Source organism: Nevskia sp., from assembly GCF_021732705.1.
GTDB lineage: Bacteria > Pseudomonadota > Gammaproteobacteria > Nevskiales > Nevskiaceae > Nevskia.
In genome coordinates this window covers 1-57,242 of record NZ_JAKFUM010000014.1, presented here as the reverse complement: position 1 = coordinate 57,242, position 57,242 = coordinate 1, and the positions used below count along the sequence as shown (strand labels likewise).

At 66.1% G+C, this 57,242-nt stretch carries 48 protein-coding genes; 29 read left to right on the top strand and 19 right to left on the bottom strand.

Translation table 11 applies throughout. The features are described 5' to 3' along the window. Nucleotides 1-74: 74 nt before the first annotated feature. Both sucD and QZ951_RS16270 read left to right on the top strand, forming a co-directional pair. Nucleotides 75-944 carry a succinate--CoA ligase subunit alpha gene (gene sucD / locus QZ951_RS16275; RefSeq protein ID WP_293002474.1) on the top strand — a complete coding sequence of 290 codons (870 nt, stop codon included), beginning with the start codon at nt 75-77 and terminating at the stop codon, nt 942-944. 93 nt (nt 945-1,037) lie between these two features. Then, nucleotides 1,038-2,678 (top strand): NAD+ synthase, encoded by a 1,641-nt coding sequence (locus QZ951_RS16270; RefSeq protein ID WP_293002472.1) that lies wholly within the window; start codon nt 1,038-1,040, stop codon nt 2,676-2,678. Between the two features lie 54 nt (nt 2,679-2,732). Here the strand turns inward: QZ951_RS16270 and QZ951_RS16265 are convergent, their stop codons facing one another. After that, entirely contained in the window at nt 2,733-4,274 is a 1,542-nt protein-coding gene (locus QZ951_RS16265) for an outer membrane protein assembly factor BamD (RefSeq protein WP_293002470.1), read from the bottom strand. Between the two features lie 84 nt (nt 4,275-4,358). Between QZ951_RS16265 and rluD the strand changes: the two genes are divergently transcribed. The 4 genes from rluD (at nt 4,359) to QZ951_RS16245 (ending at nt 9,745) form a co-directional block, all read left to right on the top strand. Next, nucleotides 4,359-5,309, top strand: coding sequence for a 23S rRNA pseudouridine(1911/1915/1917) synthase RluD (gene rluD / locus QZ951_RS16260; RefSeq protein ID WP_293002468.1), 951 nt, complete (start codon nt 4,359-4,361; stop codon nt 5,307-5,309). Between the two features lie 45 nt (nt 5,310-5,354). Next, nucleotides 5,355-6,089 carry a peptidoglycan editing factor PgeF gene (gene pgeF / locus QZ951_RS16255; protein WP_293002466.1) on the top strand — a complete coding sequence of 245 codons (735 nt, stop codon included), beginning with the start codon at nt 5,355-5,357 and terminating at the stop codon, nt 6,087-6,089. A gap of 147 nt (nt 6,090-6,236) precedes the next feature. Continuing rightward, nucleotides 6,237-7,268 carry a YCF48-related protein gene (locus tag QZ951_RS16250; protein ID WP_293002464.1) on the top strand — a complete coding sequence of 344 codons (1,032 nt, stop codon included), beginning with the start codon at nt 6,237-6,239 and terminating at the stop codon, nt 7,266-7,268. After that, entirely contained in the window at nt 7,268-9,745 is a 2,478-nt protein-coding gene (locus QZ951_RS16245; RefSeq protein ID WP_293002461.1) for an MMPL family transporter, read from the top strand. Before QZ951_RS16250 ends, QZ951_RS16245 begins: the two co-directional genes overlap by 1 nt. A gap of 27 nt (nt 9,746-9,772) precedes the next feature. Here the strand turns inward: QZ951_RS16245 and QZ951_RS16240 are convergent, their stop codons facing one another. Then, nucleotides 9,773-10,612 (bottom strand): symmetrical bis(5'-nucleosyl)-tetraphosphatase, encoded by an 840-nt coding sequence (locus QZ951_RS16240; protein WP_293002459.1) that lies wholly within the window; start codon nt 10,610-10,612, stop codon nt 9,773-9,775. 204 nt (nt 10,613-10,816) lie between these two features. Here QZ951_RS16240 and QZ951_RS16235 point away from each other — a divergent pair, with 204 nt between their 5' ends. The 11 genes from QZ951_RS16235 (at nt 10,817) to QZ951_RS16185 (ending at nt 20,386) form a co-directional block, all read left to right on the top strand. Next, complete coding sequence (locus tag QZ951_RS16235; RefSeq protein WP_293002457.1) at nt 10,817-10,996, top strand: Flp family type IVb pilin; 180 nt, start codon at nt 10,817-10,819, stop codon at nt 10,994-10,996. A gap of 23 nt (nt 10,997-11,019) precedes the next feature. Then, on the top strand, nt 11,020-11,481 hold the full coding sequence (locus QZ951_RS16230; protein ID WP_293002455.1) for a prepilin peptidase: 462 nt from the start codon (nt 11,020-11,022) through the stop codon (nt 11,479-11,481). Nucleotides 11,482-11,483: 2 nt separating this feature from the next. After that, the gene (locus tag QZ951_RS16225) at nt 11,484-11,945 is read left to right on the top strand and encodes a TadE family protein (RefSeq protein WP_293002453.1); all 462 of its coding nucleotides are present in this window, start codon (nt 11,484-11,486) and stop codon (nt 11,943-11,945) included. A 94-nt stretch (nt 11,946-12,039) separates the two neighbouring features. Further along, the gene (cpaB, locus tag QZ951_RS16220) at nt 12,040-13,065 is read left to right on the top strand and encodes a Flp pilus assembly protein CpaB (protein ID WP_293002451.1); all 1,026 of its coding nucleotides are present in this window, start codon (nt 12,040-12,042) and stop codon (nt 13,063-13,065) included. A gap of 95 nt (nt 13,066-13,160) precedes the next feature. Continuing rightward, nucleotides 13,161-14,528 carry a type II and III secretion system protein family protein gene (locus tag QZ951_RS16215; RefSeq protein WP_293002449.1) on the top strand — a complete coding sequence of 456 codons (1,368 nt, stop codon included), beginning with the start codon at nt 13,161-13,163 and terminating at the stop codon, nt 14,526-14,528. A gap of 37 nt (nt 14,529-14,565) precedes the next feature. Then, nucleotides 14,566-15,759, top strand: a complete 1,194-nt coding sequence (locus QZ951_RS16210; protein WP_293002447.1) for a hypothetical protein — start codon at nt 14,566-14,568, stop codon at nt 15,757-15,759. Between the two features lie 6 nt (nt 15,760-15,765). After that, nucleotides 15,766-16,983, top strand: a complete 1,218-nt coding sequence (locus QZ951_RS16205) for a CpaF family protein (RefSeq protein ID WP_293002445.1) — start codon at nt 15,766-15,768, stop codon at nt 16,981-16,983. Further along, nucleotides 16,980-17,906 (top strand): type II secretion system F family protein, encoded by a 927-nt coding sequence (locus tag QZ951_RS16200; protein WP_293002443.1) that lies wholly within the window; start codon nt 16,980-16,982, stop codon nt 17,904-17,906. Before QZ951_RS16205 ends, QZ951_RS16200 begins: the two co-directional genes overlap by 4 nt. After that, the gene (locus tag QZ951_RS16195) at nt 17,903-18,844 is read left to right on the top strand and encodes a type II secretion system F family protein (RefSeq protein WP_293002441.1); all 942 of its coding nucleotides are present in this window, start codon (nt 17,903-17,905) and stop codon (nt 18,842-18,844) included. Before QZ951_RS16200 ends, QZ951_RS16195 begins: the two co-directional genes overlap by 4 nt. After that, a complete protein-coding gene (locus QZ951_RS16190; protein WP_293002439.1) occupies nt 18,841-19,539 on the top strand; it encodes a tetratricopeptide repeat protein in 699 nt (232 codons plus the stop codon). Before QZ951_RS16195 ends, QZ951_RS16190 begins: the two co-directional genes overlap by 4 nt. A 67-nt stretch (nt 19,540-19,606) precedes the next feature. Beyond that, the gene (locus QZ951_RS16185) at nt 19,607-20,386 is read left to right on the top strand and encodes a DUF3613 domain-containing protein (protein WP_293002435.1); all 780 of its coding nucleotides are present in this window, start codon (nt 19,607-19,609) and stop codon (nt 20,384-20,386) included. Nucleotides 20,387-20,496: 110 nt separating this feature from the next. Here QZ951_RS16185 and QZ951_RS16180 read toward each other — a convergent pair whose 3' ends face one another. The 9 genes from QZ951_RS16180 to lptD form a co-directional block, all read right to left on the bottom strand. Further along, nucleotides 20,497-21,798 (bottom strand): ISL3 family transposase, encoded by a 1,302-nt coding sequence (locus QZ951_RS16180; RefSeq protein WP_293002433.1) that lies wholly within the window; start codon nt 21,796-21,798, stop codon nt 20,497-20,499. Beyond that, nucleotides 21,791-25,018, bottom strand: a complete 3,228-nt coding sequence (locus QZ951_RS16175) for a DEAD/DEAH box helicase family protein (protein ID WP_293002431.1) — start codon at nt 25,016-25,018, stop codon at nt 21,791-21,793. The genes QZ951_RS16180 and QZ951_RS16175 overlap by 8 nt, the downstream gene beginning before the upstream one ends. Next, nucleotides 25,015-26,346 carry a restriction endonuclease subunit S gene (locus QZ951_RS16170; RefSeq protein WP_293002429.1) on the bottom strand — a complete coding sequence of 444 codons (1,332 nt, stop codon included), beginning with the start codon at nt 26,344-26,346 and terminating at the stop codon, nt 25,015-25,017. Before QZ951_RS16170 ends, QZ951_RS16175 begins: the two co-directional genes overlap by 4 nt. A gap of 7 nt (nt 26,347-26,353) precedes the next feature. Then, the gene (locus tag QZ951_RS16165) at nt 26,354-28,069 is read right to left on the bottom strand and encodes a DUF262 domain-containing HNH endonuclease family protein (RefSeq protein WP_293002427.1); all 1,716 of its coding nucleotides are present in this window, start codon (nt 28,067-28,069) and stop codon (nt 26,354-26,356) included. A gap of 14 nt (nt 28,070-28,083) precedes the next feature. Further along, on the bottom strand, nt 28,084-30,105 hold the full coding sequence (locus QZ951_RS16160) for an N-6 DNA methylase (RefSeq protein ID WP_293002425.1): 2,022 nt from the start codon (nt 30,103-30,105) through the stop codon (nt 28,084-28,086). A gap of 210 nt (nt 30,106-30,315) precedes the next feature. Continuing rightward, nucleotides 30,316-31,104, bottom strand: a complete 789-nt coding sequence (gene rsmA / locus QZ951_RS16155; RefSeq protein ID WP_293002423.1) for a 16S rRNA (adenine(1518)-N(6)/adenine(1519)-N(6))-dimethyltransferase RsmA — start codon at nt 31,102-31,104, stop codon at nt 30,316-30,318. Then, nucleotides 31,101-32,093, bottom strand: coding sequence for a 4-hydroxythreonine-4-phosphate dehydrogenase PdxA (gene pdxA, locus QZ951_RS16150; protein WP_293002421.1), 993 nt, complete (start codon nt 32,091-32,093; stop codon nt 31,101-31,103). Before pdxA ends, rsmA begins: the two co-directional genes overlap by 4 nt. A 9-nt stretch (nt 32,094-32,102) precedes the next feature. Next, nucleotides 32,103-33,431, bottom strand: coding sequence for a peptidylprolyl isomerase (locus tag QZ951_RS16145; protein WP_293002419.1), 1,329 nt, complete (start codon nt 33,429-33,431; stop codon nt 32,103-32,105). A gap of 108 nt (nt 33,432-33,539) precedes the next feature. Further along, nucleotides 33,540-35,768 carry an LPS assembly protein LptD gene (lptD, locus tag QZ951_RS16140; protein ID WP_293002417.1) on the bottom strand — a complete coding sequence of 743 codons (2,229 nt, stop codon included), beginning with the start codon at nt 35,766-35,768 and terminating at the stop codon, nt 33,540-33,542. 172 nt (nt 35,769-35,940) lie between these two features. Between lptD and QZ951_RS16135 the strand changes: the two genes are divergently transcribed. From QZ951_RS16135 to QZ951_RS16120, 4 genes are all read left to right on the top strand, one after another. Continuing rightward, nucleotides 35,941-36,930 carry a phosphotransferase gene (locus QZ951_RS16135; protein ID WP_366943961.1) on the top strand — a complete coding sequence of 330 codons (990 nt, stop codon included), beginning with the start codon at nt 35,941-35,943 and terminating at the stop codon, nt 36,928-36,930. A 349-nt stretch (nt 36,931-37,279) separates the two neighbouring features. Further along, entirely contained in the window at nt 37,280-37,996 is a 717-nt protein-coding gene (gene murU, locus QZ951_RS16130; protein WP_293002413.1) for an N-acetylmuramate alpha-1-phosphate uridylyltransferase MurU, read from the top strand. Beyond that, nucleotides 37,993-38,415 carry an OsmC family protein gene (locus tag QZ951_RS16125; RefSeq protein WP_293002411.1) on the top strand — a complete coding sequence of 141 codons (423 nt, stop codon included), beginning with the start codon at nt 37,993-37,995 and terminating at the stop codon, nt 38,413-38,415. The genes murU and QZ951_RS16125 overlap by 4 nt, the downstream gene beginning before the upstream one ends. Nucleotides 38,416-38,419: 4 nt before the next feature. Further along, the gene (locus QZ951_RS16120) at nt 38,420-38,929 is read left to right on the top strand and encodes a hypothetical protein (protein WP_293002409.1); all 510 of its coding nucleotides are present in this window, start codon (nt 38,420-38,422) and stop codon (nt 38,927-38,929) included. 18 nt (nt 38,930-38,947) lie between these two features. Here QZ951_RS16120 and QZ951_RS16115 read toward each other — a convergent pair whose 3' ends face one another. Then, the gene (locus QZ951_RS16115) at nt 38,948-39,838 is read right to left on the bottom strand and encodes a LysR family transcriptional regulator (protein ID WP_293002407.1); all 891 of its coding nucleotides are present in this window, start codon (nt 39,836-39,838) and stop codon (nt 38,948-38,950) included. A gap of 138 nt (nt 39,839-39,976) precedes the next feature. Here QZ951_RS16115 and QZ951_RS16110 point away from each other — a divergent pair, with 138 nt between their 5' ends. Beyond that, complete coding sequence (locus QZ951_RS16110) at nt 39,977-40,399, top strand: hypothetical protein (protein WP_293002405.1); 423 nt, start codon at nt 39,977-39,979, stop codon at nt 40,397-40,399. A 7-nt stretch (nt 40,400-40,406) separates the two neighbouring features. Here the strand turns inward: QZ951_RS16110 and QZ951_RS16105 are convergent, their stop codons facing one another. The 3 genes from QZ951_RS16105 to QZ951_RS16095 form a co-directional block, all read right to left on the bottom strand. Beyond that, on the bottom strand, nt 40,407-42,275 hold the full coding sequence (locus tag QZ951_RS16105; protein WP_366943960.1) for a radical SAM protein: 1,869 nt from the start codon (nt 42,273-42,275) through the stop codon (nt 40,407-40,409). Between the two features lie 120 nt (nt 42,276-42,395). Next, nucleotides 42,396-42,842: a protein tyrosine phosphatase family protein gene (locus tag QZ951_RS16100; protein WP_293002401.1), complete on the bottom strand. Its 447-nt coding sequence runs from the start codon at nt 42,840-42,842 to the stop codon at nt 42,396-42,398. A gap of 108 nt (nt 42,843-42,950) precedes the next feature. Further along, nucleotides 42,951-43,643, bottom strand: a complete 693-nt coding sequence (locus tag QZ951_RS16095) for an outer membrane beta-barrel protein (protein ID WP_293002399.1) — start codon at nt 43,641-43,643, stop codon at nt 42,951-42,953. A gap of 202 nt (nt 43,644-43,845) precedes the next feature. Between QZ951_RS16095 and QZ951_RS16090 the strand changes: the two genes are divergently transcribed. After that, nucleotides 43,846-45,009, top strand: a complete 1,164-nt coding sequence (locus tag QZ951_RS16090) for an acyl-CoA dehydrogenase family protein (protein ID WP_293002397.1) — start codon at nt 43,846-43,848, stop codon at nt 45,007-45,009. A gap of 11 nt (nt 45,010-45,020) precedes the next feature. Here QZ951_RS16090 and glp read toward each other — a convergent pair whose 3' ends face one another. The 3 genes from glp to nadB are packed head-to-tail and all read right to left on the bottom strand — an operon-like array spanning nt 45,021 to nt 48,478. Next, nucleotides 45,021-46,271: a gephyrin-like molybdotransferase Glp gene (gene glp / locus QZ951_RS16085; protein ID WP_293002395.1), complete on the bottom strand. Its 1,251-nt coding sequence runs from the start codon at nt 46,269-46,271 to the stop codon at nt 45,021-45,023. Between the two features lie 9 nt (nt 46,272-46,280). Continuing rightward, complete coding sequence (gene mobA, locus QZ951_RS16080; protein WP_293002393.1) at nt 46,281-46,892, bottom strand: molybdenum cofactor guanylyltransferase MobA; 612 nt, start codon at nt 46,890-46,892, stop codon at nt 46,281-46,283. After that, nucleotides 46,889-48,478: an L-aspartate oxidase gene (gene nadB / locus QZ951_RS16075; protein WP_293002391.1), complete on the bottom strand. Its 1,590-nt coding sequence runs from the start codon at nt 48,476-48,478 to the stop codon at nt 46,889-46,891. Before nadB ends, mobA begins: the two co-directional genes overlap by 4 nt. A 126-nt stretch (nt 48,479-48,604) precedes the next feature. Here nadB and rpoE point away from each other — a divergent pair, with 126 nt between their 5' ends. The 6 genes from rpoE to QZ951_RS16045 all read left to right on the top strand — a co-directional run bounded on the left by rpoE (nt 48,605) and on the right by QZ951_RS16045 (nt 54,123). Beyond that, a complete protein-coding gene (rpoE, locus tag QZ951_RS16070; RefSeq protein ID WP_293002389.1) occupies nt 48,605-49,177 on the top strand; it encodes an RNA polymerase sigma factor RpoE in 573 nt (190 codons plus the stop codon). A 170-nt stretch (nt 49,178-49,347) separates the two neighbouring features. Then, nucleotides 49,348-49,998, top strand: coding sequence for a sigma-E factor negative regulatory protein (locus QZ951_RS16065; protein ID WP_293002386.1), 651 nt, complete (start codon nt 49,348-49,350; stop codon nt 49,996-49,998). Continuing rightward, nucleotides 49,998-51,149: a MucB/RseB C-terminal domain-containing protein gene (locus QZ951_RS16060; protein WP_293002384.1), complete on the top strand. Its 1,152-nt coding sequence runs from the start codon at nt 49,998-50,000 to the stop codon at nt 51,147-51,149. Before QZ951_RS16065 ends, QZ951_RS16060 begins: the two co-directional genes overlap by 1 nt. A gap of 192 nt (nt 51,150-51,341) precedes the next feature. Then, nucleotides 51,342-52,919 carry a Do family serine endopeptidase gene (locus QZ951_RS16055; protein WP_293002382.1) on the top strand — a complete coding sequence of 526 codons (1,578 nt, stop codon included), beginning with the start codon at nt 51,342-51,344 and terminating at the stop codon, nt 52,917-52,919. A gap of 17 nt (nt 52,920-52,936) precedes the next feature. Then, complete coding sequence (locus tag QZ951_RS16050) at nt 52,937-53,197, top strand: glutaredoxin family protein (protein WP_293002380.1); 261 nt, start codon at nt 52,937-52,939, stop codon at nt 53,195-53,197. Next, the gene (locus QZ951_RS16045; RefSeq protein WP_293002378.1) at nt 53,194-54,123 is read left to right on the top strand and encodes a bestrophin family protein; all 930 of its coding nucleotides are present in this window, start codon (nt 53,194-53,196) and stop codon (nt 54,121-54,123) included. The genes QZ951_RS16050 and QZ951_RS16045 overlap by 4 nt, the downstream gene beginning before the upstream one ends. A 7-nt stretch (nt 54,124-54,130) precedes the next feature. On the opposite strand, the gene QZ951_RS16040 is transcribed toward QZ951_RS16045, so the two are convergent. Continuing rightward, the coding region (locus QZ951_RS16040; RefSeq protein WP_293002376.1) for a P-loop NTPase fold protein at nt 54,131-57,242 on the bottom strand (3,112 nt) is incomplete at its 5' end.

Here is a 57,242-nt window from a genome sequence, read left to right as displayed (position 1 = left end):
CCGGCGCTGCCGGGCCCGGCCTGCACCACGCGCCAACGCTTGACTCCTTTCCACGAATTCCGCGAGCGACAAACATGAGCATCCTGATCAACAAAGCCACCCGCGTCATCTGCCAGGGCTTCACCGGCAAGCAGGGCACCTTCCACTCCGAACAGGCGATTGCCTACGGCACCCAGATGGTCGGCGGCGTGTCGCCGGGCAAGGGGGGTTCCAAACATCTCAACCTGCCGGTGTTCAACACCGCGCACGACGCCGTCTCCGCCACCGGCGCTGACGCGACGATGATCTACGTGCCGGCGCCGGGCGCCGCCGACGCCATCCTCGAAGCCGCCGATGCCGGCATCAAGGTCATCATTTGCATCACCGAAGGCATCCCGGTGAACGACATGGTCAAGGTCAAGGCGGCACTTGCCGGCCGCGACTGCGTGCTGATCGGTCCGAACTGCCCGGGCGTGATCACGCCGGGCGAGTGCAAGATCGGCATCATGCCGGGCCACATCCACAAGCCGGGTCGCATCGGCATCGTCTCCCGTTCGGGCACGCTGACCTACGAAACCGTGCACCAGACGACCCAGAACGGCCTCGGCCAGTCGACCTGCGTCGGCATCGGCGGCGACCCGGTGCGCGGCTTGGGCTTCATCGACGTGCTGAAGCGCTTCGAAGCCGATCCGGCGACCGACGGCATGATCATGGTCGGCGAAATCGGCGGCTCCTCGGAAGAAGAGGCGGCGGCCTACATCAAGCAGCACATCAAGAAGCCGGTCGTCGCGTACATCGCGGGCGTCACCGCGCCGGCCGGCAAGCGCATGGGCCATGCCGGCGCGATCATCGCCGGCGGCAAGGGCACGGCAGACGAGAAGTTCGCAGCGCTCGAAGCGGCCGGCGTGAAGACCGTCCGCTCGCCGGCCGATCTCGGCGCGGCGATGAAGTCGCTGCTGAAGTAATCCCGCAGCGGTGCGATGTCCGGGAAGGGCGCGATTCGTCGCGCCCTTTCTCGTTTATCGTGCCGGGCACGACGCTCGCTTTCTGGAATGCCGATGAACAAGCCGCTGACCCTCGCCGCCGCCCAACTCAACCTCTGGGTCGGCGACATCGAAGGCAATGTCGAGAAGATCATCGCCGCGGCGGTTCATGCCCGCGACGCGCTCGGTGCATCGCTGGTCGCGACACCGGAACTGGCCGTGATCGGCTATCCGCCGGACGACCTGCTGCTGCGCTCCGCGATTCCCGCGGCGATCGAAGCAGGCCTGGCGAAGATTGCGGAGGCGGCGCGCGGCATCGACATCGTCGTCGGCCATCCCGAATACGTTGCCGAAGGGACTGCGCGCGTGCTGTACAACGCCGCGTCGGTCTACCGCGACGGCGTGCTGATCGCCCGCGCCCGCAAGCAGCTGCTGCCGAACTACGGGGTGTTCGACGAGAAGCGCCACTTCCGCGCCGGCGCGCCCACCGCCACCGTGTTCGAACTTGCGGGCCGCTCGATCGGCCTGTGCATCTGCGAGGACATCTGGGGCGAAGGTCCGGCGCGTCTGGCGAAGGCCGCCGGTGCCGAGCTGCTGCTGAACATCAACGCCTCGCCTTACAACATCGGCAAGCCGGCCGAACGACTCGCCGTGCTGCGCCAGCGGGCATCGGAAACCGGACTGCCGATCGTCTACGTCAACTGCACGGGCGGCCAGGACGACATCGTGTTCGACGGCGATTCGACCGCGATCACGGCCGATGGCGCCGTCGCCTTCCGCGCGCCGCTGTTTGCCGAAGGCGTGTTTCCGATCACGCTCGAGGGTGTGGTGCCACGTGGCGACGTGCGTGAAGCGCTCGAAACGCCGGCCGAGGTCTATCGGGCGCTGGTGCAGGCGACGCGCGATTACGTCACGCGCAACGGCTTTCCCGGCGTGCTGCTGGGTTTGTCCGGCGGCATCGATTCGGCGCTGATCGCCGCGATCGCCGCCGATGCGCTCGGACCGGACAAGGTCTGGGCCGTGTCGCTGCCGTCACGCTATACGCTCGACATGTCGAACGACGATGCCCGGATCGAAGCCGAACGGCTCGGCATCCGCTATTCGGTGCTGCCGATCGAAAAGCCGTTCAGCGCATTCAACGAGACCCTGGCACCGCTGTTCGGCGATCGCCCGATCGATCTGACCGAGGAAAACATGCAGTCGCGCAGTCGTGGCGTGCTGCTGATGGCGCTGTCGAACAAGTTCGGCAGCGTGGTGCTGACCACCGGCAACAAGAGCGAGATGGCGGTCGGCTACGCCACGCTGTACGGCGACATGTGCGGCGGTTTCGCGCCGATCAAGGACGTCTACAAGACGCTGGTCTACGACCTCGCGCGCTATCGCAATGCGATATCGCCGCCGGGGCTGCCGGTGATTCCGGAGCGCGTGATCACCCGTCCGCCGACCGCCGAGCTGCGGCCGGACCAGAAGGATTCCGACTCGCTGCCGCCCTACGAGGTGCTGGACCCGATTCTCGAGGCCTACGTCGAACGCAGCCTGTCGATCGCGGAAATCGTGGCGATGGGTTTCGAGGAGGCGACGGTCCGGCGCGTGGCCGGACTGGTGCGGCGTTCGGAGTACAAGCGCCGGCAGGCGCCGCCGGGGCCGAAGGTCACGCCGTGCGCGTTCGGGCGCGAGCGGCGCTATCCGATTACCGCGGTCTACGGCGACCGCTGAGCCGAGCTGCCGGATTCCACCGCTGGACGATCGTCGGCGGTGGAACCCGGCGCGTCACTGGCCGGCGTCGGCCGGCTTCGGGGTTTCGGTCTTTTCTTCACCCGCCTGGTCGGCCGACGTAGCCGTGGCATCCGCGGCGGCCGGCGTGGCGCCGTCTGCCGCTGGCGCCGCCGCATCAGGCTTCTTTTTCGATCCGCCGATGTCGTAAGACTTGTTCAGGAAATCGAGGAAGCCGCCTTTCTCCTTCGGCTTCGTGGCGGAGGCCGCCGGTGACTTCGGCGCGCCATCGGCCGGCGGCTGCGGGGGGGCAGGCGCAGCCAGCACGTTGCCGGGGCTCTTGGGCGCGCCGTCGGCGGGCGTCGGCCCGGCCGTCGGCACCGGCGCGGCAGACGGGGTTGCCGGCGCGATCTCGATCACCGTGTCCGGACCACTGTACGGACCGGTGGTCAGCGAGGCGGACGGCGTGTCGTTCGACGACGCCGCGGGCTTGGCGGAACGGGTGGCCGTCGCGGCAGCGGCCGGCGCAGCCGCAGCATCGTCCTTGCCGATCGTGTACGTCTTGTTCAGCGCATCGAAAAAGCTGCCGATGCGGCCGAAGAAGCCCTTCGGTGCTTCCGGTGCTTCCGGTGCTGCGGCTGCGGCCTGCGCCGCCTCCGGGGCGGCCGAGGCACTCGGCACGACCAGCGCCGAGACCACCGCACCGTCTTCGCCGACGACGCTGCGCGGCCCCGGCTTCGGCGGGCGCGCATCGGCCAAGCGGATGGAGTTGGTATTCGCCGCGATGATCTTCGTGATGTCTTCGGACTGCGGCTTCAGACCGAGCTTGCTGTAGCTCAGCTTCAGCAAGGTCAGCGCTTCGGCAGTGGCGGGCGCGCCCGGATATTCGGCGATCAGGTTCTCGGCGCGCTTCGACACCGCGACCCAGGCCTGGCGCTTGACGTAGAACTTCAAGATCGACAGCTCGTGCGATGCGATGCGGTTGCGCAGATAGACCATCCGCTTGCGGGCATCGCCGGCGTACAGGCTGGTGGGATAGCGCTGCAGCAGCAGGGCGAAGTCATCGAACGCGCGGCGCTCGTTCAGCACGTCCTTCTTGCTGGTGTCGAGCGGCAGGAAGTCGCTGATGCCGTTGCTGCGGGCGGAATTGGTCAGGCCCTTGAGGTACTGCACGTAGTCCGCGCGCGGATGGCGCGGGTGTTCGCGCAGGAAGCGATCGGCCGCCAGCACCGCTTCATCCGGCTGGAAGCTGCGATACTGCGCGAAGATCTTCTCGAGCTCGGCCTGGGTCGAGTACTCGGTGAACGGATACCGCGCAATCAGCTGCGTAAAGCGCTTGTTCGCGGTTTCGTAGTCGCCGGTCTGCAGCGCATCGTGGGCGAGTCGATACGCCTGACTCGCTTCGAGCTTCAGCGCCTTCTCGGACTGCGGCGTCGTCGAGCCCGGGCCATCCTGCTGACCGGTGCGGAACGGGTTGTCCGGACGATCGGCACGAGGCGTCTTGGACGAGCAGGCCGTGACGGCGACGGCTAGCGACACGATGCCAAGAACACGCAGGGCACGCGGAGCGGACAGGCCGCGGAAGGAGCGTTTGGTCATTACGCGGAGAATCAGCGAGTTGAGTCGAAAATCGAGTATAGCCGATGGCTGCCGGCCCCAGCCGCGGCGCAGGACGTGCCGCTCATGAGCCGCACCGAGCAGGCGGCGGTGCCGGATCACCTCGCCGGCCAGCGTTTGGACGCCGTGGCCGCACAGTTGTTCCCGATGTATTCGCGAGGCCGGCTGAAAAGCTGGATCGAGTCGGGTGACCTGCGCGTGAATGGCGCCGTGCCCGAGAAGGCGCGGCAGCCGGTGGCGGCCGGGGATCAGCTTGATCTCACCGTCGACGAGCAGCCGCTGGCCGGCAACGACAAGCCGCAGGCGATTCCGCTCGACGTGGTCTACGAGGACGACGACATCGCCGTCATCAACAAGCCGCCGGGCCTGACCGTGCACCCCGGTGCCGGGCAGGCCGACAGCACGATGCAGAACGCGCTGCTGCACCGCTTTCCGCAGACCGACCTGCTGCCGCGTGCCGGGCTGGTCCATCGGCTCGACAAGGACACCAGCGGCCTGCTGATCGTCGGCCTGACGCTGGAGGCCTATACCCGGCTGGTGTCGGACATGGCGGCACGCGAGATCAACCGCGAGTACGACGCCGTGGTCAACGGCGCGGTCACCGCAGGCGGCACGGTCGACATGCCCATCGGACGCGATCCGCGCAATCGCCTGAAGATGGCGGTGGTCAGCGAGGGGCGCCCGGCGGTGACGCACTACCGGGTCAGCGAGCGTTTCACCCATCACACGCTGCTGCGGGTCAAGCTCGAAACCGGGCGCACCCATCAGATTCGCGTGCACATGGCTCAGATACTGCATCCGATCGTCGGCGACGCAGTCTACGGCGGCAAGGTCACGCGCGGCCGGAACATCGGCGAGGACCTGCGCAAGGCCCTGAACGGCTTCCCGCGACAGGCCCTGCACGCCCGCGAACTGCGTCTGGAACATCCGATCACGGGCGAGGAGCTGCACTTTTCGGCGGAAGCCCCGCCGGACATGCAGCGCCTGCTGGATCGGCTGCGCGCGGCACAAGCCTGACTCGGCGGTCGGACAGCGACCGCGCCCGAACCGAGGTCGCAAGCGATGAACCCGATCATTCCGGACTGGCCGGCACCTGCCGCGATCCGCGCTGCCTGTTCGACCCGCGAAGGCGGCATCAGCCAGGGCCGCTTCGCCGGTCTGAACATCGGCCGCAGCAGTGGCGATGACAGCGACAACGTCAGCGAGAACCGGCGGCTGCTGTTCGCGGCGCTGAAGCTGCCGCAGACGCCGGACTGGATTCATCAGGTGCACGGTTCGCGCGTGGTCCGCGTGCCGCACGAACCGGCCGAGCCCGATGCCGATGCCGCGTGGACCGATCGACCGGGCGTGGTCTGCGCGGTGCAGGCGGCCGACTGCCTGCCGGTGCTGTTCTGCGATCTCGACGCCACGGTGGTCGCCGCCGCCCACGCAGGCTGGCGCGGGTTGTCCGGCGGCGTGCTTGAAAACACCGTCGCGGCGCTGCCGGTGCCGCCGTCTCGGCTGATCGCCTGGCTGGGTCCGGCGATCGGACCCGACGCCTTCGAAGTCGGGGACGACGTGCGCAACGCGTTCGTCGCGGTCGACGCCGACGCGGCGAAGAACTTCCGGCCGACCGGCACACCGGGCAAGCACCGCGCCAATCTGTTCGCCCTCGCGCGCCAGCGGTTGGCCGTCGCTGGCGTCACTCAGGTTCACGGCGGCGGCATCTGCACGTATTCCGATCCGGCGCGCTTCTACTCGTTCCGTCGCGATGGCATCTGCGGCCGGATGGTCGCGACGATCTGGATCGCGCGCTGAGCCGCGACAGGGCGGAATGCGGCGCGCGCCAAGACAGCGAGGCCGCGCGTTTGCTACAACGGCGGCCGATGACGCGATCGCCACGGCGCCAGCCACCGATTCCGCGCGACTGCGCCCGCCGTTCTAAGCCGCCCGTCCTGATTCCGAATGCCCGCCACGCCTGACCGTCCCGTGCTTGCCCTGCCGTCGTCGCGGCATCTCCTGCTGGCCGTCGCGGCGCTGAGCCTGATCGGAGTCGCCATCGGCGGCGCGCGTGCCCAAGACGCCGCCGCACCGTCAGCGGAGCCGACGCCGATCTACCAGCCGCGCGCTGCGGACCTCGAGCCGCTGGCATCGAAAGGGCTGATGCTCGATGTCGTGGACACCGGCAAGCGCCTGATCGCGGTCGGCGATCGCGGTCACATCCTCGCGTCGATCGATGGCCAGAAGTGGGCACAGGTGACGGTGCCGGTGCGCTCGGCGCTGACCGCCGTGCGCTTCGTCGACGCCGAGCATGGCTGGGCGGTGGGGCATGACGCGGTGGTCGTCGCGACGGTCGACGGCGGCAAGACCTGGCAACTGCAGAACTTCCAGCCCGAGCTCGAAAAGCCGCTGCTCGACATCGAATTCCTCGACGCGAACACCGGATTCGCCGTCGGCGGTTTCGGGCTGGTGCTGCGGACCGAGGACGGGGGCGGCAACTGGGAACCGGTGTCGTCGCCGGCCTTCGACACCGACGAGCTGAATCTCTACAGCATCACCCGGCTCGCCGACGGCGATCTGCTGGTGACCGGCGAACAGGGGCGGCTGGTGCTGTCGAGCGATCGGGGCCGAACCTGGAAGCGCCTGAAATCGCCGGTGAATTCGACCTTGTTCGGCGCCGTGGCGGTACCCGGCGGCGGTGCGCTGGTCTGCGGCCTGCGCGGCAAGGCCTACCTGACGCGGGATGTTCGCGCCGGCGCTTGGCGCGCGCTCGACACCGGCACGTCGGCCGCGTTCTACGGCTGTACCGCGCTGGACCGCGCGCGCATCGCGCTGGTCGGCGACAACGGCACGATCGTCATCGCGGACCCCGCCAGCCTCGCCACCCGAAAGCTGACCGGGGAATCCGGCACCGCGTATTCGTCGGCGACGTTGTGGCAGTCCAGCCTCGTCGTCAGCGGCGAGCGCGGCCTGCAGTCGCTCGGGCGGGTGCGCTGATGGCCGCGCGTCTGCCGCTGGATGTCCGCCTCGTTCGCGCAATCGAACCGCTGATCTTCGCTCGCCGGCCGTTCACCCTGGCCCTGCTGGCCCTGCTGACCGTGCTGCTCGGCTGGCAGGCCACCCGGCTGACGGTGACCGCTGCCGATGATCGCGAGCATGTTGCGTCGACCGTGATTCAGGATGGCGCTGACGCCGATCCGGCCGATCCCGCCGACGCGCCCGGCCGCATCCGCATCGCCCTGAGCACGCGCGGCAATGATCTGTACACAGCCGGATTCCTGTTCCGGCTCAAGACCTTGACCGAAGCGGTCGGCGCGATGCCGGGCATCGACCCGGCCTCGGTGCGCTCGCTGTTCTCGCCGGCGTTGCGCTACGTCGAGGTGGTGGAGGGCGCGTATCGCGGCGCCAGCGTGATCCCGGAAGACTTCGTGCCGACGGCGGCGACGCCTCCGCAACTCGCAAAGATCCGCGCCAGCGTCATCGATGCCGAACTGATCGGGCAGTACGTCAGTGCCGACCAGCGCAGCGCGCTGATCGAAGCCCGTGCACGGGCCGGTGCGACGGCCGCCGAGCGCCGTCAGCTTGCGCGTCGGCTCGATGCTGCGGCGCGTGCCGTGATCGGCAGCGCCGGCAGTGATTTCAGCGTCGCAGTCAGCGGCGGCCCGGCACTGGCTGTCGCGCTCGAAGCAGGTTTGCCGGCATTGGCACGGCCGGCGGCGATCGGCGCGGCGGTGATGGCCATCGTGCTGATGACCTTGCTCGGGTCGCCGACCTTGGGCCTGCTGGTCTCGGCGGGCGCGCTGGTTGCGGTGACCTGGCAGCTCGGGCTGCTGAAACTCGTCGGCGCAGCGCTCGATCCGCAGGCGATCGGCGTCGTGCTGGTGACGCTGGCGGCGGCGGTGCTGCAGGGTGCGCAGGTTGCCGTCGGCTGGCGACGCGAAGCGGCGGGCGGCCATCGTTCCGGCTTCGAAGCCAGCCTGCAGAGCTGGCGGCGGCTGGCGATCCCGGCAGCGTCGGCGCTGCTGGCCACCGCCGCAGCGGTGTTCGCACTGGCCGTCATCGCCAAGCTGCCACTCCTGCGGCAGACCGCGCTCGCGGTGGCACTGGGCCTTGTTGCCGTCGTCATCGTCAATGGCAGCCTGTTGCCGCTGCTGCTGAGTCGCGTCGGCACGACGGCCCCAGCGCGATCGGCTTCCGGCGGCCGCGATCTGCTGGCGCCGCTGGTAGCGATTGGCGGAGCGGTGACCGGCTGGGTGCCGGCGATCGGCGTGCTGATCGTCGCGGCGATGATCTTCGGCGGCAGCGCCTGGCAATCGCGCGAACTGTCAGCAGGCCTTGCCGCCGATCAGGCAGGGTTCCCAAGTGCCAGCCGGTATCCGGCCGATGCCGCGGCCATCGCTCGCCAGTTTCCGCGCAGCGCACATCGGCTGACGGTGCGCGTGTCCACTGCGCCCGATTCCTGCACCCGGGCCGAGACGCTGGAGCAGGTGGATCGGCTGGCGTGGCAGCTGGCGAACGTGCCGGGTGTCAGCGGCACAGCGTCGCTGCCGCAGGCGACGCGCCGCGTGCTGACCGCGTTCTCGGAAGGCTCGCCCAAGTTCCGGGTTCTGGCGCGCAATCGCGAGACCTTGACCCAGGCCATCGCGCCGATCCCGGTCGAGAACCGGCTCTTCAATGGCGACTGCTCCGAACTGCCGATCCAGCTCTTCCTGAACGACGAGCGGCCCGTGACGCTGGCGGCACTGGCCGAGCGGGTCACGGCGTTCAACGGCTCGAATGCCGCTGAGTTCTACGACATCCACAAGGATGTCGATGCCGCGTACTGCGCGCTGCAGCGCAAGGCGAGAACCGATCCCGGATCGCTGACGAAGGCGCAGGCACGCCTCGATCTCGGGCTTGCGTGCCCGGTTCAGGCCGAGCTGGCCGGTGGCCCGGCCGGACAGCGGCTGGCGGCCCGCGAGGCATTGGCGGACGTGTCCGTGCAGGCGCTGATCGGGCTGCTCGCCGTGCTTGCGCTGGCGGTGTGGTGGCTGCTGGGCGATGCGGCGAGCGTGATCGCGATCCTGGTGCCGACGGTGCTGGCGACGGTCGTGATGCAGGCGCTGATGTCGCTCCTCGGCCTCCCGATCACCGCCGTCGGGCTGCCGCAGCTGGTCGCACTGCTAGGCGTGTCACTGGTTGCCAATCTGCTGCTGTTCAGCGACTTGCGTCAGTCCATGGCGGGCGGTGCGGCGGTGGCGCTGGCGTGGACGCGGTCGCTTGATGGCGCCGGGCGGGCGGTGCTCGCCGCCAGCCTCGCACTGATGGCGGGTGGGCTGGCCGGGCTCGCGGCGACGGGCGACGGCCGGCAGGCAGTCCTGCTGATGATCGCTGCGGTTGCCGTCCATGGGCTGTGCAGCTGGCTGCTGCTGCCAGCCATCGGCCGCTTCCTGCTGACCGAGCGCAAGCCGGAGATCGTTGTCCCGCGCTATTGAGCCCGCGCCGGACGCTGCGGCTGCAGCTCAGTCAGCATCGACGCCGGGGCGCCGATACTGCTCGCAGTCGATGCTGAACAGACGCTCGTCGTCGAGCCGCAGCGCAGTCAGCCGGCCGCCCCAGACGCAGCCGGTATCCAGCCCCCAGACCTGATGTTCGGGCCAGTGCACCCGACCCAGGGTAGACCAGTGTCCGAACACGATGCGCTGGCCTTCACTGCGACGCCCGGGCACGGCGAACCACGGCAGCAGTCCGGGCGGCTGGCTCCCGGGCGCGCCTTTCGGTTCCGGCGAGAGCACGCCATCCTCGCTGCAATAACGCAGCCGGGTCAGGCAGTTGATCGCGAAGCGCAGCCGTGGCCAACGGGTGAGGTTCAACTGCCAGCGCTCCGGCTGATCGCCGTACATGCGGGCGAGCAGCTCGTCGCCATCGTCGCCACGCAGGCTCGCCTCGACTTCGCGCGCGGCGCGTTCGGCATCCGCCACGGTCCATTCGGGGGGCAGGCCGGCATGCAGCATCAGCCAGCGGTTGTCGGCGCTGCGATGGGTCAAGGGCTGGCGGCGCAGCCAGCCGAGCAGCGCTTCGCGATCGGGCGCTTCGAGCACGTCGTCGAGCGTGTCGCGCCGGCCGCGCTTGCCGCCGGCCGCGACCGCCAGCAGGTGCAGATCGTGGTTGCCGAGCACCGACACGGCACGTTCGCCGAGGCTGATCACGGTCCGCAGCGTTCCGGCTGAATCCGGACCACGGTTGACCAGATCGCCGGCCAGCCACAGCGCGTCGATCGCGGGATCGAAGCGCAGGTGATCGAGCAGGCGAAGCAACGCCTCGTTGCAGCCCTGGATGTCGCCGATCACGTAAGTCGCCACCTTGTTTCGGTCTCCGTTCGTTCGCGGGTCTTGCAGTCGCCGCCTTGCAGGTCTCGGTCCAGCGGGCCGAACCATAGCCGATGAGCGGTACGAATGGCGGGTTTCAGTTGCTTTGACGCCTCCGGGACCCTCCGCTAAGGTTTGTTCCACGGGCAGGACACGCCCGAACCGCCCTCAAGAACGACTCGGATCCGGAGTATCCCCATGCTGAAGAAAGTCCAGAATTTCCTGCGCGACGACGAAGGTGCCAGCGCCGTCGAATACGGCCTGATCGTCGGCCTGATCGCTGTTGTCATCGTCGGCATCCTGATGAGCACCGGGACCAGCCTGAGCACGATCTTCACGACGATCAGCAGCAATCTGAACACTGCCGCCGCGCGCTGATCGCGCAGCATCTGCCCTGGTCCATGCCGCAGGCGTGGTCCGCCGGGGCGCTGGTGTTCTGGGCACTCGTGGTTGCCGGAAGCGATATCCGGCAACGACGGGTGCCCAATTCGTTTCTGCTGCCGGTGTTTGTCGTCGCGGCCGTGATTCAGCTGACCGAGGGACACGGCATCCTCGGGACAAGCGCAACTGACGCGCTGTTCGGGATGACGGTCGGCGCCGTTCTTCCGTTTTCCGGTTACCTGATGCGCCAGCTGGGCGCCGGGGACGTGAAATATGCAGCGGTCATTGGCCTGCTGTGCGGACTCGCTGGCATTCTTCAGATAATCTTGTGGTCGGCGTTGGCACTGGGCCTGATCTCGACCGCGGCGTGGGCGTGGTCAAGATGGCGTGAGCCGCTGGCGCGGCGGCTTCCGGCCGCGGTAGCGATCAGCGCAGGTTTCGTGGCACATCTGATTCTGTCCGGATCATTCGGGGGTATTTGAAAATGGGCATTTCCAGAAAGCAGACGCAGCGGCGGGAGCGCCAGCGCGGCGCCACGGTGATCGAGTTCGCGTTCGTCTTTCCGATCCTGTTTTCGATCGTCTATGCCGGCGTGACCTACGGTTACATCTACTTCCTGCAGCAGCGCATCAACTTCGCGGCGGAGCAGGCCATTCGGGCTGCGGTTTCGGTGTCGTCGACCGTTGCGGGCGGCTACACCAGCGGTCTGCAGGCAACGGCGACGCAGGCGATCAACAACAGCATCACCGCCAACGGCGTGCTGCCGCTGCCGCCGGCCCTCGGAATCTCGTTTCCGGCGCCGCCGAATCCGAACAGTTTTTCGGTGACGGTGACCTACAGTCTGGTGGCACCACCGGTGTTCCCGCGGATCACGCTGCCGCTGGTCGGACAGGTGCCGGCTTTTCCGGATCAGCTGGTCGCGACGGCGATCGGACTGATTTCATGAGAATTGCGGCAGCGGACCGGTAACGGTCTGAAAAAACACAGATAGATCGGATAAGCTGCGATCACGCAGCAGCGTTTTAGGGAGCGGAGAACGCATGAATAATAGCAACGCGATTCGACTTGTCGCGATTGTTCTCGGGGTGCTCGCCATCGTCCTCGCGTTCGCGGGACGGAAGATGACCCGCAATTTTGCCGAAAGCGCCAGCCGCGCCCAGCAGCAGAGCGAGGCTGCGGCGCAACCGCCAGCGGTTCCGCAGATCCTGGTCGTCATTGCCACGCGTCCGCTGGCTGCGAACGTTCCGATCACGGCCGATGCCGTCACGCTGGCGCCGGTCACGATCGCACCGACCGAGTACTTCGCCAACGTCAACGATGCGATCGGCCGCACGCCACTGCTCGACATCGATGCCGGCGCGCCAGTGGTGCCGCGCTTCTTCAAGGATTCCAACCTGATCGCGCGCGGCGTTCCCCCCGGGTTCCGCGCGCTGTCACTGAAGGTGGACAACGTTGTCGGCGTGGGCGGCTTCATTCGACCGGGCGACATCGTCGATGTACTGGTCTACATCAAGTCGGTCAACGACACGCCGACAGGCGAGCAGAACAAGGCGGAGGACATCGCCACGCAGGCGCGCGTGCTGATTCGCGATATCCGGGTGCTTGCGTATGAAGAGCATCTGGTCGAGCCGCCGAAGGGGATCGATCAGAACGAGCAGGAAAAGCAGAACCAGCAACGCATCCGCGAGCGCACGGCGGTGCTGGCGATTCCGGAACCGATGGTGACCAAGGTCTTGCTCGGATCGAGCTACGGCGAACTGCGTCTTGCCTTGCATGGCGAGCAGCCGGCAGACACGGTCGCGGCCGCTCCCGCGACCGGCGATCCGGCCGGCGTCGCCCCGAGCACCGCCACCGCGGACCCCGGCATCAGCGCGTTGCCGCTGAGCAAAGAAGCGAAGGCGCGTGCCGAGGCTGAAGCCGAACTGGCCGCGCTGCAGGTGATCACGGCGACCGAACTGGCGGAACTCGCCCCGAAGAGCAAGAAAGCGAAGGCTGCCGGTCGGCCGGCGCCACCGCCGCGGGTCGAGATCTATCGCGGCTCGAAGCTGGAAACGGTGGCGCCATGACGTCACGGTCGTTGCAGGCGCTGCAGCAGAGTCCGAGTCCGGCGATGGCAGAGAAGACAATTCGAGTGCGGATGGCAAGGGGTTGGGGCATGCAGATGAGCGTTTCGATCAGCCAACGGCTGTTCAAGGTTGTCGCCGTCGCGGCGCTAACCGTGGCTGCAGCCTCCCATGCGCCGGTCGTGTCGGCGCAGACACCGGTCGAGTCCCTCGCCGTCGAGCCCGGCACGCACAAGCTGGTTCGAGCCAAGGGCGCGGTCTCGCGCCTTGCAGTCGGCGATCCGAAGATCGCCGACGTCAATCTGGTCAACGGCCGCGAATTGCTGATCAATGGCAAGTCGGCCGGCGTCACGACCTTGCTGGTCTGGACCCGTGGCGGCAAGGGCAAGTCGGGCAGCGAGCCAACCGAATACCGCATCAGTGTCGGGGCGCCGGCCAGCGCCGATCCCGAACTGTCGAAGCTCAGCGTCCAGCCCACCGGCAGTCTCGATGGCAGCACGCCGAATCTGCTCGCGCATCGCCGCGCCACGCTGTCGGCGGGGCCGGGCACGAAGGACTTGCCGGCCGTCGACCGCAGCGTCGTTGCCGGCGAAACCCAGGTGACGAGCCATGTCCGCATCGTCGAGGTGAACCGCCGTTCGCTGCAGCAGTACGGCATCAACCTGTTCAAGATCGGCAACAGCGTCGGCAGCGTTTCCAATCCGGCCACCTTGGCGCAAGCGCCGCTGTCGGGCGCCGCGAACGCGGCCTTCGGCAGCGCGACCGGGTTCCTGCCGATCGGTGATGCCTTCAACATCCTGTTCGGCAACAACGGCTACACCGGCATTCTCAGCGTGCTGGAGCGCAAGGGTCTGGCGCGAGTGCTGGCCGAGCCAAGCCTGACGGCACTGAGCGGCCAGACTGCCAGTTTCCTGGCGGGCGGCGAGTTCCCGTATCCGGTCCCGCAGAGCAGCGGCACCGGCAATGGCACGATCACGATCCAGTTCCGCGAGTTCGGTGTGCGCCTGAACCTGACGCCGACCGTGCTTTCGAACAACCGCATCGCGATCAAGGTTGCGCCCGAGGTTTCCGATCTCGACTTCACCAACGCGATCACGATTTCCGGCACGACGATCCCGGGCCTGATCGTGCGCCGGACCGATACCACCGTTGAACTGGGTGACGGCGAAACCTTCGTCCTCAGCGGGCTGGTCAGCAACAACCTGACCAACAATGTCGACAAGGTGCCGTGGCTCGGGGACATCCCGGTGCTCGGCGCGTTCTTCCGCAGCACGCGGATCGATCGCACGGAAAAGGAACTGGTGATGGTGATCACGCCGCACCTCGTGCGGCCGATCGCCAAGGGCACGGCGCTGCCGCCGCTGCCGGGCGAGGGCACGGACCGTTACCGTCCGAACTTTGCCGAAACCATGTTTCTGGAAACCGGCGACTTCGGGCAGGACGCCGATACCGGCTACAGCAAATAGCTCCGGCGCTGGACCAGAACCTGCACGCCGGTCTGCCATGAAAACCAAAGTACTCGTCATCGCCGACGACCCGTCGTTCGAGTTCTGGCTGCAGGACGCGGAGGGCGCCAACCTCGAAACCGTGCTGATTTCGGGCAGCGACCCGAGCGATCTCCTGAAAAAGATCGAGGCGCACTCGCGCTTCAGCCTCGTGTTCTGCGAATTCCGGAACGCGAACGCGATGCTTCGGGCGAGCCTCGTCGAGCAGCTGCACGAGCGCCATCTTCATGTTCCGATCGTCGGCCTCGGCGACAATGCCAGCGCCGATTGCGTGCTCGATGCGATGCGCGCGGGCGCTCGCGATTTCTTCGTTCGCGGGCGCGATGACGACAAGCTGGGCGCGCAGATCGCGCGCTTGCTGAAGCGCAGCGCGGCGACCGCCGCGACGGCGGCTCCGGCCAAGGCGGGTCGCCTGTTCCTGACCTTGTCGGGTCACCCGCACGAATCGATCGCGTTCTTCGCCGAGCATCTGGCGCTGGCGATCGTCGAGCGTCTGGCGCCGGGCGAGCGGGCGCTGCTGGTCGATCTGGCGACACCGTCCGGTGCCGCCGCAATCTTCCTGAACCTGAACCCGACCTACAACGTGCTCGATGCCGTCAACGACGCGCATCGCTGCGACCAGACGCTGATCGACACCGCGTTTCCGAAGCATGCCAGCGGCCTTTATGTGCTGAGCCTGCCGGAAGACCTGCTGGGCCGCGCGCAGTTCGATGCCGAGCAGTTGCTGAAGCTGATGCAGGTGCTGCGCGGCCTGTTCGCGGTGACGGTGATCGCGATCGATGGCCATGCGCCGGTGTCTGCCGTGGCCGGGCTCGTCGATCTTGCCGATCGCAGCCTGCTGTTGTCGGACCAGTCGATCCTGAAGTCGCGCCACAACAAGTATCTGCTGCGGTCGCTGCGGGCGCAGGAATGCTCGTTGGAGCGAACCTCGCTGGTGGTCGACAACTACCGTCGCCGGCTCGGGCTCGAACCGCGCAATCTGGCCGAGCTGTTCGAGCTGCCGCTGGTGTCGGCGCTGCAGACCGAAAGCTTCAACCGCATTCTCTCGATGAATTCCGGCGAGCCGCTGTTCACGCTCGCGAAGAAGGATCCGTACTGCGCCGGCATCCGCGAACTGGCCGGTACCCTGCTGTCGGGCGAGATGAAGGTCTCGACGCCGCCACAGGGTTTCCTCGACCGCATACTCGGGTAAGCGGGCATGAGCACCGCGGACCAGGTCGAACGCTTCCGGCTGTCGGATCAATACCAGACGCTGAAAAGCAGCGTCCATCGTCACCTGATTGCGCAGATCGAGGATCGCAAGCTCGACATCTACGGATGGCCGGCGGAGAAGATCGAGCGCTTCGTGGCCGAGCAGGTGCGGCGCTACGTGCTGGAGCAGCGGCTGCCGGTCAATCAGCGCGAATCCGAAGCCCTGATTGCCGACGCCCGCAACGAGTTGCTCGGCTTCGGTCCGATCCAGAGTCTGGTCGATGACGACACGGTGAACGACATCGTCGTCAACGGGCCGCACAACGTGTTCATCGAGCGCGCGGGCAAGCTGTATTCGGCGCCGGTCCGGTTCAACGACGACAATCACGTCATCCGCGTGATCCAGCGCATCCTGGCGCCGCTCGGTCGCCGCGTCGACGAGTCGACGCCGATGGTCGATGCCCGTCTGCCCGATGGCTCGCGCGTGAACGCGATCATTCCGCCAATCGCGCTCGACGGGCCGTGCCTGTCGATTCGCAAGTTCCGCAAGGTGCCGCTGTCGGCCGATGACCTGCTGAAAAGCGGCAGCATCACGCAGCCGGAACTCGATTACCTGCGGGGCCGCGTGATCGGCCGAACCAACCTGCTGGTGGTCGGCGGCACCGGCTCGGGCAAGACCACGTTCCTGAACCTGCTGAGTCAGTGGATTCCGGCCGGCGAGCGCATCGTGACGGTCGAGGACGCCGCCGAACTGCGCCTGCAGCACAACCATGTCGTGCGGCTGGAAACCCGGCCACCGAACCTCGAAGGCCAGCGCGCCATCAGCGCGCGCGATCTGGTGCGCAACGCGCTGCGCATGCGGCCGGACCGCATCATCGTCGGCGAAGTCCGTGGCGATGAAGTGCTGGACATGCTGCAGGCGATGAATACCGGTCACGACGGCTCGATGACCACGCTGCACGCGAACAATGTTCGCGATGCCATGCATCGCCTTGAACTGCTGGCGGGTTTCGCCGGCTACAACGGCGGCGAGCAGACGCTGCGCGGCCAGATTTCGGCCGCGATTCAGCTGGTGGTGCACGTCGCGCGCCTGCCCAGCGGCCAGCGCCGCGTCATGTCGATCACGGAACTGTTGGGGCTGCAGGGACGCGAACTGGCCCTGCGCGATGTCTTTCGATTCGATCCCGAGACCGGGTCTGCCGTCATGCCGAGGGAGGCTGCGTGAGTCTTGTCCTGATCCTGTTCGTCCTCGGCGCCCTGCTGTTGCTGGGCGGCGCGGTGTGGTTGTACCTGCAGGCGGGGGATCGCGAGTACGAAGCCGACGTCAAGCTGCGTCTGCGCGTCACCGGTGCCGACGACGCTGCGATCGCCCAGGGCAGCACGGCCATCCGCAATCCGCTGCTGCGTGGCGTCTGTCATCTGTTCTGGCGGTCGGGTTCCGATATCCGTCCCGCGGGCGTGCTGCGTCTGCTGCTGCTGATGGCGCTGCTGACCTTGGCGCTGATGGTGATCATCGGCCCGATTCTCGCGGTGCCGCTGGTCGGCGTGCTGTTCTTCCTCGGCTATGCCGTGCTCGTGCAGCAGGCGGCGCGGCGGCGCATCCGCATCGTCGAGCAGCTGCCGTCCTATCTCGAGAACGTGATTCGCGTGCTCGCGGCGGGCAACACGCTGGAAGAAGCGCTGGGACAGGCCGCGCGCGAAAGCCCGCATCCGATCCAGCCGCTGTTCATCAGCATCGGCCGTCAGGTCCGGCTCGGCGCGCCGTTGGAACAGGTGCTCAGCGAAGCCGGCGAGATCCAGCGGCTGCGCGATCTCAAGGTGATGGCACTCGCGGCCAGCATCAATCGCAAGTACGGCGGCAGCATGCGCGGCGTGCTGAAGAGCCTGATCGTGGTCATCCGCCAACGCGCCAGTGCCGCGCAGGAACTGCGCGCGCTGACCGCCGAAACGCGATTGTCCGCGTTCATTCTCGCCGGCATCACGATGTTCCTGTTCGGCTACATCTACTTCCAGAACACCGCGTACTACACCAACATGATTGCCGACACGACCGGCCGACTGCTGCTGTTCGGTTCCGGAGCGATGGTCGGATTCGGCTTCATCTTCCTGTGGCGGATGCTGAAGTCGATCGACGAGGGTGAAGCATGAGCCCGACGATCTACGCGATGGTGGTGGCCGGCGCGATCCTGTTCGGAATGGGGACGATCGCGGCCCTCATCGTGCTGGCAATCGATGCGCGTTCGACCCGACGTCTGCGCGAACGTCTCGGACTCGCCGACGAGGACCGTGACGGCTTCGAGGGTGCCGAGCACAAGCAGTTGCTCGAAGGCTTCGCGCGCCGCGGCCAGTCGCTGGAACGGCTGGTCGACAAGGAAGGCGAAACGCCGCGGCTGCTGGCACAGGCTGGCTGGCGCGGCCCGGAAACGCGCCTGCTGTTCTATGCGCTTCAGGGTCTGGTGCCGATCATCCTCGGGCTGATCGTGGTCGTCGGCGCATTCAGCGGCTGGCCGTACTTCAAGGGCTTCAACCTCTACATCGCGGGCTTCGTTGCCGTGGCGCTGTCGTTCCTGCTGCCGCGCTGGGTGCTGCGCAGCGCCGCGAATTCACGCCGCAAGCGGATCAAGGCGGAAGTTCCGCTGTTCGTCCACTTGCTGGTGCTGCTGTACGAGGCCGGCCTGTCGACCCGGCTGGCGCTGGCTTCGATCGTGCGCGACGGCCGCGGCGTGCTGCCGGAACTCGGCCGCGAATTCGATTCCGCCGTGCGCCAGTTCGATACCGGTGCCGATACCGGCGAAGTGTTGCGCCAGATCGGCGAGACGCTGGAAGTCGACGATCTCAGCAACATTCTCGGCGTGCTGCGCCAGGTCGACCGCTACGGCGGCGAAGTGCGCGAGCCACTGCTGGACATGATGAAGCTGATCGAGGAACGCCGCGGGCTGGACTTGCGCGAGCGCGTCAACCTGATTTCCGGGCGCATGACGGTGGTCATGGTGCTGTTCTTCTTTCCGGCCTTGCTCGTCTTTGTGGCCGGTCCTGCCGCGCTGTCGATCGCCCGCACGCTGGCCTCGGTGGCTGGCGCGAAATGATCCGCGACGGTCTGCTGCTGGCTACACTGCTGCTGTCGGCCTGCGCCGCCAACCGGCAGTCGCCGCGTCCGCCGCCGCCCGACGACTACAAGCCGGACGTCGCCGACCCGCAGAAGGTGCAGCAGATTCGCAGCGACGTGATCCGGGGGCTGCTCGACAAGGGCCAGTACTACGCGGCGCTCGCCCATATCGAGGAACAGAAGCAGTCGGTCAGCGACAGCGCCGAGCTGATCTGGCTGGAAGCCGAGACCCGCCGACATCTGCTGCAGACCGCGCAGGCCGATGCCCTGTATCGCCGGCTGGTTGGCGGCGCACTCGAAGGCAAGGCCTACCACGGGCTCGGGCTGATGTATGCCAAGACCGATCTCGACGGCGCCATCCGGAACCTGCGCAATGCCGCGATGCGCCTGCCGACCGATGTCGAGATTCGCAACGATCTGGGTTACGCCCTGATGGAAGCGGGTCGATATACTGAAGCGCTGCCCGAGTTGTCGACAGCCGCCGAACTGGCGCCGTCGCAGCTGAAGAGCCGCAACAACCTGATCATCCTGATGCTGCTGACCGGCAACCAGAACGGCGCCGATCGGCTGGCGCAGCAATCCGGCACCACGCCGGACACGCTGAAGATGCTGCGAGAGCAGGCGCAGGGCATTCGGCAGCAGCAGGCAGCACGACATGGCCGCGCGCCGACATGAGCGGCGAACAGGCAGGACCGCACACTCCGACATGGACCGAGCGCCGTGTCGACACTGGAGAAGGACGATGCGCGCAATGATCAATCCCGCCCCTGCGGCGCTGGGCTTGTCACTGACCCTGGCCGTTGGCCTGGCATTTACGGCTGGCGCCGTGCAGGCCCAGAGTGAACCCGAGAAGGTCGCGATCCCGGCCGGTTCGGCGTCTGGAGAGCCGGCCGCCAAGCCGAACCGGATTCCGGCGCCGGTCGTCTACCTGCCCGGCCCGAATGCGACTTCGGAAGTTCCTGCCGAAGTGCCGGCCGAGGCACCGACGCCGGTGGCAGCGGCCGAACCGGTCTCCGAGCCGGCGCCTGCCGCGCCCGCCGCCGCGCCGGTCGAGTCGGTCGCGATCCCGGCCGAGATCGAAGCGCCCCGCGCTGCGCCAGCCGCTTCTGAACCGGCCCTGACGCCGGCCCCGGTCGAAACCGCCGCGGCGCCCGCGATTGTCGAAAGCCCGGCGCCAGCCGCACTGCCGGAGCCAGCGCCGGAGCCCACCCCGGCTCCCGCGTACGAGCCGGCGCCGAGTGCCAGCGTGGCAACTGCACTGTCGTCGCCAACCGAAACCGCCGTGACCCCGCCGCCGTCGTACGCGCCTGTTCCGGTCGCCGCGGCACCGGCGACGGGTTTCGGTGCGAGCACGCGCGCGTGGACGTCGCTGCAGACCAGCGGTGCTGCCGCGTCCAGCGAGCCGCGTCCGTTGCCGGGCGAAGCTGCCAAGAACACCTATGAGCGCTATCTGAAGAGCTTCGCGCATCCGATTCCGGAGAAGTTCGAGCGCGAAAGCTTCACCTCCGACGGCGGCCGGTAGGGCGAACCCGACGGCGGCCTCGATTCCGGGCCGTCACACGAAGCCGCTTCGGGCTGCCGGAGCGGCTTTTTTTGGCTATTTGCAAAAGGTGGTTGAAAGAGGGTTGCTCATCAACCCAAGTCCCCCGCATCGGACAGCTCGATCAAGGTTGGAATATGCGGGCCGTACTCGATCTGGGATTGAGGGGCAGTGGTTGGAACTGAAGTGATGCCCTCTCCCGGCCGCGGCATGCTTCCGACCTTCCGAGCATGCTTGGCGTACAGGGTCTTGGCTCGGATGATTTCGTAGCTGTACCCGCGACCCATGCGGTTGGCGACCTTGACCAAGCCGTTCAGCCCTTCGGTGTAGGCGTTGGTGAGTCGGGTCGGCGCATCCCAATACGCGAAGATGTCCTCGTAGTTGTTGTGGACGGTGCGGGCCAGCGCATGGAACTTGGGGAATCGTTCCTGCGGCAAGGTGTTCTCCCAAGCCTCGAATGCACGCATCGCAGAGACCTTATCGGGCTCGTCATAGATGCCGTAGAACGCCTCCTTGAAGTCGTAGGCTTCTGCCAGCAGGGGGATGCCCGTCCGGACGAGCTTCAGGGCTTCCTGCTCTTGCGGCGATAGCGAACTAGGGCGTTTCAGCGTCAGCCAACGGATTGACTTCTTCACCTTCAGCCGCTCATTACGATCCAGCGTCGCCTGGTGTTTCTTGCGCTCCTCTTCCAGAGCGTCCGAGGCCATCCGCACAACGTGGAACTTGTCGATTACCAGCCGCGCATTGGGAAGGTAGGGGCCGTATGACTCCTTAAAGGGTCGCCACATGTCGGTGCAAACCCACTCGACCTTCTCCCGATCGGGCAGATCTCGGAAGAACGGCTTCATATGCGCCTTCGTCCGCTCCTCCAGCATGTTGAACACGCTGTTGGTGGCAAGGTTGGTGATGATGCAGCGGTAACCGCCAGCCAAGTTCAGCTCGTCGATTCCCATGATTACCGGCGTCTCGTAGCGAACAGTCTTCTCAAGCTCCTCGATCAGATCCTGGGCGATGTTCTTGATGGTATTGACGGCGAGACCCGTCTGCTCGGCAAGGCCGCGGAAGGTAGTTCCGAGGCAGCGTTCGCGGATCGCGTCGACCAACCGGCGGGTAGCTCGACGTCGTTCGTCCAGGAAGGGGAGATCCAGCGTCAGCGTCTTGCGACAGGCATCGCAACGATAACGAGGTCGGTCGATCTCCAGCCGCACCGGCTGCATCTGTTGCGGCGTATCGGCAAACGCGATCTTCCGGTGGCCGTGCCGGTACAGTGGCTTGCCGCATTCTGGGCACGCCGGCAGAGAAGTCTCGAGGACTTCGGCGACGATGGTGATGACCCCCTGCGAACTCTGAAGGTCCACCGGTCGGACACCCGGCAGGTTCAGGAGATCAAGCATTCAGGTCATCCAAATCGATCATCCGCCTGTCGCGGATCAGCTCGTAGATGAGATCGGTGAGCGCCGACATCGCCTGTCGATCGGCCTTCAGCACCTGCGTCGCCAGCTTCTGGTGTGAAGTTAGAGCCCGAACCACGCCTTGCTGAACCGCGCCGGGCAGATTGCCCTTGAGGGCCTGCTCTCGGTTGTTGTTCTCGACCTGGGCCATCACCACGTCGCTTTCCTTCGCTATGGCGGCGATGTGATTGACGAAGGTGGCCTGGTCGCGCAACGGTGTCGCATCGCCAAACAACCGGTTCAGGCGGTCGATGATTTCCTTCAGGTAGTTCGGCTCATCTGCCTTGCCGCTGCCACCAGGGCCAACAGGCTTGAGCGTGGGCTTTTCCTGATCGTTGCCCGTGGGCTCCGTGCGCGCCTTGATGTCAAAACCCGACAGCACCAGCCCCTTGAGATCAACGCGATCTGCCGGCACGCCCTCGAGCCGCTTGCTAAGCAGCTTTGCGAACGCGGCGAAGTTTTCCAATCCCGGATCGCTGAAGTCGATCAGCTGGGCAATGTAGGCATACGTGCGGCAGAAGCGAGCCAACCCGCTCTTGAAGGCCATCAGAGCCGCAATCTGGTCAGCAGTCTCCTTGCGCTGGTGATCCGCCGACTTCATGCCGGCCGCATCCTGGTTGGCACGGGCCTTCTCGTATGCAGATTCCCAGGTGGCGACGGCATCTCGCATCATCTTGAGCTTCTGGTTGTAGAGCCGCGTCGGCCGCTCCGTGGCCGCGTACAGCGCCTTGTGCTGCGGTTCCTGGGCCTGGGTGATGTCGCGCAAGGTCTTGAAGCGAGCCTGCTTGAACGCTTCCAGATCGTCTGGCTCGTAGAGGCCGTGGGCATCAAGCAGCTTCTGGATGTCGTAGACCACATCCAGATCCTGGGCCTCCTCGATCAGTGCACCGTCGTCGTACATCGAGAACGCCCGTCGGACATTCTCCGGTGCGTTGATGAAGTCGATGACAAAGGTCTCATCCTTGCCAGGCGCGGTGCGGTTCAGGCGTGAAAGCGTCTGCACGATCTCCACGTCGTTGGCGATCTTCTTGTCGAGATACATCGCCACCAGCTTGGGCTGGTCGAAGCCGGTCTGGAACTTGTCGGCGACCAGCATCACCCGGTACTCGGGGCGCTCGAAGGCGATCCGCAGGTCCTGCCCGGAAATGTCCGGATTCAGGTTCACTTCAGTGAACTCGTCCGCCTCGTCCACCACGAACACGTCGCCGGCTAGGCGTTCGTCGTCGTTGTGCACCACCTGTTTGCCCGTGAGCTTGCCGGAGAAGGCGACCAGCGATCGGATACCGGCATGCTCGGGATGCTTGGCGATGTAGGAGTCAAAGCCCTTCTTGTAGCGCACGGCGGCAGCGCGTGAGCTGGTCACGACCATCGCCTTGGCCTTCCCATCGAGCAGGGCGGCGACGTTCTTGCTGAAGTGCTCGATGATGAACTGGACCTTCTGCGTGACATTGGTCGGGTGCAGGCTCATCCACTGCGCCAGCGCCTGTTTGGCTGCCTTGCCACCGACACGCTTCTTGTCCTCCAACTGCTTGGCCAGGTTGAAGGCTGTCTGGTAAGGGGTGTAACCCTTGAGCACATCGAGGATGAACTCCTCCTCGATCGCCTGCCGCATTGGGTACCTGTGGAACGAAGCCGGCAGGTTGGTCTTGCTCGCCTTGCCACCGTCTTTCGTACGCCCGAACAACATCAGCGTCGAGTGCTTGGGCGTGGCGGTAAACGCGAAGTGGCTCAGGTTCTTCGGCCGGACGCGAGACTTCTGGAGCTGTTCCAGAAGTTCTTCAACGCTCATGTTCGCCATATCGCCCTTGCTTCCGAGAGACAGCGCGGCTTGCAGCTTGGTGGCGTTGGTACCGGTCTGGGAGGCGTGGGCCTCGTCGATGATGATCGCGAAGTTCTTGTCCTTGAGGCCCGCATCCGTGACGATGGCTTCCATCGCGTAGGGGAAGGTCTGGATCGTCACCACGATGATCGGCGTACCGGCAATCAGTGCCTCCGCCAACTGCTTGCTCTTCGACTTCGAGGTCTTCTGCCGATCAATGGCCGCGATCACCCCGAACTGGTGGTCAATCTGCTTCACCGCATCCTGAAGCTGGCTATCCAGCACCGTGCGGTCGGTGACGATGATCACGCTGTTGAAGATCGCCTCCCCGTCATCGCGGCGCAGCCGGATCAGGTCATGCGCCGTCCAGGCGATGGTGCTGGTCTTGCCCGAGCCGGCGCTGTGCTCGCAGAGGTACTGCATGCCAGCTCCGTTGAGCTTGGCATCCGCGATCATCGCGTTGACAGCTGACCACTGGTGGTAGCGCGGGAAAATCAGGGTTTCCTTCTTGGACCAGTTGCCCTTGAGGTCTACCACGTCCTTCTTCTCGATGTAGACGAAGCTGTGGAAGATCCGCAGCCAGGCATCACGCTGGCAGACCTGCTGCCAGAAGTAGGCCACGGGATACTCTCCATCGGTGCGTGGCGGGTTGCCGGCGTGACCAGCGTTGCCCTGATTGAACGGTAGGAAGTAGGTGTTCTCGCCGTCCAGCTTCGTTGCCATCTGGATGTCGGAATCCGACATCGCGAAGTGCACCACCGCCCCGCGCTTGAACGTCAGCAGTGGCTCGCGGCGCTTGGTCTTGGGGTCCAGAGGCAGGCGGTCGGTCTTGTACTGGTCCACCGCGGCGGAAGCCGACTGCGTGAAGTCGGTCTTCACCTCCACCGTAGCGACCGGGATACCGTTGATGAAGAACGCCAGGTCAATCGCCAGCTCGCGCGCCGGGTGGTACTTGAGCTGCGGCACCACGCGCAGAATGTTGGCGGCGTAGCGCTTCAGTACCTCGGCGTTGCGCGTGTCCTCGGGCGCGGCTTCGGACAGGTCGATGTGGCCGCAGCCGGCGATGCTGAATCCCCGGCGCAGAGCCTGCACCGTGCCATCCTTATCCAGCGTCTTGGCCAGCCGGTCCATCAGCGCACCGCGCGGATCGGCCGGGTAGTCCTTGCACAGCTTGGCCCACTTGTCGGCCTGGGTGGCTTCTAGCCAGGCAACGAGGTCGTCTGGATACAGGGCACGTTCGGTGTCGTAGTGCGCCGTGTCGCCGATCAGCCAGCCCTGCTTCTGGAGCTGTTTGACGATATAAGCCTCGAAGTGCTTTTCCTGGTGCGCGGTGTCGCCGTTCATGCGGCCTCCCGTAGGTCGATCTGGCCGGTGACAGCGGCGGTAATGAGAGCGGAGCGGCGCTCTTTTAGGAGAGCGATACTGCATTCAACTTTCTGAACGAGCTTTGCGTACATAGTGATTACTCGATCCAATTCGGCAAGAATCAGATCTTGCTCGTCGACAGGTGGTAGGAGTGCAGGCAATTGACGCCAGACATCTGTCCTGAGAACCCGCGTTCCGTGCGCCGCTTCCGCCACGAGCACTGACACAACGTAGTCTTTTGCTGTTTCCAGTATCAGCCTCAGATAATTTGGCCTAATGCGCTTGTCCGGCTCCAGTGCCTTCATGTCCTGATTGATTGTGGCTGGGACCTTAAGTTCAGCCACCGGAAATGAATGCGCGAGGATCATGCCTCGCACCACCGCCAAAATCGTTCCGGGCTCAAATAGCTTCATCCCGCAGTCCGACACAGCCGCGTCCGAAATCTTGTCAATGGCATCGACAATCTCGGATTGCTTCATGTCTTTGGGTGACACCCACGGGACGTTACCGTCCCAGTACGCTTGATTCTTGGTGTCGGGAGTTTTACCGCCGGCCTCTCGCGTCGTATACGCGAGCTTGGAAATTTCCCAATGCTCCGGCACCTCCCCAATCCACTCAACGCCGGAGTCCTTCATCTTCACGTTCGGATCGAGACCCTTGGTGACGGCGTGGGTAATGAGCGCCTGGCGCTTTTCCTTCAGCAGTTCGATGAAGCGGGTCTTCTTCGTGATCAGCGCATCGATGCGGGCGGTTTCACGATCCAGGACCGCGCTGATGGCGGTTTGTTCGGTGCGAGGAGGGACAACAGCTTTGAGCTTGACTAGCTCAGGCGCGTTGATCGCTGGATAGCTCAATCCCTCTGAGTGAGCCTCAATCGCTTGAATCACAAGGTCATTGAGCGCCAACCATTTCAGGAATGGAGACTCAACCTCGGATAGCCGGGGGCGTAGCACCGCAAATCCGGTCGAGTAGGTACAGTCCGCATGAGTTTCGGTGACAGCCGCGACAGCCTTGAGATAAGTCCGAACCGTGGAGATCACTACGTCGCCAGCTTTGGCTTTGCGCCTGGCCCGTGAAGGCGCGTCCGCAAAACGCATCTCCGCCACGTCAGTGATGCCGTCCGTGTGATTGACCGACGAAATGTCAACGTACCGCAGCACCTGATCGGGATGCACATTTTCAGGCAGGGAGTCGTCGTTGCATGACGCCAATCGGCAAATGGGCTTGATCTCCCAGTGATCCGGCACCCGCCCAACCCACTCGACGCCCGAATCCCTGTAGGCCGGGTACGGCTTGTAATGACTCATGCGCGCCTCAGCTCAGTTGCGCAATGCGCCACACAGCGGTGGCTTGCGTCGCCATCCAGTTCTGCACGGCGGCGATCCGGTCCGGCTTCCACTCCGCGTTCTCGTTGCCCAGCTTCTGTGTGATGGCGAAACCGCTCTGCTGATAGACGGCACGCTTTTGGTCGTATTCCGCCGTACCCAGATCCCGATTCGCGCCCGATTGAAGCAAGGTCATGTTGCCCAACCGGTAAACGAGCGCGTCGGCGTCATCGTTTCCGAACCCACCCCAGCCATCCGGCGCGTTCTGCGGCAGGATGTGCTCGATATTGAAGGCATCGCTGGCAAAGTCATGGGCCTGGCCAGACAAGTGCTTTTCGAGCGCGCACAGGATGAAGCGCACGACACGGTTATTGCGTGAATCCGTAGTCTTGATCGACTTCTCGGCGAAGGCGATTCGGAACGCGGCATCGTCGGGATAGACGGTACGCAACGCCTGCAGCACCGGGCCGAGCTTGTTCAGCTCTTTCTTGGCCACGCGCTCGGCAACTTCGTTGTACTTCCGCTCCTGCTCCGCCGTGCTCGACGAGCCAATGACATTGAAGCGCATCGAGATCACCACCGCGGCACGCAGGAGCCCAGTGAAGTCTGGAACGTCCAGCGTTCGCTTCGCCGCCAAGAGCAGTGGGAACGGTTGCCGCACCCGGAATGTTTTCAGGATGCCGGCCTGCTGCTTGTCCTCCTGTGGCCACTCGGACGCCTCGGGAGAGGACAATGCCAGGTAGGTATCGAGGTCTTCTTCCATGTCGCGCAGCAACTGGAACACTGTCTCGGATGAGGTGACCTGCGCCCGGATCGTCTTGAACAGGTCAGCCTGACGGGCAAAGCTGCGGCGACTGTTCCAGTGCACACGCAGGAAGTCCGGGAAGTTCTCCGACTGGAGCCGGCCGACGATGGCCTCCCATCGATCCTCGAGATTTCGTAGCTCGTGGTCGGTCTCACCACCACGGTCGAGCACGGAGAACAGGTAGTTCTTGAGCAGGTCGGTCGCTGAGAGGCGCACGCCTCGGGCGTTGAGCGTCTCGAAGACCTTGTACGCGTTCAGCTCATCTGTGACGGTGATCACCGTGAAGAACAAGCGGTCACTGACGTCTTCGATCAGCTTGGCCAAGCGCATGCCCTCGTCGCCTGTGCTGGCTTTCAGGTAAGACGCCACCTGCCTATCGAACCACTCGAAAGCCTTGCGCAGCTGGTGCTCGGAAGCACGAAAGCCACGCTGCGGAAGGTGCCCCATCGGCACGAGGTAGGTTTGGAAATAGTTGTTGTTGTTGCGGTTGAGCGTCAGTTTTGGCCGTGCGACCAGTGTGACTGGGTCCAGATAGCCGACATAGGTCTGGCGAATCTGGTCCACGCGCCGCTTGTTCTGGTCTGCATCGTTGCCGGCGTCGATCAACCGCTGGATGTTCTTGAGCACGGCTAGAACGATGATGCTGATGGTTGTGAGCCGTTGCTGGCCATCGATGACGTCAAAGGTTTTGTCATCGGCAGACTGCAAAACGAGATAACCCATGTAGTGAGCGCTCTCACCGTCCGCCTTGAGCGTTCCCAAGAGGTCCGTCCATAGGTCTTCCCATTCTTCGTTGGTCCAGCTGTAGTCGCGCTGGAATCGAGGAATGCGGTACGTCAGACCATTTCCGATCAGCTTCCTGAATGTATTGTTCTCGGTCTTAAAGTTCGTGGCGGCCATGAATGCTCCGTTTCTTACTCAGTCACTTCGCCCAGCAGAGCAGCGATCTCGGCTTCAACCTGCTTCAGCTCGGCATCGATGTCCGCGAGCTTGCGAGGCGGCACGTATTTGTAGAAGTAGCGGTTGAAGTTGATCTCGTAACCGACACGGCCAATTTCCTTGTCCTGCTCGTCGCGGAAGCTCGCGTCGAGCCAAGCATCGGGGACATGCGGCAGCACCTCGCGGGCGAGGTAATCGCGCACGTCTTCCGTCAGCGGTACGTTCTCGTAGTCGGTCAGATCGCTGTCGGCGACAAGGTTGCCATCCGTATCGTTGACCGGCTCGCCGTCTGGGTCGCGAACGCCGAGCGCATTAACCAGCGCCTTGAGGAAAGGCTTGCCGACTTTGCCCAACGTGGCATCCCCGCGCGTCGCCTCTGTGACGAAGGCTTCGGCCCAGTCCACCGGCTGGACTTCGCCGATGTGTGCGGCCAGCGCCATCTTCCAGCCCGACTGCTGTTCGGGTGTGAGCTTGGCCCAGGCCTTGTCCTCGCGCAGCCGGGCCAAGCTCTCGCGGTCGACGTGCAGGCGCATCCGAAGCGGACGCAGCACCCGGATACGCCGATAGCCGAAGCTGCGGTAATTCAGCATTCGGCTGAGTTCGTTGGTTTCGGCTGCCGCGTAGAGGTCCGCGATCTGGCGCTGCTGCTCATCCCCGATCTTGCGGCGCTTGTTGCCCTCGTTCTTGATCGAGGTCCACAGGCCGGTAGCGTTGATGAGCTGCACCTTGTGGCGGCGGTGCTTTGGCTTCTTGTTCGACAGCAGCCACAGGTAAGTACCGATGCCGGTGCGGAAGAAGATTTCCGTTGGCAGGGCGACGATGGCCTCCACCAGATCGTTTTCCAGCAGCCAGCGCCGGATTTCAGACTCGCCCGAGCCGGCGCCACCGTTGAAGAGGGGCGAACCGGACAGCACGATTGCAGCTCGACCGCCGCCCTTCGCGGGCAGCTCCAGCTTGCTGGCGAGGTGCATCAGGAAAAGCATCGAGCCGTCATTGATTCGCGGCAAGCCGGGGCCGAAGCGTCCGTCGAACTTCTTCTCCTCGTGCTCGTCCTCGACCGCTTTCTGGTCTTTCTCCCACTTCTTGCCAAAGGGCGGATTGGCCAGGCAGTAGTGGAACCTCTCGCCGGCAAATGCATCCCGGGAGAGCGTGCTGAACGGGCCGGCGATGTTCTTGGAGAGGTCGCGGCTGCGATCTGTTTCAATCGTGCGTAAAAGCATGCCGGCGAGGCAGACCGCGTGGGTTTCCGGTTCCAGTTCTTGCCCGTAGGGCACCAGCACCGGCGGCACCTTGAATCGGTTGCCGTAGTCGGCGACATGGCTCATCGCGTCGGAGAGGAACCCGCCGGTACCGCAGGTAGGGTCGTACAGTGTGCGGATGAGGCCGGGGTTCGCCTCGAACAAAGCATCGTCCGGGTCGAGAAGCAGCGTGGTGGCGAGATGTACCACGTCACGGGGCGTCATGAAGTCTTCGGCCCCTTCGTTCACTTCGGCGCCAAAGCGACGGATCAAGTGTTCGTAGAGGTTGCTCATCACTCGGTCCGGCACGGCGTCCGGGTGCAGGTCCACGCCCGCGAAGTTCTTGCAGATCTTGTAGAGCAAGCCTGCCTTGTCGAGACGGATGACGGTATTGGTGAAGTCGAACTGCTCGAAGATGACACGAGCGTTGTCCGAGAACTTCGCCACGTAGTCTTGGAGGTTCTGGCGAGTCTTCGTACTTCCCAGCGTTTCCAGCGTGTAGCCGGAGGTGTTGTAGAACGGGTAGCCCGCCATCTGACGGAGAATCAGGTCCAGGTCGATGCCACTGTCCCGATGCGCCTCGTGAGCGGCCTCGACCTCTTTACGGGTTTTCTCCAGCACGCATTCAAGCCGGCGCAGCAGCGTGAACGGCAGGATGACCTTGCCGAAGTCCGTGTGCTTGAAATCCCCCCACAGGTCCTCGGCGTTCTTCCAGATGAAGTCCGCTAACGAAGCGCCCGAGCCATTCCCTTCTGCCATTTCAATCTCCAACCGCTTTTTGCACAAAAGAGCTTAGCAGTTGGAATGAGGCTGTCAACCACCTCTTGCACGGAACGGAGCATTGACCCTAGGCTACCCAGGAAGAGCAGTTCAACCATTTTTTGCACTTAGCCCTTTTTTTGTGAGCTGTGGATCGACCGGAGCGCGTGCCGACAAGACGGCTGATGCGGCGCGATTGCCGGATTCGGCTCAGGTGGCCGCGCCGCGCGCGGCGCTCCAGGCTTCGGACAGCCGGGCAAAGGCTTGCGGTGCGAGTTGTTCGGCCCGGATGCCGGGATCAATGTCGACCGCGGCGATCTGTGCCGTCGTCAGCAGGCCCTTGAGCCCGTTCGACAAGGTCTTGCGCCGCTGGCCGAAGGCGGCGGTGACGATGCGGTCATAGGCCGCAAGGTCGGTCAGCGGGAACGGCGCGGGTCGTGGCGTCAGCCGGACCACGGCGGAGTCGACCTTCGGCGGCGGATTGAAGGCACCCGGGCCGACGTCGAACAGGCTGACGCAGTCGGCACGCGCGGCGAGGGTGACGGTCAGCCGGCCGTAATCGTCGCTGCCGGGCTCGGCGCACATGCGGTCGACCACTTCCTTCTGCAGCATGAAGTGCATGTCGCGCACCGAGCCGACATAGCGCAGCAGATGGAACAGCAGCGGCGTGGAGATGTTGTACGGCAGGTTGCCGACCAGACGCAGCGGGCGATCGGCGATGAACTGCGCGAAGTCGACATTCAGCGCGTCTTCGAGATGGATCTCGAGCTTCGGCGAATCGCCGCAGGCCGCGCGCAGCGGCGCGATCACGTCGCGGTCGATCTCGATCACGCGCAGCCGGTCCAGCTTCGCGATCAGCAGCCGGGTCAGTGCACCGCGACCGGGGCCGATCTCGATCAAGGCATCGGCCGGCTGCGGGTTGACCGTGCGAACGATTCGGTCGAGCACGTACGGATCGTGCAGGAAATGCTGGCCGAAGCGCTTCTTGGCGCCGCTCATGCGCGCGCGCTCCGACGGGCCACGAGCTGCAGGGCTGCGCCGATCGCAGCACTCAGGCTGCCGGCATCGGCGCGGCCGGTGCCGGCGAGGTCGAGCGCTGTGCCATGGTCGACGGAGGTGCGGATGATCGGCAGGCCGAGCGTGATGTTGACCGCTTCGCCGAAGCCGGCGTGCTTGAGCACAGGCAACCCCTGATCGTGATACATCGCCAGCACGGCGTCGGCGCCAGCCAGCTGGCGCGGCGTGAACAGCGTGTCGGCCGGCAGTGGGCCAACCAGATCCAGACCTTCGGCGCGCAGCACATCCAGCGTCGGAATGATCGTGTCGATCTCCTCCCGCCCCAGATGTCCGCCTTCGCCGGCATGCGGATTCAGCCCGCAGACGAGGATGCGTGGCCGGGCGATGCCGAACTTGGCGACGAGATCCGCGTGCAGCACACGCAGCACGGCGGTGAGGCCGGCACGGGTGATCGCATCGGGCACGGCGCGCAGCGGAAGGTGCGTGGTTGCCAGCGCCACGCGCAGGTGCTCGGTCGCCAGCAGCATCACCGGCAGTGGCGTGCCGCACAGCTCGGCGAGGAATTCGGTGTGGCCGCTGAACGGCACGCCGGCATCGTTGATCACGCCCTTGTGCACCGGGGCGGTGACCATTGCATCGGCCTCGCCTGCGAGGCAGGCGCGGGCGGCGACTCGCAAGGTGTGCAGCACGTAGCCGGCGTTGGCGGGGTCGAGGAAGCCCGGATTGACGGGCGCGGCGAGCTCCACCGGGTGGATCTGCAAGGTCCCGGCACGATGTGCCGCCGGGCTGGCCGGAATCAGCTGCAGGGGCAGGCCAAGCCGTTCCGCGCGCGCCCGCAGCAGGTCCGGATCGGCGATCACCGCAAGCTGCGCGGCAATCGGCTGCTGCGCGATCCGGATCGCGAGATCGGGGCCAATGCCGGCCGGTTCGCCGGGTGTCAGCAGCAGCCGCGGCAGCGGAACCTCCGGCATCACGCCGGCCTAGCCGGCCGGCTTCGCGGCTGCCGCGTCGTCCAGCGCCGTGGGCGTCATGCGGTACTCGACGTAGGCATCTTCGCGCAGGCGGCGCACCCAGGTTTCGTACTCTTCCGCTTCCTTGCGCTGCGAAATCGCCTGCCGGGCGCGGCCGCGACGGGCTTCGGCCGTGGCGTCACGGTCGCGACGCTCGTTGACCTTGGCGATGTGCCAGCCGAACTGGGTGCGGAACGGCGCGCTGATTTCGTTCGGCTTCAGCTCGTCCAGAGCCTTCTGGAATTCCGGCGCGAACACGCCCGGCGGCTGCCAGCCGAGGTCGCCGCCGCCGTTCTTAGAACCCGGATCGTCGGAGAACTTCTTCGCCAGCGCCGCAAAGTCTTCGCCCTTCTCGATGCGCTCGCGCAGTTCGCGGATCTGGGCGCGGGTGGCGTCCTCGTCGCGGATCGCGTTCGGCATCAGCAGGATGTGCTGGGCCTTGGTTTCGCTGACGGTCGTGCGTTCGCCGCCTTCACGCTTGTCGGTCAGCTTGATGATGTTGTAGCCGCTGCCGGATTCGATGATGTCGGCGACGTCGCCCACCTTGAGCTTCGGGGCCACGGCCGCGAAAGCGGTCGGCAGGTTGTCGTTCTTGCGCCAGTCGAGATCGCCGCCCTGCAGCGCCTGCTGGCCATCGGAGTTGGCAATTGCGAGCTGGCTGAAATCCTCGCCCTTGCGGGCCTGTTCGAGCAGGCGACGGGCCTTGGTTCGCGCCGCCTCGCGGATTTCGCTGGAGGCGCCGTCCGGCACCGACACCAGGATGTGGGCGAGACGATATTCGGTCTCATCCTCGGCGGTGGCATTGGTCAGCGCGAGGTCGACGTCCTGCTCGGTGACCAGCACGCGCGACCCGACTTCCTTCTGACGCACGCGCTGGCTCAGCACTTCGTCGCGAATCTGTTCGCGGATCGAGGCGTAGTCGAGGCCGTCCTTCTTGATCACATCGATGAACTGCTGCAGCGACAGCTTGTTCTGCGCGGCGACGGCGGTCAGCACTTCATTCAGCTCGCGGTCATCGATGCGGATGCCGGCTTCGGCGGCCCGCTGGGTCTGCAGGCGCGTCAGGATCAGGCGTTCCAGCACCTGCGTCTGCAGCACCGATTCCGGCGGCCGGGCGATGTTGCGCTCGCGCAGCTGGCCTTCGGCGATCTTGATCGAGCGGTCCATCTCGCTCTGCAGCACCACGCCGTCATTGACCACGGCGATGATGCGATCCAGCGGCTCGGCCGCGGTGACCGAGGCGGCGATCAGGGAACCGGCGAGCAGGGCAGCGAGCGACTGAAGGGACTTGGGCAGCATGTTCGGCACGAAAGCATCCGGTGAAACGCGGGGGAGCGAAAGATTATCACGCACGGCAACGGCCCTTTCCGGGCCGATTCCGCAGCTTGATCGAGCGTGGCGCCGGGCTCAGCGCCCGTTGTAGCTGCGCTTGTCGCCCACGGCATCATCATCGGCCGGCAACAGCCGTTCGAAGCCGTTGCCGATGCGGGTCAGGCCTTTCAGCTCGAGCTGGAGATAGAAGCCGTTGTTGAAGCGCTCGATGCCGCCGACCAGATAGCGCCGGTACGTGGCGCTCACGGCCCAGCAGCAGGTCTGGTATTCGACCCCGGCAAACGATTCGAGTGCCGTCGATTCGCGAAGGCTGTAGCGCAGGCGCGCCGCCAGTCGCCAGGCATCGGTGATCGGCGACGAGAAGCTGGCATCGGCCTGTTCCAGCAGGCCGCGCCGGTAGCGGTAGGCCAGATCGAAGCGCCGGCCGCTGGTGACGGCCTGCGGCTCGCGGTAGTGCAGGGCGACCGCGCTGCGGATGACCTGGTCGAGGTTCGATGACACCTGCGCGGTCGCCGTCGCCGACCAGCGCGTGTTGAGCTGGTACTCGAGGTTCGCGAGGTAGTCCGAACCGCCTTCGCTCGGGCTCGAAAAGCCCGGCAGATCGACTCGCGGACCCCGGAAGTTGTAGATGTGGCCGACGGTAGCGCTGAGCCGCGAAATGCCGGAATCGGACTCGATCAGTCGCGAGGTCAGCGCGGTGGTGATGCGGTTGGCGTCGGACACGCGGTCGAAGCCGGAATAGCGGTTGCGGGCGAACAGCTGCGGGAAGTCGAAATCCGGCTGGCCGGTATCGAACAGCGGCAGGTCCTGCTGATCGCGGAACGGCACGTACAGATAGAACAAGCGCGGTTCCAGTGTCTGCAGGTTGCCGCTGCCGGTCAGGCGCTCGAAGCGCAGGCCACCTTCGGCGCTGAACAGCGGCAAGGTGCGGCGCGGCGCATCGGGCAGGCCGGCGCCGACATTGCGCAGGTTGTAGGCGGTGTACGACAGCTCGGTCTGGGCATTGGCGTACCAGGCGAGCTGGTCCTTCTCCCAGCGCAGGTACGGCTGCGCGATGATCCGCTGGCCTTCCACCGAGCCGGCGCGCGCGAAGTTGGTGAACTCGCCGACAAAGCCGGCCCGGGTGTCGAGCACGCTGTTCTTGGTCAGCGCGTCGACCCGGATCTGCGGCAGCCGCTTGTACAGGTTCAGATCGGCGCCGAGCGTGCTGGTCAGCGTCTGGCTGCTGGTCAGCGTCTGGTAGTCCTGCACCAGCGCTTCGACGCGGAACACCGTCGGTGCCTGATAGGTCAGCTTCGCCCCGCGTTCGAGATACGGCGTGGACGTGAGGTCGACGCCGCCGCCGAAGGTGCCGAAGTAGTTGCGATCACTGACATAGCCGTACTTCGCTTCCAGCCCCACGTTCGGCGCCAGCACGCCGACGTGCTGGTAGTCGAGATAGGCGCGGCTGTCGCCGTTCAGACGGTCGTCGCTCGGCAGGAATTCGCCGAACAGGCTGCCTTCGTTGCCCTTCAGCAGGTAGCGCGCTTGCCCGCCGATCTGCTCGCCGCGCTCCGACAGATAGCGCGGGATCAGCGTCACGTCGTAGTTCGGGCCGAGGTTCAGGTAGACCGGCCAGCGGATGTCGAAGCCGTTGGTCTCGTTGTTGCCGACGATCGGAAACAGGAAACCGGAATGGCGCAGGCCGTCGATCGGGAACTGGAACCACGGCAGATAGAACAGCGGCACGTGCTGGAACTTCAGCAGCGCATTGGTCGCCGTGCCGCGGCCGCTGTCCTCGTCGAGCGAGATGCTCGATGCCGAGATCGTCCAGGCCTCGTTGCCCGGCGCGCAGGTGGTGAAGCGGACGTCGTCGAGCCGCGCCTTGCCGCCTTCCTCGATGCTGATGCGCTTCGCTTCGCCGCGACCGCCGATGGTGCGAAGGGTGAAGTCGTTGTCGAGAAACACGCCGCTGCCGATGTCGAGGTCGTAGTCGGTCTTGGCGCTGCGGATGGCGTAGCGCGAATCGCGGAACAGCGTCTGCGAATCGGTGCGCACGCGGCGCTCGACTTCGCTGTAGTTGACCTCTTCGGCGGCGAATTCGCGGCCATCCTGACTGATCCGGACCGAGCCGGTCAGGGTCGACAGGCCGCCTTCGCTCAAATCGGCATCGTCGGCCGTCAGCACCAGCTTCGGGTCCGACGGGATCGGCGGCAGCTCGTTGGTGAAATCGAGCTGCGGGCAGGATGCCGGCTCCGCCCGAGCCAGGCCGCTGAACGCAATCGACAGCACCGCGCTCAGGCGCAGCAGTTTGGAGGTGGACAATCGCAAGGAGACGGGCACCGTGGTCAGTGCTCGAAGTATGGGTATCGCTCACAGCCGGTGCAAATGCCGCGGGCCGCTCTTACGCTATGCGCCTGCCTCGAGAGTCCCGCCCTTGCCCGTGACCGGTTCCGAACCTGCTGCCTCCGCTTCGACTGCACTTGACGCCCGCGCCATCACGGCTCGCGACTGGGCGTTCGTCCAGCTGGGCCTGCACGATGCCGGCTTCGCGCCGGCCTCCGCCGATGCCAGCTTCCGGCGTTACTTCCGGGTGCGGGACGGCGCGCGCAGCTGGATCGTGATGGACGCGCCGCCGGCGCTCGAAGACTGCCGGCCGTTCCTCGCCGTTGGCGATCTGCTGCGCCGCGCCGGCGTCCACGTGCCGGCCGTGCACGCGGAAGACCTGACGCAGGGCTTCCTGCTGCTGTCCGATCTCGGGCACCAGACCTATCTCGACGTCATCACCGCCGACAACGCCGATGCCCTGTTCGCGCCGGCGATCACCGCGCTGATCCGCTGGCAGCAGGCCTCGCAGCCCGGCGTGCTGCCGGCCTACGACCACGCGCTGCTGACGCGCGAGCTGGCGCTGTTCCCGGACTGGTATCTCGCGCGTCACCTGAACCTGAGCCTCGCCGGTGACGACCTCGCCGCCTGGCAGGGCGTCTGCGCCACCTTGATCGACGCGGCGTTGGCGCAGGCCAAGGTCTACGTCCATCGCGACTACATGCCGCGCAACCTGATGATCGCTGCGTCGGGACCGAATCCCGGCGTGCTCGACTATCAGGACGCCGTATTCGGCCCGATCGCCTACGACCCGATCTGCCTGTTCAAGGACGCCTTCCTGAGCTGGCCGGAAGTCCGTGTCGATGGCTGGCTGCGCCAGTACCACACGGAAGGCCTCGCTGCCGGGCTGCCGCTGCCGACGGATTACGCCGCGTTCCGTCGCGATGCCGACTGGATCGGCCTGCAGCGCCATCTGAAGGTGCTCGGCATCTTCGCCCGCATCAACTACCGCGACGGCAAGCCGAAGTACCTCGCCGACACGCCGCGCTTCGTCCGCTACGTGATGGACGTGGCCACCCGCTACCCGGAGCTCGCGCCGCTCGCCGCCCTGTTCGAACGCCACGTGCTGCCGGTGGTGGCGATGGCGCCGGTGGTCGCTTGAGCGATCAACGCCATCGGATCAGCGCGCGATGAAAGCGATGATCCTCGCGGCCGGACGGCAAGTCTGCGGCGGCGTGAGCGCAGCGAGCGTGGGGGCGAGCCTTGCCGTCATGCGACCGGCGCAGGAAACCCTTCGATGAAAGCGATGATCCTCGCGGCCGGACGGCAAGGCTGCGGCGGCGCGAGCGCAGCGAGCGTTGGGGCGAGCCTTGCCGTCATGCGACCGGCGCAGGAAACCCTTCGATGAAAGCGATGATCCTCGCGGCCGGACGGCAAGGCTGCGGCGGCGTGAGCGCAGCGAGCGTGGGGGCGAGCCTTGCCGTCATGCGACCGGCGCAGGGAACCCTTCGATGAAAGCGATGATCCTCGCGGCCGGTCGCGGCGAACGGATGCGGCCGCTGACCGATCGCATCCCCAAGCCGCTGATCCCGGTCGCCGGCAAGCCATTGATCGAGCATCACATTCTGGCGCTGAAGGCGGCTGGCGTGACCGATCTGGTGATCAATCTCGGCTGGCTCGGCGACGTGCTGCGCGATCATCTGGGCGATGGCGCAGGGTTTGGCGTGTCAATCGCGTACTCCGACGAAGGCTGGCCAGCGCTGGAAACCGGTGGCGGCATTCACCGGGCGCTGCCGCTGCTCGGCACCGCACCGTTCCTGCTGGTCAACGGCGATGTCTGGAGCGATGTCCCGCTCGCGGCACTGGTGGCCCGTGCCGCCGCGCTGCCGCTGAACGATCTCGCGCATCTGGTGCTCGTGCCGAATCCGCCGCACAACGTGCGCGGCGATTTCGGCCTGATCGAAGGTCCGGGGGGCGACCCGGCCAACGGCCGGCTGCTGACCGCCTGCGCCGAAAGTTTCACCTTCAGCGGCCTGTCGGTCCTGCGGCCCGAGCTGTTTGCCGAGGCCACCGCCGGCGCGTTTCCGCTGGCGCCGCTGCTGCGCGACGCCGCGATCCGCGGCCGCGTCGGCGCTGAGCTGCATCGTGGTACTTGGATCGACGTCGGCACGCCGGAACGGCTGGCCGCACTCGAACACTGGCTGTCATCCCCGGAGAAGCCCGCATGAGCAGTCCCGAAATCAAGGTGCAGAAGGCCGCAGAAGGCAACCTGCTGCAGGTCATCACCGCTGGCGTCAATCAGTTCCTCGCCGACGTGCCCGCCGTGCAGGGGGGCGACGACGCCGGCCCGGACCCGCATGATCTGCTCGATGCCGCGCTCGGCGCCTGCACCGCGCTGACCGTGACCATGGTCGCGCGGCGCAAGCAGATTCCGCTCGATGATCTGAAGGTGACGATCCGCCACGTCGAGGCCGATGGTGTCTATCGCCTGAGCCGCACGCTGGAATTCGTCGGCGCGCTGACCGACGAACAGAAGTCCTACCTCACCGGCATCGCCAACAAGTGCCCGATCCACAAGGCGCTGAACGGCCGTTTCGAGATCGAGACCGCGGTCGTCGGCGATCCCGCGGCGCCGGCGGCCGCCTGATCCCATGGCCGACGGCGCCCGCGAACCCGTGACCGGCACGGCACCGGATGCGCTGGGCCTGCTTGCCGCGCGCCGCCTGCACGCGCAGCTTGCGGCACCGGCTGCGCTGCCGGTCGGCGATTACCGCGCGGTGCTGCTCGGGCCGGCATGGTTCCGGGCGCTGGCGAGGTTCGGCCTGACGCTCGGCGGCCTGCCGCGCTGGCATGGCAAGCGCTTTCGGGCGGATGGCAGCGGCGTCAACCTGCTGCAGTCGGCGGCGGGCGGCGCACCGCGCGAAAAGCTGCCGATGCAGTTGTCGATCGCGCCGTCACCGGCCGATGGACGCCCTGTCGCCCGCGTCGGCTACGACCGCGCCGCGCGCTTCCCGTGGCCGGCGGTGGTCGACGAGCTGCGTCGACTGCCCACGGATGGCGAAGCGGCGGAAGTCTGGCTCGGCATGGCGCGAACCGACTGGCGGCTGACGCGCGGCAGCGGCCTGCTGCGGCTGCCGTTCGTGCTGATCCGCGAACGCTGAGTCACGCGCGCCGAGCCCTCAGGCCGGCATGCCGATCATCAGCCCCGGGTCGAGCGCGGCCAGCCGCGTGCCGAAGAACTGCAGGAACGCCCGCACCCGGGCGCTCTTGCGCAGGTCCGGGTGGGTCAGCACCCACAGGTGGAAATCAGTCGGGGTCAGCGTCTCCGGCAGCCGTTCGAGCGCGGGATCGTCCTCGCAGGCGAAGCAAGGCAGTGCCGCGCAGCCCAGGCCGGACGACGCCGCCAGCCGGATCGGCGCGAAGTTGTCGTAGCGCAGCCGCACCCGGGCCTCGGGCACGCGCTCGGCCACCCATTTCGCCTGCTGCACGCGCAGCATCGGGCCGTCGAACCCCAGCCAGTCGTAGTCGGCCAGCGGTCGGCCGCGCCCGGCCTTGTCGAGATAGCGCTTGCTGGCGTAGGCCGCGAAGTGGATCGGCCCGCAGCGCCGGCCGACCAGATGATCCGGTGGCTTCGCGGTGCCGCGGATGACGACATCGGCCTCGCGCTTCGACAGATCGACGATCTGGATGGTCGAGGCGATGTCCAGCGTCAGGCCCGGGTAGGTGTCGCGAAATTCGGCCAGCCAGCGCGGCAGCAGATGCAGCGAGACGGCATCGCTGGTGCTGACGCGCAGGTGGCCTTCGAGTCGCACGTCCGTGCCCTTGATCCGGTTCTCGACCGCCAGCGCCTCGCGTTCCATGCGCTCGGCCGCTTCGGCCAGTGCTTCGCCGCTCGGCGTCAGGCGATAGCCGGCCCGCAGGCGCTCGAACAGCCGCGTTTCCATCGCCGCTTCGAGGGCCTCGAGCCGGCGGTAGACGCTTGACGGGTTGACGTCCAGCGCGCGCGCCGCGCCATTCAGGCCGCCGGCGCGGGCGATGGCGAGCACATAGCGGAGATCGTCCCAGTCCATGCCCGGCAGTGTCGCGCAGATTTGCAAAAACGCAAAATCAGGATGCAGTTGTTTGGGCTTCTCGTGCGTTGTGGCAAAGAGCATCGTGTGCGCCATGAAACGCCGCACCGCTGCGGCGTCGCCACCGGAGTCCGCGCCATGTCCACCCCCCGTTCCGTTACCGAAACCCGCAGCAACATCCTCGGCATCACCGGCCTGCCGCGCGCCATGCTCGCGGACCTGTTCCGCAGCCGCGGCCTGTTCGGTCGCGATTCACAGCTGGCGTCCGCCGAGCAGGCAGTGGTCCAGAGCCGGATTCCGGCGATCCCCGGTGTTCCGACATTGCCGGTGCCGGTGCTGCAGACGCCACGTCTGAAGGCGCTGGCCGAGTTCACCGATGCGCTCGTCGCCGGCCGCGATGCCGCCACGGCCCGCGAACGTCTGCTGCGCGAAGGGCTGTCGTCAGCCGCGATGTCGGAAGCGGCGATCACCGTCGACAACGTGCGCGTCGTGTTCGGCGAGTTCCGCATCGCCGCGCCGGCGATCACGCCCATCGCGGTCGAACTGCCGCGCGCGGCCTGAGCCGGCGCTAGCGCGCCGCGAGTGCCGATTCGATGAAGCGTTTCGGCACGCGCGGCTTCGGCACCGGCGTGAGAAACCAGCGCCGCACGTCGGTATCGAGCCCGATGCCGTGCATATAGTTGTACAGCGCCTTGTTCAGGCTGACGCCGAGCGCGTCGTGGTCGACGCCGGTCGGATCGATGAAGTTGATGTCGTTCTTGGCGAAGCCGGCAAATGGCGGCGGGTCGAGCCGCACGCCGTATTCGTCCGGATTCAGGCCGACCGGCGAATGCACGGTGCAGGTGAAGCGGTGGAAGTAGCCGGACTGCAGACAGCCTTCCTCGAACAGCTGCCGCACGTATTCCAGCGCATCGACCGTGTCCTGCACGGTCTGCGTCGGGAAGCCGTACATGAGGTAGGCGTGGACGAGGATGCCGGCCTCGCTGAACGCCTGCGTGACGCGGGCGACCTGGGCGACCGACACGCCCTTCTTCATCAGCTCCAGCAGCCGGTCCGATGCCACTTCCAGCCCGCCTGAAATCGCGATGCAGCCGCTGTCGGCGAGCAGCTGGCACAACGCCGGGTTGAATGATTTCTCGAAGCGGATGTTGCCCCACCACGAGATCGACACGCCGCGCCGGATCAGTTCCTGCGCCAGCGCCTTCAGCACTTTCGGCGGCGCGGCCTCGTCAACGAAATGGAAGCCGGTCTGACCGGTTTCGGCAATGATCGCCTCGATCCGGTCGACCAGCGTCGTCGCGCTTGCGGCGTCGTAGCGCGAGATGTAGTCCAGCGATACATCGCAGAAGCTGCACTTCTTCCAGTAGCAGCCGTGCGCGACCGTCAGCTTGTTCCAGCGGCCGTCGCTCCACAGGCGGTGCATCGGGTTCAGCATGTCGAGCAGCGACAGATAACGGTCGATCGGCAGGCCGTCCCAGGTCGGCGTGCCGACCTCGTCGAACGGGATGTCCGCTTCCGGCGCGCCGTCGAACTTCACGACGCGGCCGTCGGCGTCACGCAGGAACGTGCGCTTCAGCGCGTCACGCGGGCGCTTGCCGGCCAGATGGTCGAGCAGCGCCAGCAGCGGCCGTTCGCCGGAATCCAGCGTGACGAAATCGAAGTGATCGAACACCCGCGGCTCGGCCAGCTCGCGCAGTTCGGTGTTGACATAGCCACCCCCCAGCACGGTGACGATGCGGGCATCGTGCCGCTTCACCGCTTGTGCGATGCGGAACGCGGCGTAGACCGCGCCGGGGAACGGCACCGAGATCAGCACGATGTCCGGCTGATGCTGGTGCACGGTCTCGAGCGTCAGCGCCTGCAGGCGTGCATCGACCAGGTTGTGCGGCGCGGCGAGTGCCGCCGCCAATGGCTCGAAGCTCGGCTGGCTGGCGGCGAGCTTCTCGGCATAGCGGACGAATTCGAAGCGCGGGTCGATGGCATCGCGCAGCACGTCGGCCAGATCGTTCAGATACAGCGTCGCCAGATGCCGGGCGCGATCGGCCAGGCCGAGCGCGCCGAAGGCCCAGGCCAGCGGATCGCCGCCGTCGTCGTCGACATAGACATCGAGGGTGGCAAAGCGCGGGCCTTCGGGCAGGAAGCGCCGGGTGACGATGCGCTGGGCGAGCGTGGAATCGCGGCCCTGCAGGAAGGCGATGACCGGAGCGATCGTCGCGTCATAGCGCGGGTACTGCTCGATGAACGAGGCGATCGGCGCGGTGATCACCGCTTCCGGCATTGCGTCGATCTGCTGCCGGATCGCGGCGAGGCCATCGCGGCTCAGCAGATCGAGGACGAGCTTCAGCGCTAGGTCGTCCTGCACTGCCTCGACGCCGTGCAGGCGCAGGAAGCCGGTCAGGTAGGCCGTCGACGGATACGGCGTGTTCAGCTGCGTCATCGGCGGAATCAGCGACAGCACCCGCGGCCTGCGGGTGGTCGCCGATGCGCCCGATGACGAGGCGGTGCTGCTCACGGCCGGCTTCCGCAACGGCGGAATTGGACGATCAGCGGTTCGGCGTCAGGCCGGACCCTGCGCCAGCAGCGCGGCGACCGCCGCTTCCATCGCCGCCAGACCGTGGGCACGGCCGATGGCAAGGGCATCTTCGGCCGAAGCGCCGTGGATCCATGCCGCACGCAGCGCGAACAGCGCGCCAACGCGGTTGTTGCTCGCGCAATGGACGATGGTGCCTTCGTCGCCGGTTTCGGCCAGCAGGGCATCGAAGGCCTTGACGTTGTCGAGGGTCAGCTCATGCGGGCCGGCAATCGGCAGATTGGCGTAGGCCATGCCGCAGGCACTGGCGGTGGCGGCTTCATCGAACTCGCCCTGCTCGGCGCGCGGCCGCAGGTTGATGACGCGTTTCACGCCTGCGGCAGCGAGGGCTTCGAACTGTTCGGGCGCGACGGCGCCGGAGGTCCACAGCGTGTCGGTCGGGTGGCGTTCGTTCAGCAGGTTCAGGGTGGTCATGGTCGCGCGGAGTCGGGAATGGGGACGGGCGCGAGAGTGTACGGCGGATGGCGGTCGCCGAACGACCCGGCATGCAGGTCACGGCAACCGCCATCCTCGCAGCAAGCCTCAGAAGCGCAGGCGCACGCCACCGCGCACGGCGGACAGATCGGTCGAGGTGCTGTCGTCGTCGAGCTGCGTGTAGCGGTACTCGCCGAACAGCGCCAGATTCCGCGTCAGGCTGTAGCTGGCGCCGATCAGCAGATCGACGCCATCGAGGCGCGAGCCGCTGCCATTGCCGTTGCTGTCCTGCGGCTCCAGGCTGATGTAGCCGACGCGGCCATAGGCCTGCAGGCGGCGCGAGGCATCGAACTGCGCCAGCACGCCGACGTCATAACCGTCGGCTTCCTGCTGGAAGCCGAAGCCCTGGAAATCGAGCTGCACCTGCTGATTGACGTAGTGACCGTAGCCGCCGAGCTTGAAGTACGGCGACACCGGCAGCAGCACGCCGCCGCCGAGGCGGTACTCGTCGACCTGATAACGCGCCTTGGATCCGGCAAAAGTCGTTTCGGTATCCGAATAGGTGTACTCGCCGCCGAGGAACAGGCCGCTGCCGAGGAAGACCTTGGCGCGCACGCCGACGTCGCTGCCGTCCGGATCGACCTTGTCGACGCCGTCATCGATGCTCAGGAAGCTGCCACCGGCGTAGCCGGAGATGTCGACGGTATCGTCGTGGCGCGGTGCGTGGCCGCCGCGGTGGCCGGGATCGGCGAAGGCAGCGGCCGGCGCGACGAGAACCAGGGCGGTCAGGAGTTTCTTCATGGGATGGCTCATGTGGGTGCAGTGAGGGGGCAGCGGCCGATCCGGGACGGATCGCCGGTGCTCGCAGGCTGCGGGGGCAGCGCTGCGAGCGGCGCCAGATTGGCGGGGGCAAGCTGAGCGATGACTGAACGACGCGGCGCGCTGACCGCGCCGTTACGAACCGTTACGCTTCGCGCACTTACCGCCGACCGGACCCGCTCCCTTGGATTTCAGCCTTGCCCCCGAACTCGAAGACCTGAAGTTGCGCGTCCGCGCCTTCATTCGCGATGAAGTCATCGCTTACGAGACCGACGGCCGCGTCACCGCGCATGGCCCGACCGATGGCCTGCGCGACGAACTGACCGCGAAAGCGCGCCGCGCCGGCCTGCTGACACCGCACGCCTCGCGCGAACTCGGAGGCCTGGGCCTGAGCCATGCCGAGAAAGCCGTCGTGTTCGAGGAAGCCGGTTACTCGACCCTCGGGCCGATCGCGATGAACATCGCCGCACCGGACGAAGGCAACATCCACCTGATGGAAATCGTCGCCACCGAAGCCCAGAAGGCGCGCTGGCTGGCGCCGCTGGTCGCCGGCCGCACGCGATCGTGCTTCTGCATGACCGAACCGGCGCCGGGCGCGGGCGCCGATCCATCGATGCTGATGACAACCGCCGTGCGCGACGGCGATCACTACGTCGTCAACGGCACCAAGTGGTTCATCACCGGCGCCCATGGCGCGGCCTTCGCAATCATCATGGCGCGCATGGAAGACGGCAGCGCCACGATGCTGCTGACCGACATGGACCGCGACGGCATCGTCCTCGAACGCCAGATGGACGCGCTCGACCGCTGCTTCACCGGCGGCCACGCCGTGGTGCGCTTCGAGAACCTGCGGATTCCGGTCGACGACGTGCTCGGCGAAGCCGGGCAGGGTTTCCGCTACGCCCAGGTGCGCCTCGCACCCGCCCGCCTGACCCACTGCATGCGCTGGCTCGGCCAGGCCCGCCGCGCGCATGACATCGCCACCGACTACGCCCGCAGCCGACAGGCCTTCGGCAAGACGCTCGGCAGCCACGAAGGCGTCGGCTTCATGCTCGCCGACAACGACATGGACCTGCACACCAGCCGCCTCGCGATCGCCCACTGCGCATGGGTGCTCGACCAGGGACACGCCGGCAAGGCCGAATCGAGCCGCGCGAAAGTGATCTGCTCGGAAGCGATCTGGCGCGTCATCGACCGCTCGGCGCAAATCCTCGGCGGCCGTGGCGTGACCGGCGAAACCATCGTCGCCCGCATCTTCGCCGACGCTCGGGGATTTCGGATCTACGACGGCCCAAGCGAGGTGCATCGCTGGAGTCTGGCGAAGGGGATTCTGAAAGGCGCTGTCTGAGCGCGAGCGGTTCAGGCCGGCAACGCAATCCAGCGCAGCACGGTGCCGGCGTCGACGATGCCGGCGCCTGCCTCGACCCACACCAGCACGTCGGCGCGGCCGAGGTTGCTGAGCATGTGGGAGTCCTGATTCGGCAGCGGCTGCAGCCGGGCGACGCCGCCGGCATCGTGGCTCAGCGCCATGCGGATCAGGCGGGCGCGTTCGCTGTCGCGTTCGACCGGCTCGGCGAGCACGGCGGTTGACCAGCCGAGGTCCGGGTTCGCCTGACCTTCCAGGTGGCTGATGACGAGCCGTGCGTGCAGCACCATGCCGATCAGCACCGCGCCCGGGTTGCCGGGCAGCGCCAGCATCACGGTCTGGCGGGTGCCGCTGCCTGCGGCAGCATCCGGCGTTTCGCGAACGCCGAAGAACATCGGCTTGGCCGGCTTCTGCGCCACTTTCCAGAACACGCGGCGAACGCCGAGCGCTTCGGCGGTTGCCGGCAGATAGTCCTTGTCGCCCACCGAAGCGCCGCCGGCGGTGATCACCAGGTCGGCCTCGGCAAACGCTTTTTCGAGCGCGGCGCGGACGGCGGCAGGGTCATCCGGCAGATGGCCGATCGTCGGTGCGTCGTGGCCCCAGCTGCGCAGCAATGCGGCGATCAGCGGGCCGTTGCTGTCGTGGATTTCGCCCGGCTTGAGCCGACTTCCCGCCGGGCGAATCTCGTCGCCGGTCGCGAACACGTGGATGCGTGGGCGCGGATGCACGCGCACGGTCGAGACCTCGGCGTTGATCAGCGAGGCCAGCAGGCCCGGGCCGATGCGCTGGCCGGCCTGCGCCAGCGGCGTGCCTTTCGACAGTTCCTCGGCGCGGCGGCGGATGTTGCGGCCGGCCGGCCACGGCGCGGTGAACTGCAGCGTGTCGCCGATGCGGGTGGCGCGCTCCTGCGCAATCATCGCGTCGGCACCGGCCGGCATCATCGCGCCGGTCAGGATGCGGGCGGCGGACTGCGGCGGCAGCGTCGGCGTGCCGGCTTGCGCGGCGGCGGCGATGTGCAGCGCGATCGGCAGCGTGACCGGGTGCGCCGGCGACGCCGCGGCGACATCGGCGGCGCACAGCGCGTAGCCATCGAGCGCACTCTGATCGAAGCGCGGCAGGTCGGTTTCGGCGAACGCCGGCGCGGCCAGCACCAGACCGTGTGCCGCGATGGTGGCCACGCTCGTCGCGGGCAGCGGCCGCAGATGGGCCGGGTAGGCGGCGAGAGCGGCTTCGAGCGAAATCATTCGGGCCGCCTATTCGGACGCGATCAGGGTGTCGGAGAGCCGCCGCTCGGCGTTCAGCCATTCGTCCGGCGTGTTGGCGCTCCAGGCCCACAGGGGCCACTCCGGAAACGGCGCGGCCACGGCAGCATGGCGGGCGAACCAGTCGCGCGGGGTGCGACCGCCAGCATCGAGATAGGCCACGAGATCGCCGAGCAGCGTGCGTGGCACGAGGCAGCACAGCGGCTGCGGGCCCGCGCGATCTTCGGCGTACGCGAGGTCGGCTCGCCGCTGCGCGCGCGCGGCATCGAGGCGCGCGAGCAGGTCGTCTGGCAGCAGCGGGGCATCGCCGGGGACGCACAGCACATCGTCCGTGTTCGCCGCGTCGAGGCCGGCGGCAAGGCCGGCCAGCGGACCGCAATCGGCCCAGCGCCCGTCACCGATCACCGGCAGACCGTAGCCCGCGTACTGCTCGACATGACGGTTGGCGCTGATCGCGATGTCCATGACTTGCGGCGCCAGCCGTTCGAGCACGCGCTCGATCAGTGGTCGATCGGCCAGCGGCTGCAGCGGCTTGTCGACGCCGCCGAGGCGGCTGCCGCTGCCGCCGCACAGCACGAGGGCGCTGATGCTGCGGGCGGTCACGGGGTCAGGACGGTCGGCTGCGCGATCTCGTCGGTCGCCGGATAGTCCAGCGTGTAGTGCAGGCCGCGGCTTTCGCGGCGAGCCAGGGCCGATTCGACGATCAGCTCCGCCACGGTCACCAGATTGCGCAGTTCGATCAGGTGATGGCTGACGCGGTAGTGCTGGTAGAACTCGAGAATCTCGCGCTTCAGCAGGGCCACGCGGTGACGCGCGCGCAGCAGGCGCTTGGTGGTGCGGACGATGCCGACGTAATCCCACATGAAGGTGCGCAGTTCCAGCCAGTTGTGGCTGACGACGACGTCCTCGTCGGAATCCGACACGCGCGATTCATCCCAGGGCTTGAGCGCCGGCGGCGCCGGAATCGACGGCAGTTCGCGGATCAGGTCGGCGGCCGCGGCTTCGGCGAACACGAGGCATTCGAGCAGCGAGTTCGACGCCAGCCGGTTGGCGCCATGCAGGCCGGTGCTGGCGCATTCGCCGGCGGCGTACAGGCCGGCCAGATCGGTGCGGGCAGCGAGATCGGTGACCACGCCGCCGCAGGTGAAGTGCGCCGACGGCACGACCGGGATCGGCGACTTCGTGATGTCCAGCCCCAGGCTCAGGCAGTGCGCGTGGATCGACGGGAAATGCTCGCGCACGAAGTCCGCCGGCTTGTGCGAAATGTCGAGCAGCACGTGCTTGACGCCGAGCCGCTTCATTTCGTGGTCGATCGCGCGGGCGACGATGTCGCGCGGCGCCAGTTCGCCGCGTTCGTCGAAGCGCGGCATGAACCGTTCGCCGACCGAGCCGTCCGGGTTCGGCACGTGCAGGGTCGCGTCTTCGCCGCGCAGCGCTTCGGAGATCAGGAACGAGCGCGAATCGCCGTGGTACAGCGTGGTCGGGTGGAACTGCATGAATTCCATGTTCGACACGCGGCAGCCGGCGCGCCAGGCCATCGCGATGCCGTCACCGCTGGCGCCGAATGGGTTCGACGAGTACAGGTAGACCTGATTGGCGCCGCCGGTGGCGAGGATCACGGCCTTCGCCGCGACCGCTTCGATCGCCTTGCTGTTGCGGTCGTACAGGTAGGCGCCGTGGACGCGTCGGGCCACCTTGTCGACGATCAGGTCGATCGCCACGGTCCGTTCGCGGACCTCGATCAGTGGATGCGCTTCGGCCAACTGGGCGAGGGTGGTCTCGACCGCGCGGCCGGTGGCGTCGGCCGCATGGACGACACGACGATGGCTGTGGCCGCCTTCACGGGTCAGATGCAGTCGCTGGCCGCGCAGTTCGCCATCGGCATGGGTGAACGCCACGCCCTGATCGACCAGCCAGGCGATGCATTCCGGGCCGCGCTCGACGGTGAAGCGCACTGCCGCTTCGTCGCACAGGCCGGCACCGGCGATCAGGGTGTCGCGGACATGGGCTTCGACCGAATCGTCTTCGTCGAGCACGGCGGAGATGCCGCCTTGTGCCCACAAGGTCGAGCCGCCGGCCAGCGTCCCCTTGGAGACCACACAGACGCGGTGGCCGGCTTCCGCCAGACGCAGGGCAGCCGACAAGCCGGCAGCGCCGCTGCCGAGAATCAGGACATCGGAGTCGTTCACGCGGGATTGATTAGCTTGCTAGAATTTGGTTAACGACGACAACGAGTTGCATCGCGGAGTTTAGCCACAATCCTGGGCAGGTGAGCCGGGGTCCCGGCCGATGACCGCACCCTCTCCACGCTGCGCATGAGCCAAGACATCACTGACGAAGAACTGGTCGTCCTCGCGCAGAAGGGCGATACCCGCGCCTTCGAACTGCTCGTGCGCAAGTACCAGCACAAGATCGTGCAGCTGGTCGGCCGACTGGTCGGCGACGGCGATGCCCACGACGTGGCCCAGGAAACCCTGATCAAGGCCTGGCGCGCGCTGAAGGGCTTCCAGGGCAACAGCGCGTTCTACACGTGGCTGTACCGCATCGGCATCAACACCGCGAAGAACCATCTGGTGTCGCGCGGGCGCCGTCCGTCGAATCAGGACATCGATATCGCGGACGCGGAACAATTCGGCCATACCGAACATCTAAGCGATGTCGACACGCCGGAATCCCTGCTGTTGTCGGACGAGATCAAGCAGAAGGTCGGCGAAGTGATCGCCAAGCTGCCGCCGGACCTGCGGCAGGCGATCGTGCTGCGCGAACTGGAAGGCTTGAGCTACGAGGAAATTGCCGAGGCCATGGACTGCCCGATCGGCACGGTGCGTTCGCGCATTTTCCGGGCGCGCGAGGCGATTGACGCCGTCGTCAACCCGTTGATGAACTAGCGACTTGCGGAACCGGTTGCCAATCTGCCGTTGTGTGTCCGGCATGTTCGGAGTCAAGTCCGAAATGTCATTGCTGAGTGATTTTTGCTACGGGCTGTACGGAACTTTTCCGTTCAGGCGCGGTTAATGTTGGCATCGTGGTCGGTGTTTTGCGGACCAGAATGAGTTCAATGTCTGAAGAATTGCTGTCAGCGCTGCTGGATGGTGAATGCTCCCCAACCGAAGCCGAGGCTGCGCTTGCGGCGATCGCGCGGTCGCCCGAACTCAAGGCTCGCTGGAGCCGGATGTGCCTGACCCGCGATGCGCTGGCCGGTGTCTCGGTCGCGAAGCCGTCGTTCGATTTCGCGGCCGGCGTGATGGCGGCAATCGCCGCTGAAACGCCGGCGGTCGCGACCGAAAGCCCGAAAGTCGTACCGATGCGCCGTCCGGCCCCGGTGGCCCGTCCGGTTGGCGAATCGGCCGCTCGCCCAGCCGCCCGTGGGCGCCGCTGGCAGCCGATGGCGGGGCTGGCCGCGGCGGCGTCGATTGCGGCAGTCGCTGTCTTCGGCGGTCTCAACCTGCTGAGCACGCCCATCGATGGTGGTGCGGTGCAGGTGGCGGGGTCGGACAATGTCGACAACGCGGACATCGTGCGGATCAGTGCCGATGGCGGCATCAGTGGCGCCCAGGATCGTCTCAGCCCTGACGCCTACCGCCAGCTCAACGACTACATGATGGAGCACTCGAACTCGCGCGCCGAAGCCGGCATGGGCGGTTCGCTGAGCTACGCCCGCATTGCCGTGCGTTCGGCGGACTACCGGCCGGCTGACGGTCAGCGCTGATGCGTCGCCTGCTGCTCTGCGCAGGCGTGGCCTGCGCCTCCACGGCATCGGCAGCGGCAGACCTCGACCCCGGCACCCTGCTGGTCAAGTCGGCCGAAGCATCCCGAACGAGCAACTATCAGGGTGTCGTCATCTATCGCGGTGACGAGCGCTTCGAAGTTCTCAGGGTTGCGCATCGGTTCAAGGACGACAGCGAGCGCGAACGCATGGTCTCGCTGACCGGCGAGCCGCGGCAGTTGCTTCGCATCGACAACCGCCTGATCTGCATCCTGCCGAAAGGCCGGCAGATGAGCATCGAGCGGCCAAACCTGAAGGGCTTTCTGGCGCAGCTGACGGTTGAACGCGTCGAGCAGCTGAAGGCGTACTACGAATTCCGCAGCGAAGGCCAGGGCCGGATTGCCGGCCGCCTGTGCAACGGCGTCACCGTCCGACCGAAGGACGAGTTCCGGTACGGTTACGAAGTCTGGACCGACCAGGAAACCGGACTGCCGCTGAAGGTCAGCCTGACCGGTCCGCGCGGCGAGGTGATGGAACAGGTGATGTTCACCGAGGTGGCGTTCCCGAAGTCGATTCCGGACGACGCCTTCGAAACCGAAGTCGACATCCGCAAGTTCAACCTGATCACCAGCAACCTGCCGAAGCTCGATGCCTTGCCGCCGCCGGACCAGCACGGCGAGCCGCAGGTCGCGTTCGACAAGCTGCCGCGCGGCTTCAAGATCATTTCGCACGATGACCGCCCGCTGCCGGAAGGCAACGGCAATGTCGAGCATCTGCTGCTGTCGGACGGCCTGTCGTCGGTGTCGGTGTTCAGCACCGTGCAGTCGCGCGAGGAGGCGGTGTTCAGCGGCATCTCGCACGTGGGCGCCGTGCAGGCCTATGGTCGCGTCGTCGGCTCGTTCCACGTGACCATCGTTGGCGAAGTGCCGGGCTCGGCCTTGCGGTTGATCGGCGACAACCTGCGGGTACCGCTGCCCGGGCCGGTATCGCAGGGACGAAGCGACAATTCGGCCCCGGCCGGCGGCCTGCCGCAGCCGATCCTGCTGCCGAATTCGCAGACGGTGACGCCGCCGGTCGTCATCCCAGGAGCCATCCCCGGTCCCGTGCCGGCGGCAACGCGCGGCTCTGCGCCGGGCACCAACCCCGGACGCTGATTCCGCGTCCGGTCACGGCCCGCTGCAGCCGTTTGGCTGCAGTGCGGCAATTCGCTTGCCGGTCCCCGCGGCACATGGTCAACTGCCGCCACTCATAATTGAATTCACTTGGAATCGACACCGCAGCCGCCTGCGGGCGATTCGCTCTGCCTTGCCTGACCGTTTCCGGCCTTTCGTCTGGGGAATCGAATGATGCGTACCGCCGTGCTGGCCCTGCCGCTGCTTGCCGCCAGCGCCCTGCTTGCCAGCTGCTCCGAATCGCGCAGCACGGGCCTGCCGGAGCTGCCGGATCTGGTCGAGAAGGTCAGCCCGACCGTCGTCAACATCAGCGCCGTGCCGATCGAGTCCGAGCCGCTGGCGCGCAACGATTCCGCTCCGGGCAGCGATGGCCGACCGGTGCCGGACTGGCTGAAGAAATTCCTGGAGCAGCACGGCGGCAAGGTTCCCGGCAGCGATGGCGCGGCGCCGCCGGCCGATGGCGCGCCGGTCGATCCGAACGCCGCGGAACCGAGCACGGGCGATCCGTCGCAGGATGAAGGCGGCGACAACGGTGATGGCGACGGCGGCGATGGCCCGGACGGCTTCGGCGGCGAGCAGTCGCTCGGTTCCGGCTTCATCCTGTGGTCGGACGGCTACATCGTCACCAACCATCACGTGGTCAAGAACGCCAAGGAAATCGTCGTGCGCCTGTCCGATCGCCGCCAGTTCCCGGCGGAGCTGGTCGGATCCGACGAACGCAGCGACCTGGCGCTGCTGAAGATCGATGCCAAGAACCTGCCGGCGGTCAAGATTGCCGACATGAAGAAGACCCGTGTCGGTGACTGGGTCGTGGCGATCGGCTCGCCGTTCGGCTTCGACTACACCGTGACCGCCGGCATCATTTCCGCGAAGGGCCGGAATCTCGATACCGAACAATATGTTCCGTTCATCCAGACCGATGCCGCGGTGAACCCAGGCAACTCCGGCGGCCCGCTGTTCAACCTGAAGGGCGAGGTTGTCGGCGTCAACTCGCAGATCTACAGCCAGAACGGCGGCTTCCAGGGCGTGGCCTTCGCGATCCCGATCGATGTCACCGCCAAGGTCGCGAAATCGCTGAAGGAAAATGGCCGCGTGCGGCGCGGCTGGCTCGGCATCGTCATGCAGGAAGTCGATCGCAAGCTGGCACAGTCGTTCGGCATGGAAAAGCCGGGCGGCGCGCTGATCGCCCGCGTGCTGCCGGACAGCCCGGCGCAGCAGGCCGGCATCAAGGCCGGCGACATCATCGTCAAGTTCAACGACACCGAGATCGCCACGTCACGCACCTTGAAGCCGCTGGTCGGCGATGTGACGCCGGGCGAAACCGTCGCGCTGGAACTGCTGCGCGAGTCCAAGCGCATCACGGTCAAGGTTGAGGTCGGCGAGCTGGCCGAACAGGATCTGGCCGACAACAGCGGCGATGCGAACCCGACGCCACAGGCCCAGCCACCGGGCGGCGGCGCCACCGAACGCCCATTCGGCGTCAATGTGCAGACGCTGACCGATGCCGAACGCCGCAGCGAAAAGGTCGTCTCCGGCGGCGTCCGCGTGGTCGATGTCGCACCCGGTGTCGGCCGCGAGGCCGGACTCGTGCCGGGCGACGTCATCCTGTCGATCGCCGGCACCGAGATCGACAGCGCCGAGCGTTATGCGCAGGTCGCCGAACGCCTGACGCCGGGACAGAGCGTGCCGCTGCTGGTGCAGCGCCAGGGCTCGCCGCTGTTCCTCGCACTCGCGGTGCCGCCGAAGCCCTGAGAACGATGGCGGCCCCCATGGCGGACACGTCGGCACTGACCCTGCTGAGTCGCGAAGGCTGCGGCCTGTGCGAAGAATTTCATGAAGCCTTTGCTGCAGCGTGCCCGGATCTGCTGCCGCGTCTGACGGTTGCCGATGTCGACAGCCGCGCCGGCTGGGCCGGCCGCTGGGGCAAGGTCATTCCAGTGCTGATCGACGACCACGGCACGCTGCTTTGCGAAACCTTCTTCGATGAACACCGGCTTCGCGCCGCGCTCGCCGACGGAGCCGGCCGATGATCGTCCGACCCCGGCCGCACTGGTTCAAGATGCTGTTCATCTGGCGCGGCTCCGTGCTGCGCAAGTTGCTGCCGCGGCTCGCGATCGTCGGCGGGCTCGGCGTGTTCGCGCAGTTGCTGCATGTCGGTGTCGATACCGTCTGGCGAGACCGGCTCGAACTGAACCTGCAGCCCTTCACCCTGCTCGGGCTGGCACTGGCGATCTTCCTCGGCTTCCGCATCAACGTCAGCCACGAGCGCTACTGGGATGCCCGCAAGCTCTGGGGCACGATCATGAATGCCTCGCGGGCGCTGGCGCGGCAGGCGCTGACCTTGACCGAATGGGCACCGAAATCGCCGGACGCCCAACGCTTCGTCCGCGCACTGATCGCCCACGCGCACGCGTTCCGCCATCAGCTGCGCCAGACCGATGCCAGCGAAGACCTGCACCGCCTGCTGGTGGCCGAAGACCTGCCGCGCGTCCTCGCCGCCCGCTGGAAGCCGGTCGTGATCCAGCAATTGCTCGGCGACCAACTGCACGCCGCCCGCCGCGAAGGCAATCTGTCGGACATCCTGTCGGCCTCGATGGAGCAGAGCTTCAACACGCTCGGCGATGCCATCGGCGGCTGCGAACGGATTGCCAGCACGCCAATTCCGCTGACGTTCTCGGTGATGGTCCATCGCACCATCTACTTCTACTGCACGCTGCTGCCATTCGCGCTGGTTGGCACCATCGGCTGGTACGCCCCGGTGTTCGCCGTGTTTGTCGCCTACACCTTCATGGCGCTCGAAGCGATTGCCGAAGAGCTCGAAGCGCCGTTCGGCTTCGACGACAACGACCTCGCCCTCGGCGCGATCTGCGAAAACATCGAAGCCTCGCTGCTCGAAATGCTCGGCGAGCCCTTGCCGCCGCCGAAGCCGATTCCGGCGGATTTCGTGTTGCGCTGACGATTGCTTACTCGGTCTTGCGAATGTCGCTGCCGCTTTGACTTGGAACGGCGTCAGAGACGAGAGCACTTGCGGAAACTGACCCGCCACCTGATACCGATACCGATGCCGATGCCGTCATTGGTGGGCGCTCATTGATGGGGGCTTCTGCTGACGAGGCTTTCGGCTCCAGCCCTTCCGCATTTTGCGCGGTTGAGGAATCGAAAGGCGCTTGAGATGCCGGGGGTTGCTCAAGTCGGATGGCGCTTACCGCTTCAAGGAAGTCCAGAATTTTCTTGGGCGTGACGTTCAAAGCAGTGCCAAAAGTCTTGTCATGCTCATCCCACGGCTTTGTGAGTGCAAAAGTGTCGCCATCGATTGAGACGCGCAGGATTGCGCTCAACAGGTGCTGCGGATTGCGTGCTTGCTTTTCGATAATCCGGCGAATGCCGGCCGGGCCATGACGCTTGACCATCGCTGCCATCGCAACCACTTCCTCCGGCGGCAGATAGTTGTTGTCCTGCTGCCCTGCAACGGTGCCCACTGAGGCCTTACCAGTTGGTTCGCTCAACTGCCGGAGTCGTTCAAGCCGCGTCGGGCTGATAACCGGTGCCGACAGACGCGCTGCCGAGTACCGCGCGAGGTTGATGAACCGCTTGACTTCCCGCGGCGTCTGGTTGTCCTGCTCAGCCAGGGCCAGTGGTGTCCAGATTCGAAACGCTTTGATGAAGTCACGGGTATCGCGCTCGACCGGATTTTCGCGGCGCAGCAGGATGAACAGCAAGACAACACCGAATGGCGCAATCAATGCCCATTGCCACAAGGGCGATGGAAGGTCGACGGGGGCGTCGGCAGACGCGGTTCTGGAGCCGAAGGGAACCGCCGGCTGAGGATTTGGATTTACCTCGGTGTTTGTCTGTCCGTCGTTGTCGCTTTCAGGCTTCAAGCTTTCATCCAGCGCCACGGAGCGTTGCTTGAGCCTCTCCGCAACGGTAGCGAACTCCTTCGTCGCCGAAGCGATCGTTCGATCGCTCGCCCCGTCTGGCAGCTTGTCGATCTGTGCAGCCTTGGTTTCCAGCAGCGCGAACTCGGCTTGAATGGTCTGTATGCATGCAGTCAGGCCTTGCTTTGTTCGAGGCAGTTTGTCGCTCGGACCGCAAGCAATAGCCGGGAGCTCTTTTTGTATGCTTGTTGCAGGTTTTGCTGTCCGATCCTCCGTTGCTCCGCCCACCGCCCGAGCGTCAGTGGACTCGTCAGTAACGGCTGTTTCATCGACTGCTACCGCTGGGGTCGATCCAGCTTTTTTTGTGCCAGAACTTCTTTTGACGCCAGGAGCCGGGTCGGGCGGCAACTCGGCTTCAGCTAGGCGAACGACAACTTCGCGGGCTTCAAGTAAACCCGCGGACGCATCGTTCTTTGCGCCGGCTAACGCGATTACTCGCTTGCTTTCCGCTTGCTGTGCTTGGCTCACCCAATCGGTAACGCCGGAACCGGCGCCAAAGAGCGCCGTCGCGAACAGACCACCGATCGCCAGCTTGGCCAATCCTCGAAAACCCTGCGATGCATTCGCTACGGTCCACCACAGCCAAAGGATTACGAGCTTGTCCGCCGTCCGCTTCGGCCGGTCGCTTTCCTCCTTCTTCTCGGCCCGCACCTGCTCGGCCAGTTCTGCCAGCTTTTCATGGCTGAACTGCGGCACGTCCACTTCGATCTGGATCAGCTTGCGCAGGTACTTGCGCGCGTAGTTGAGACGCGCGTTCTGTCGGGCCTGATTTGCCTGCGCTTCAGTGTCTTCCGCGTTCGTGCCAGAGCGTGCGTCGTCGGCAGCGCGCAATTCCCAATCCTGATCCGCAACCGGTCCGAGGGCTTGTGCAAGTTGCGCTTCCAGCACCTCCCGCGCCACACCGAGCACCACGAAGCATTCTCCGTTGGTGGTCAGGTAGTTGACTGCTTCGAGCATCAGCAGCGCCCTTTCCGGTGTGCAGCGATCGATGTCATCGATGAACAGCGTCAACGTGTTGGGCCGCAGCGTTTCGGAAACATCCTTGAAGTGGCGGCGGAAGCGCTCGCGAAAGCTGGTCTGCGCCTGGGCATCTCCAAGCCGGAACTTCGTGGATGTGGACGCAAGCAACGCCGCAGGCGATTCCGGGAATGCCCGCAACCCGAAAACGATCAGCAGCCACCCGCCGACCACCAGAAGCAGCAGCGCGCCGAGGACTGCCAGTACTTCGGGCATGCCGAACAACTGACCGAGGGTGGCAAACAGCTTGGGATCGTCAAGTTGCGGGCCGAGGTCGCCTCGCAGCAGTTCCGAGAGGCTGGCGATAGCGTCGGCGGCGACGACATGCGCCCAGGTTGCAGGCCACCACTCGGTCGCAGGCAAGTTTTTCAGCGCTTTGGACCACACTGCAGATCGAGCAATGACCGCGAGGCTCAGTCCGGCGAATCCGGCAATGACCATCAACGCTGCCACCGTCAGCCAGCGCGGATGGCGGTTCTTGAAGCGCCGACAGAGCAGGTGCCCGCGGAAGCGCAAGCCGTCAGCGGTCCAGGCACTTGGCAAGCCGTGTTCGCGAATCGCGTCGAGCAGCGACGCCAATACGCCGTCGTCACTCTGCTGATGCCATGCGTTGAACCACACGGTGCGCATCTGCCGCTCGGCCACCGCCTCGCGCAGCAGGTTCATCAGCGAACTCTTGCCACGCCCCCAGGGTGCCTGCACCGCGATCACGAGTGATGGACGGGTGGCCTCGTTGGCCAGAAAGCGGGCCAGCGCGCGAGCGATCGGGTTGATGCCGAGTCGATCCTTGGTTGCATCGTCGATCGGGCCGTCATCGACGCCAATACCCTCGATGCCGTCCCTGTGATTCGGCTTGATCCAGCCGCCGCGCCAAAGCCATACGGTGAGAACAAGTGCAGCAACAAAGCCGATCCAGAACGCTGGCGACGGCGCCCGTCCGTAACGTACCGGCTCCCAAGTCGCGCCGGCATCGGCGCTGCGGAGGGCGGTACCGCTTGAGCCCACGGCGATGGCGGTCCTGCCATCGGGGCCGAGCGCGACAGACCTGAGCGTATCGGTGGTGGTGCTGTCGGCCTTGACCCAGGTTGCGCCGGCATCGGCGCTGCGGAGGGCGGTGCCG

Excerpts from the sequence above, each read along its gene's own strand:
- QZ951_RS16115 (WP_293002407.1), bottom strand. The coding sequence starts at position 39,838 with ATGGACTGGGACGATCTCCGCTATGTGCTCGCCATCGCCCGCGCCGGC.
- QZ951_RS16235 (WP_293002457.1), top strand. The coding sequence starts at position 10,817 with ATGCTGAAGAAAGTCCAGAATTTCCTGCGCGACGACGAAGGTGCCAGC.
- QZ951_RS16215 (WP_293002449.1), top strand. The coding sequence starts at position 13,161 with ATGAGCGTTTCGATCAGCCAACGGCTGTTCAAGGTTGTCGCCGTCGCG.
- QZ951_RS16180 (WP_293002433.1), bottom strand. The coding sequence starts at position 21,798 with ATGCTTGATCTCCTGAACCTGCCGGGTGTCCGACCGGTGGACCTTCAG.
- QZ951_RS16165 (WP_293002427.1), bottom strand. The coding sequence starts at position 28,069 with ATGGCCGCCACGAACTTTAAGACCGAGAACAATACATTCAGGAAGCTG.
- QZ951_RS16195 (WP_293002441.1), top strand. The coding sequence starts at position 17,903 with ATGAGCCCGACGATCTACGCGATGGTGGTGGCCGGCGCGATCCTGTTC.
- QZ951_RS16205 (WP_293002445.1), top strand. The coding sequence starts at position 15,766 with ATGAGCACCGCGGACCAGGTCGAACGCTTCCGGCTGTCGGATCAATAC.
- QZ951_RS16060 (WP_293002384.1), top strand. The coding sequence starts at position 49,998 with ATGCGTCGCCTGCTGCTCTGCGCAGGCGTGGCCTGCGCCTCCACGGCA.
- QZ951_RS16270 (WP_293002472.1), top strand. The coding sequence starts at position 1,038 with ATGAACAAGCCGCTGACCCTCGCCGCCGCCCAACTCAACCTCTGGGTC.
- QZ951_RS16065 (WP_293002386.1), top strand. The coding sequence starts at position 49,348 with ATGTCTGAAGAATTGCTGTCAGCGCTGCTGGATGGTGAATGCTCCCCA.
- QZ951_RS16105 (WP_366943960.1), bottom strand. The coding sequence starts at position 42,275 with ATGACGCAGCTGAACACGCCGTATCCGTCGACGGCCTACCTGACCGGC.
- rluD (WP_293002468.1), top strand. The coding sequence starts at position 4,359 with ATGAGCCGCACCGAGCAGGCGGCGGTGCCGGATCACCTCGCCGGCCAG.
- QZ951_RS16045 (WP_293002378.1), top strand. The coding sequence starts at position 53,194 with ATGATCGTCCGACCCCGGCCGCACTGGTTCAAGATGCTGTTCATCTGG.
- QZ951_RS16100 (WP_293002401.1), bottom strand. The coding sequence starts at position 42,842 with ATGACCACCCTGAACCTGCTGAACGAACGCCACCCGACCGACACGCTG.
- QZ951_RS16185 (WP_293002435.1), top strand. The coding sequence starts at position 19,607 with ATGCGCGCAATGATCAATCCCGCCCCTGCGGCGCTGGGCTTGTCACTG.
- QZ951_RS16125 (WP_293002411.1), top strand. The coding sequence starts at position 37,993 with ATGAGCAGTCCCGAAATCAAGGTGCAGAAGGCCGCAGAAGGCAACCTG.
- QZ951_RS16265 (WP_293002470.1), bottom strand. The coding sequence starts at position 4,274 with ATGACCAAACGCTCCTTCCGCGGCCTGTCCGCTCCGCGTGCCCTGCGT.
- QZ951_RS16050 (WP_293002380.1), top strand. The coding sequence starts at position 52,937 with ATGGCGGACACGTCGGCACTGACCCTGCTGAGTCGCGAAGGCTGCGGC.
- QZ951_RS16250 (WP_293002464.1), top strand. The coding sequence starts at position 6,237 with ATGCCCGCCACGCCTGACCGTCCCGTGCTTGCCCTGCCGTCGTCGCGG.
- QZ951_RS16055 (WP_293002382.1), top strand. The coding sequence starts at position 51,342 with ATGCGTACCGCCGTGCTGGCCCTGCCGCTGCTTGCCGCCAGCGCCCTG.
- QZ951_RS16170 (WP_293002429.1), bottom strand. The coding sequence starts at position 26,346 with ATGAGTCATTACAAGCCGTACCCGGCCTACAGGGATTCGGGCGTCGAG.
- QZ951_RS16175 (WP_293002431.1), bottom strand. The coding sequence starts at position 25,018 with ATGAACGGCGACACCGCGCACCAGGAAAAGCACTTCGAGGCTTATATC.
- QZ951_RS16145 (WP_293002419.1), bottom strand. The coding sequence starts at position 33,431 with ATGCTGCCCAAGTCCCTTCAGTCGCTCGCTGCCCTGCTCGCCGGTTCC.
- QZ951_RS16160 (WP_293002425.1), bottom strand. The coding sequence starts at position 30,105 with ATGGCAGAAGGGAATGGCTCGGGCGCTTCGTTAGCGGACTTCATCTGG.
- murU (WP_293002413.1), top strand. The coding sequence starts at position 37,280 with ATGAAAGCGATGATCCTCGCGGCCGGTCGCGGCGAACGGATGCGGCCG.
- QZ951_RS16210 (WP_293002447.1), top strand. The coding sequence starts at position 14,566 with ATGAAAACCAAAGTACTCGTCATCGCCGACGACCCGTCGTTCGAGTTC.
- QZ951_RS16190 (WP_293002439.1), top strand. The coding sequence starts at position 18,841 with ATGATCCGCGACGGTCTGCTGCTGGCTACACTGCTGCTGTCGGCCTGC.
- QZ951_RS16110 (WP_293002405.1), top strand. The coding sequence starts at position 39,977 with ATGTCCACCCCCCGTTCCGTTACCGAAACCCGCAGCAACATCCTCGGC.
- pgeF (WP_293002466.1), top strand. The coding sequence starts at position 5,355 with ATGAACCCGATCATTCCGGACTGGCCGGCACCTGCCGCGATCCGCGCT.
- QZ951_RS16095 (WP_293002399.1), bottom strand. The coding sequence starts at position 43,643 with ATGAAGAAACTCCTGACCGCCCTGGTTCTCGTCGCGCCGGCCGCTGCC.
- rsmA (WP_293002423.1), bottom strand. The coding sequence starts at position 31,104 with ATGAGCGGCGCCAAGAAGCGCTTCGGCCAGCATTTCCTGCACGATCCG.
- QZ951_RS16230 (WP_293002455.1), top strand. The coding sequence starts at position 11,020 with ATGCCGCAGGCGTGGTCCGCCGGGGCGCTGGTGTTCTGGGCACTCGTG.
- sucD (WP_293002474.1), top strand. The coding sequence starts at position 75 with ATGAGCATCCTGATCAACAAAGCCACCCGCGTCATCTGCCAGGGCTTC.
- QZ951_RS16120 (WP_293002409.1), top strand. The coding sequence starts at position 38,420 with ATGGCCGACGGCGCCCGCGAACCCGTGACCGGCACGGCACCGGATGCG.
- QZ951_RS16225 (WP_293002453.1), top strand. The coding sequence starts at position 11,484 with ATGGGCATTTCCAGAAAGCAGACGCAGCGGCGGGAGCGCCAGCGCGGC.
- cpaB (WP_293002451.1), top strand. The coding sequence starts at position 12,040 with ATGAATAATAGCAACGCGATTCGACTTGTCGCGATTGTTCTCGGGGTG.
- pdxA (WP_293002421.1), bottom strand. The coding sequence starts at position 32,093 with ATGCCGGAGGTTCCGCTGCCGCGGCTGCTGCTGACACCCGGCGAACCG.
- QZ951_RS16245 (WP_293002461.1), top strand. The coding sequence starts at position 7,268 with ATGGCCGCGCGTCTGCCGCTGGATGTCCGCCTCGTTCGCGCAATCGAA.
- rpoE (WP_293002389.1), top strand. The coding sequence starts at position 48,605 with ATGAGCCAAGACATCACTGACGAAGAACTGGTCGTCCTCGCGCAGAAG.
- glp (WP_293002395.1), bottom strand. The coding sequence starts at position 46,271 with ATGATTTCGCTCGAAGCCGCTCTCGCCGCCTACCCGGCCCATCTGCGG.